Here is a 57,671-nt window from a genome sequence, read left to right as displayed (position 1 = left end):
GATTTATAAGGTTCTGGAGTTGGCATTGCACCTGCATAATATTGTTTGGGTTAGGCTGAGGTTGGCGCCTCCTTAATGAAGTTCGGCGCGAATAATATGTGACGTTTCCCATTGAGTCGGTCGTGTTTAGACGGGCCCTGCGGTAGCTATGCGATTAGCTTATTGACTCTGAATGAGCGGATATCCCGAATGCTTTCCTTTAGGGTCCGGATTTTCGTATCTGGTTGTATGTCGAGCTGGCTCGATTCTGACAAGTTATGTCGGGGCGTTGTTTTCGCATATCGATAGCCGGCGAAGATAATTACTTTTATTTCGCAATAAGCGTTTCGTTTGTTTTTAACTGTCTGCGCCGTTATTAGGTCGCGGGCTGGCGGTAGCCTTGCCTCCAAAAGGGCGAATGAACGTTAGTGGCTGGGTTGAAAAAGGAAAATTCTATGCATACGGAAAAGTCTTCAAACAGGAGTGAAGAAGATGGGCAGGAAATCAACCCGGTTCAGATACTCGCCATAGTTATAGATAACTGGCGGTTCATAGCGCTCATTACCGGCCTTTTTGGAGCCCTGGCGCTAGCCTATGCGCTGTCTGCAAGGCCCTTGTTTGAAGCGGTATCGATGCTTGAGGTCGAGCCGAAGAGCCCCGGCGCTGCGAGCTTCTCCGAGCGCCACGAAAGTGTGGCGCTTAATGTCCCGCCCGCCATTGCTCAGACGCATGTGATGAAATCTGCAGCCGTACTCGGAGCGGCAGTGGACGCCTTGGAGCTGGATATCTCGGTTCGGCCGAAGGCAATCCCAATCATCGGTGAGTTTGTTTCACGCCATTTCATATTCGATGCAAACCGAGATGAGCTGCCGCGTATCGAGTCACTGGATGTACCCAAGGTATTGCGCGATAAGCCGCTCAGGCTGCTGGTCGGTCAGGATGACGCATTTCAGTTGTTCGATCCGAGGGGGCGCGAGCTGCTGTCCGGCATCGCCCCGCATGGGGCGAAAAGTCCCGACGATGACGTGCAGTTAAAAATCAGTCGGCTCGGCGCCGAGCCGGGCAGCGAATTCGTATTGACGAAGGAGCCGCGCCTGGCAGCGTTGCTGCGACTGCAAAACCAGCTGCAGATTGACGAAGTGGAGGAAGGCTCAGGCATCTTTGTCCTCTCGATCACGGATGCCGATCCAGAGCGAGCGGTCAACATTCTTGCCGAAGTAATGAAGGCCTACGTGGCGCAGAACATTGAGCGCGCTGCGGCTGATGCCAGCAGCGGATTGGAATTCCTCACCACAGAGTTGCCTGCCATGCGGGCAAAGCTCGAACAATCGGAACTGGCGCTGAACCGCTTCCAAACACAGGCGGGTTCTGTCGACATCAGTCTGGAGATCGAGGGCTATCTGAATCAGCTGGTCGCACTCGATTCGAAAATCTCGGCCCTGCGGCTGCAGCAGACGGAGCTAGCGAGTCGCTTTACCAGCGAACATCCGGCTTATCAGACGCTGGTCAACCAGATCGAGAGCCTGACGCTCGAGCAGCAGTCATTGGCCAGGAAAATTGGCACCCTTCCCGAAACCCAGCAGGAGCTGGTGCGTTTGAGCCGTGACGTTAAGGTTAACAATGAGATCTATCTGTTGATGTTGAACCGCGCCCAGGAGCTGGAAGTGATGCGCAACGGGATCGCCGGTAACGTCCATGTGCTTGACCAACCTGTAGCGGATACCATCAGCCCGGCCTGGCCAAATCGCAAGCTTGTCGTGTTGGGCGGTCTGGTTGGCGGTTTCGGTCTGGCGTTAGCGATTGTCTTTATTCGCCGCAAGCTCTTCCCGAGCATCGAGAGCATAGATGAGATCGAGCGGCTGGGGTTGCCGGTCCTTGCGGCAGTGCCGATGTTTTCGGCAAAGCAGCTTGATGGTGTTGTGGGCGACGGAGCGCCGGCGAAACAACCGGCGGTGTTGATGCGCGCAAACGATCCGTACACGGAGGCCCTCCGCAGCCTGCGAACCTGCCTGCGTTTGTCCCTGCCGAACCGACGCAACAACCTGATCATGCTCAGCGGTCCAAGTCCGGCCGTGGGAAAAAGTTTTATCTCGTTAAACTTTGCCGTCCTGGCCGCCCGTGCCGGGCAGCGCGTGTTACTCATCGATGCAGACATGCGGCGTGGGCACCTGCACGAAGCGTTGGCGCTAAGCGAGGAGAATGGTTTCGCTGAAGTGCTACAAAACCAGAGCAGCGTGACGGCGGCGATCCGCCCAACCGCAGTCGAGAATCTTTCTTTCCTGCCGCGTGGCAAGCCCCCGCTGTGGCCTGCTGAACTGTTGCTCGACCCGATCCTAGAGAATGTTTTACAACGCGTCGGCGAGCTTTTCGATCTGGTCGTAATCGACACGCCACCCCTGCTAGCTGTATCCGATGCGTTGATCATCGGTCAGCACACTGGAATCAATTTGATGGTGTTGCGCTTCGATTTTACTGCTGCACGCGAAGTTGAACTCGTCTTGCGCCGCTTCGAGCAGAACAATACGGAGTTGCATGGAGCGATCTTCAACTCAGTGGAAGAGCGGACGTCCACGCGGTATGGGTACAGCAAGAGCTGCTACCGGCTGGACTACCGCACAGTGCACTCCTGATCGCGCCGGTTGCCCGTCGCTACGCTCGCGAGTCATGGAGGTCTAATGAAGACATTGTTTGCACGAGGCGCGCAATGGAATTGGGCGCTGCTCGACCAAGCGCTGGTCAGCGGCACCAATTTCCTTATGGGTGTGCTGCTGGTGCGCTACCTCGGTTTCGAGCAATACGGGTTGTTCGTTCTCGCTTGGATGGCGGTTCAGTTCGTCATGGGCGTGCAGAACGCATTGATTGTTTCGCCGATGATGTCCATCGCGCCAAAGTTGAGTGGCACCAGGCGCAGCGGCTACTACGCCGCGACTCTCAGACTGCAAACGCTTCTGATAGCACTTGCCGCCTTACTGGTCGGGGCGCTGTCATTGATTCCGACCGTTTATCGGCCGCAGTGGCTTGCTGAAGGTGCCACTCTGCCTTTGGTCAGCTGCATGGTCTTCCTGCAACTACAGGATTTTTTGCGGCGCAATCTTTTCTCGCGGCTTGCACCGCAGCGGGCGTTCTATGTCGATCTGATTGCCTACGGCGCACAACTGCCATTAATGCTCATGGTGGTGGCAGTGTATCCGTCATTCCAGGCGGCCCTATTGAGTATCGTCGCGGCCATGCTGGTGTCGATCCTGGTGGGCGGACGCTGGCTGCCTCGGGCTGAAGGGCAGGCGCTCAATACCCGCGACGTGGCCGTTAGACATTGGCGTTCATCGCGTTGGTTGCTGGGCTCGACACTGTTGCAGTGGCTGTCTGACAACTATTTTCTAATCATCGCTGGCGTCGTGCTGGGCCCGGCTGCGGTCGGAGCGATCCGGGGCGCGCAGAACTTGTTGGCGCTGACTCATATCTTCTTCCTCGGGCTGGAAAACGTGGTGCCGGGCGAGGCCAGTCAACGCTTTCATCACGACGGCATCCCTGCACTACGCGGCTATCTGGTGAGGATCAGTCTGGTGCTGCTGGCCAGTACGGGGCTTGTCGCGGCGCTGGCGGCCCAATTTTCCAGGCCGTTGTTGAACCTCGCCTATGGTGCCGCCGATCCGATCAGCGTTGAGGCGCTGGGATGGTACGTGCCGATCTACCTGCTGGTGGCGCTTGCTTTGCCGCTGCGCGCAGGGCTGCGCACTCTGGAGCAAACGCGGGCAATCTTCTTCGCCTATGTGTTGGGTACCGCCTTTGCGCTGCTGGCAGCTCGAGCGCTGGTAACAGACTTCGGGGTAGCCGGCGTGATGTTTGGCATTTTGGTCAATCAGGTGGTGATGATGATCGTGCTGATGACTTCTCTGGGGCTGGCGTGTCGCAGCGCACGTCCGGCCCTGGAGCACTGATAGCGAGTACCACCCACGCTCGCCTAACTCCCTTCTTCCATTGCGCGGAAAACCTGCTCGACAACTGACTGCAGCGACGACTGACTGAGTTCATCGTCAGTTAGCCAGGCGTGCGTGTCTCTGCACGCCCCCGCTTTGCCGCTACCGCCAGCAGCTCGGCCCAATAGGGCTAATCGATTTCCAACGCAGACGCTTCCTGGCGTGACTCAAGTTGTGTCCGACCGGCTGGTACCTGCCTGGACGCTTGCCATGTGCATCTACAACGCAGAGGGATACCTTCATGGGAAAACAACAGTCGCCCGACGGATCCGTATGTTCGGTGATCGGCCTTCCGATAAACGCACTGAGCTGGCATACGGCATTGTCTCTTCTGGCGCAATGGTCAAGTCGACGTGAAAGCCGATACGTGTGCATTTGCAATGTGCATTCATTAGTGACCGCACGCGGCGACGCGGCGTTCGCCAAGGTCATTCACGAGGCGGATATGGCGACGCCCGACGGTGCGCCGCTGGCCTGGATGTTGCGCCGGCTGGGCATGGTTCGGCAGGAGCGAATTAACGGCCCGGACCTGATGTGGCGGTACTGTGCGGAAGCGGCCCATCGCGATGAGTCGCTCTTTCTGTTCGGCGGCCGGCAGGAGACGCTTGACGCGCTGCAGCGCGTGTTGCTGCAGAACTTCCCGTCGCTGCGTATTGCTGGCGCCTACTCGCCACCCTATCGACCGCTTAGCCAGGAAGAAGACGATGCAATCGTTACCCTCATCAATGCATCGGGTGCCGGCACTGTCTGGGTCGGTTTGGGCTGCCCCAAGCAGGAGTTGTGGATGGCGGCGCACCAGGGTCGGATTCACGCCGCGATGATCGGTGTGGGGGCTGCTTTCGATTACCACGCCGGAACCATCAGGCGAGCACCCATGTGGATGCAACGCGGCGGCCTGGAATGGTTTCACCGTCTGTGCAGTGAGCCGAGGCGTTTATGGAAGCGCTATTTCGTCACCAACTCGCTGTTCATCGTCTATGCCGGTCGCCAACTGCTTGGGCTTCTTCCTGCCGCGTCGATTGCGCCGACGCCGGCACCGGCATCAGCGGCGGTTGACCTAGAACACAAGGTCCGGGAGTGGAAGTTTGCCCTGGGCAACATGCTGTGGGTTGTGCATTTCTCGCGTATTCGTCGGCATTGACCTCAGCGACCCGTATAGCCATCGACCGTGGCGAACGTGGTTGTCAGCCGAGGCGGTCATAGCTTTTGCGTTCCAATCAGCTCGCCGAGCTGGCGACCCAGCTGGGCAAAGGACTAACGATGAGAGAGACCATACTTGTAACAGGAGGAGCCGGCTATATCGGCTCTCACACTACCCTGGTGCTCATGCTTGCCGGCTATGAAGTAGTAGTGTTGGACAGCCTGTGCAACAGCTCGGCCGAGTCGCTGCACCGGATCGCCACGCTTTGCGGCCGGACGCCCATATTCGTGCACGGCGATATCCGTAACGCTGCCCTGCTGGATAGCCTTTTCGCCTGTTACCCGATTACTGCCGTGCTGCACTTTGCCGGCCTCAAGGCTGTTGGCGAGAGCGTACGCAAGCCGCTTGAATATTACGCGACCAATGTCGGTGGCAGTGGCGAGCTTTATCAAGCCATGGCTCGGGCGGGGGTTTATCGCCTGGTGTTCAGTTCTTCCGCTACGGTTTACGGCGACGCCAGCCAGATGCCGCTGCGCGAAACTACCCCCACCAATTGGCCTACCAACCCTTATGGGCGGTCCAAGCTGATCGTTGAGGAAATGCTGCGTGACCTGGCTGCATGCGACCCGCGCTGGAGCATCGCCCTGTTGCGCTATTTCAACCCGATTGGTGCCCATGAAAGCGGCTTGATCGGTGATGACCCCAATGGCGTACCCAGCAATCTACTGCCCTACCTCAGCCAAGTGGCAGTCGGTCGGCTGGCGGAGCTTTCAGTCTTTGGCGACAACTACCCGACCCGAGACGGCACCGGCGTAAGGGACTACATCCATGTCATGGATCTGGCCGAAGGACACGTCAAAACGTTGGATGCCCTGCGCGATCGCCGCGGGGTGTCAGTCTGGAATTTAGGCACTGGCGTCGGCCAGAGCGTTCTGGAAGTCATCGCAGCCTTTGAGCGTGCTAGCCAGCGCGCCATACCATACCGAGTGGTCGCTCGACGGCCCGGTGATGTAGCCGAGTGCTGGGCCGACCCGTCGCTCTCGGCTCTGGAGCTTGGCTGGAAAGCCAAGCGTGGTCTTGATCAGATGATGCGTGACGCTTGGCGCTGGCAGTCCGCCAACCCCAACGGCTATGCGTGTTCCGTCGAGGCTGCGGTTGCTGTAGAGGCTGGCTAATAACTCATGGCAGGGGTGGAGCGTCGCCCCTGCACCGCGGCTGTTATCGTCCCATGACTGGGGGGCCTGACGGCAGTGGCTGACTGCCGAATAGCGCCTCTACCAATTCAGGGATGAGACGGTCACCGTGTTCGCCTACAGCGCTCTGCTGGAACAGATTGAAGTCACCGAAGGCCTGATGCACGACCCAGCCAGCATACCGGTTCGCCTGGGTTTGCTCGCGGATCTTGCGCATGAAGTGCGCACGTGAGGCGACGTCTTTCAGTGCAGGGGTTCCGTTGTAGTTGAACTCGGAGACGACGCCAAATTCACCGGCGATGATCCGTTTGGGGTTGATACCGCTCGAAACCACCCAACGTTGTAGCTCGGACCAGTCCTCCCAGCGCGAACCGTTGTCATACCACAGGTCATTGATCAGTCGGCTGTAACGGGCGATCTCCGATTTTTTCTGTTCTGAACTCAAGTGCGGATCCGCATTAACGCGGGCGCTGACGTCTGCGACCATCTGCGTCTGGCCGCCGACATAACGGGTGATTGGCATCGGGACGTTATACAGATGAGGTTGGCTGCCAATGCCCTGGTGAGTGAACTCGCCCGGTGCGTAGGGGTGAAAGGAGAACATGGTGTTGGCGTCGAAGTCGCTCAGGTTGAAGCGATTCAGTGCCCCATGCCAGCCGGCCTCCGGCTGCAGAATGATGGTCATGTCCGGAGCTTTGGAGCGGCATGCGGAGTGCCAGCCCGGTGCAGCTGAGCGGTAGTAGCCCGGTGTGAGTTGCTCTCCCGGTGGCTCGTTGATCATTTCCAGCGCCACCTGCTGCTTCGAGAAGTAGCTGCCCATGGCTGAGCAGAGCCTGTTGAGAGCGTAATGAAAGCGCGCTTGCTGAGCAGGTTCGTTGACCAGGGCGATGCGTTCTTCCCAAGTCGAGGCCCAGGCAACATGGACGCGGAAGCCGGTTTGTGCGGCCCGATCGATATAGCCGATCCAACGCGACAGAGTGGCCTCCATGCTCACCGGCGGGGCCAGGAATTCGTCAAGCGAAATCCAGATCCGCAGGGTGTTGAAGCCAGCCGCCGACAGTGCAGTCAGACGCGTCTGGGTCATGCCGTAGGCGGGCGCTTCCCAGTCATTCACTGGCGGAGTGATGTCGATGCCCTTGATGTCGCCTCGGGCCATGAATGCGGGGTTGGCTTGGGTGATCGTCGTCGAAGTATCTGCTGTAGCAGAGGGGGCGGACCCGCTGCGCAGCGCTGGCGCTGTGCTTACCGTGTTTGGGGAGCCGACCTTGTTGCCGTCCAGAAGCCCGCCCTTGACGTAAATGCTGAGGTTGCTACCGACCCGGAACACTTTGCTGATCTCGCGCAACTGCCCATCGGCGAAGCGCAGATGCACGCCGGGTTTGAATGCGTCGATGCTCGCCTGAGTGGCAGGAACCGAAAGCCCCGCATATTGGCGCCAGATACCCCGCAAGAAATCTTTGCTGGTGAAAGAGTTGATCTTGGAAACATACGCGGTTTCCGTCGAAACCGAAGTGGCTGCGTGAGCCTGAGTAAGTGCCAGGGGGGTGCAGCACAGGACAGCTGACGCAACGGACAGCAGCAGCGCCCGACGCGTCTGGTTGGAAAGAGTGTTAAGCATGATGGCTCTCAGCGACCTAATACTTCCAGGCGTATGCCGTGGAAAAGTAGCGGGAGTGGATAACAGGGTGTGCGAATCGGAACGGCGATTAGTTCAGTTGATATAACTAGAAATAAGGTTCTCCTGAAGAAACCCGGTGAGGGTTTGGCTTTGGTCGTTTGCGGGCTTGAGAATAGTTGCATTTAAGTCTGTTAGGAATATCCGCAAATTCCCTTGACCACCAGCCTGGTAACAGCTTTAGACCATGCGCCACTGTTTTGATATTTCGTAGGAATTAAGCCTAACGGCGTTTTTAGAGATTTCAGGTAAAAATGATGTGCTCGGATGCCATCGAAAGATGGCACTTAAATATCACTTAATTTCCGACGATTGGTCACGCGCCAGCACTTTCAGAGTTTCTTTTCATCAGCACGGTTTCCAACTTCTTATTAATGCGCCTCAGGAACCGAACCATGTTGGCTTTCCGAGAATATGCATACGCCCTGGTCTCGCTGCTCATCAACGTACCGGTCGCCGTTGCGGACACCAGTGAACCTACATTCACCCGTAGCGGGCCTATCAAGGGAATCGGAGTCAGTCCGCCGATTAGCAACTGGGAAGCGCCGGCCTATGGCCTGACTCAGGCACGGCTGGACGCCCTGGAGCAGGCTGGGTTCAACACCCTGAGGATCTGGATCTCGCTGGAAGAATTTCTGACCCCGCCGGTCAGTATGGAGGCCACCCTGTCGCGCTGGACCGGCTATATCAGCCGCGCGGCAGAAACCGGCTTCCGGGTACAGGTTTCCTGGGCATCTACCTGGGAGCAGCGCATCGCAGTGGTCAGCGAGCCGACGACAAATGCGCGCTTTGAAAGGGCTCTTGGTGCACTGTGTGGCGCCCTCAACAGGTCATACTCGGAAGAGCAGGTTGCGCTGGAGATGCTTAACGAGCCTCCTGGCGAACAGCTCGCACCGAGCTATTACACCTCCGTTGCGCCGGGTTGGTATTCGGCCTGCCGCTCCAAGGCACCGAACCTGACCATCATTCTACAACCGGAAGCCGGCTGGCATGGCGCGCTCGGGCACTTCAACCTGAGCCAGTACGATGCCAACACCATGTTCTCCTTTCACCCCTACGCACCGGGCGAGTTCACTCATCAGGGCACTGGCAGCCAGCCGCACCTGTACAACGTTCCGATGCCGATTACCCGCTACGCTGGCGGCAAGATGCAGATGCTGGCGGACGTCAGCGCGCGCATAGAAGCGGATACAACGCTGACGCCCGAGCGCAAGGTCGAAGAAATCACCCGTTACGGGCGCATCATCGATCACCTGTGGTGGAGCGATGGAGCGCGCTGGGAGGACTGGACAGAGTTGCAACGTTGGGTTGGTTCGAGCGGGATCAATCCCAGGCGGATCATCGCCGGGGAATTTGGCGTTGTTTCCGAGTTCAACTACAACGGAACCCCCGCACTGCCGGATGTCGCTTCACGCGCCTACTTCATGCACAAGATCCGCGCGCAGACTGAGGCAAACAATTTCGCCGGTTGGGTAGTGCATCAGGCATTTGGTGACTTCAACCTGTTCCAGCAAACCTCAGTGGGTGAGCATGGCGAGCACCTTATCCCCGAACTCGTCGAGGCGCTGTTTTAGGGGCGCCGGTGGCTGTTGGTGTGCTTTCTGAAGCAACGGTAAAACGCGTTGAAAATATCGCTATGGCGACGGAACGAAGCGCAGCGCGGCAGGACCAAGCTGCGTATGGCCCGGACAAGCGTTGCCCGTAGCAGCTGCTCTGAAGCTTTGAGCACCCCGGCACTGGCTTGTCTGCATGCCACCTGGCTACGGACCAGCCGGTAAACCCTGGATGGCACTTCCGGAAACGGATGTTGGTGCATTGATGCACGACTGAGAGCGTTCAAGATGAAGAAGCTCGGCTACCTGGTAGCGCTGTACCCGATCGGGTTCATTGATTCCGTGATCGCGTTGCGGATCTCTCTATTACTTTTGTTGCTTTCCGTGGTTATCAACAGGCGTTTGTCGCTGGTTGACTGGCTGTTGCTCGGTCTGCTCAGCATCACGGCCTATTCCTGGCTGACGGTGGACGGCTATGAGCGCAGCTTCATCGCGCCGCAGATCTCGTCCTACTATGTGTTCCTGTTCAGCCTGCGTTTCTTCTACGTCTGTCGCGATGATCTGCTGAATTTCATCACCAATCTGCCGCTGTTCCACTATCTGCTGCTGTGCGTCGTTTACCTTGTTGTTCAGGTCAAGGTCGGCTACACCTACGAAGTTGGCGTATTGGAAGCCTTCATGCTGATTCGCCTGGCGCTCCAGGCGCGCCAGCGCGGCTTGATGTTGGCGATACTGCTGGCTTATCTGGTGCTGATGTTTCTCATCTCGACCCGCACAACGCCTTTGGGCATCGCTCTGCTGGTTGCCGGCTGTTGCCTCCTGAAACCGCCGAAGCCGGTGCTCAAGGCGGTTGTCGTGGGTGTGATCCTGCTGACGCCAGTGGCGGGTTTCTTTCTGATGGGCCTGGATCTGTCTTCCAGCATGGCGGATGTCGATGACAACGCGGAGATCCGCCTGGAGATGCTCAAGGGCGCCAGTTCGATGATTGGCATATCCGACTTCCTTCACGGGGTCGGATTTGGCGGCCCCTATCGTGACGTGAGCTTCGAATATGCCTTCTGGCATCCGCTGCTCGATACACGATTTCTTGCGCATCAGGTGTCTAACCACAACTCCTTGTTCGACGTCTTCTTTCGCTTTGGGATCTTCGTCTACGCCTTGTTTGCCGTTGTGTTCCTGCGCGTCATCTGGCTAGACAAGACGACCAACCATTACGTCTACGCTCTGTTGTTTGTCACCCTGTTCTCGCTATCGGTGAATGCGTATCTGGATTCAACGCGCCTATCGCATGCCTTCGCCGCTTTCATTATCGGACTGATGCTTCTGATACCGCGCAGGACCTTGCGGCACCAGCGCGCGCCCAATGCCGCAGTGGTGCGGGTCGGTTCGCGCACTGTTGATGCTGCGAAGTCGCCAGGCTGACATCTCTCCTAACGCTCACCCGCTGAATTCTCGTCCGCATGTCAGTACAGGAAGTGCCCATGAAAGATTGCGTTTTGATTTCCGCGTTTGCCTGCGACCCGTCCATGGGTTCAGAGCCCTACGTAGGTTGGAACTGGCTCAAACAGATCCTGACTGTCTCCGATGGAAATGTCGTGCTACTCACTCGCCGGATGCATGAGCGGCCAGTGCGCGAGGCGCTCGAACCGACCAGCCGCGCGCGTCTGGATATCGTTGCTTTCGATTTGCCCGGCTGTGCCGGTATGGCTCACCACCACAGCCTGATGAAGCCGTACTACGTGTTCTGGCAAGTAGCCGCATTGTTTGTCGTGCTGGCCTACCAGCTGCGTCATCGTTCGCTCGCGGTGATACAACAGTGCACTTACAACGTGGTGGATATGCCTGGGTTGCTATGGCTGGTACCTGGAACGCGGTTCATTTGGGGGCCAGTGGGAGGTGGTCAGATACCACCTGCCTGGGCGAAACCGCTTTATGGGCGGGGTTGGATCAAGCAGCGCTGGCGCACGCTGATGAAACGCACGTTGCGGTTCAACCCGTATATCTGCCTAGCATCGTACTGCTCATCGTCAATCCTGGTGGCCAACCAGGACACCCTCGAGATGCTGCCTCGCTTCGCGCACCGCAAATGCATCAAGACGCTTGAAACAGCGGTGAGCGGCGTAACCGCTAGCCCTGCGGCGCAGGAGCCGAAGGAAAGTTTCACATTGCTCTGGGTCGGTCGGCTGGAGCCCCGCAAGGCTCTCAAGCTGTTGCTCGACGCCATCGCACAGATCAAGGCAGATCAGCCTCAGGCTTACGAGCGATTGCGGATCAAGGTACTCGGTACTGGGCCGGATGCGCAGAAGACTCAGGTGGAAGTAGCTGCACTAGGGTTGGCCGGCAAAGTCGAGTTGCTCGGCGCGTTGCCTTTCGCCGAAGTCCAGCCGCTCTACGAGGGCGCCGACCTTTTCGTCTTCACCAGCGTTCAGGATACCTCCGGTAACGTGCTGCTCGAATCGCTGGCCAGCGGCCTGCCAGCTATAGCGCTCAATCACCAGGGCCCCCGAGAAATCCTGCAAAACGGGGGCGGACGGTTGATCGATGCGCACTCCTATAACGAGGCGGTTAAAGAGTTTGCACGCGCCATACTTGAGCTGATGGATGCGCCGCAATTGCTTAGAGCTTACGCACAGGCGGGACTGGAGAATATTCAGAAGCATTGCCTGTGGGAGCAGAAGGGAGAATTGTTCCGTACGCTGCTGGATGCGCAGGGCAAGTCTGCGAAAAGCCATCTCGCCTCAGATCAAGCTTGAGCGAACGTCTCATGTTTCCTCGTACTTCTACTCGCGCTAAGGGCGCGGGCGATCTTTCTAATGCATGAAGGAGGCGAATATGATTCCAAAGATCATTCATTACGTTTGGATCGGCGATGCGCCGAAGAATGAGCTGCTTCTGCGCTGCATCGAGAGCTGGAAAAAATATCTGCCGGACTACGAAATCAAGGAATGGGGCAACTCGCAAATCGACGGAATCGACATTCCCTATGTCCGTCAGGCGCTGGAACACCGCAAGTGGGCGTTCGCATCGGACTACATGAGGTTGTACGCACTGCACCGCTATGGCGGCTTTTACTTCGACTCCGATCTAGAAGTCACAGCCGATATAGAGCCGTTCCGCGAACATGACTTTGTTGCTGGCTTCGAGGAGTATCAGGGCAACCGATATCCGATGTCGGCGTTCATCGGCGCGGTTCCTAATAACGCAATTATTGGTGATCTGCTAGCCGAGTATGCGTCGCTGAGTCTAGTGGACCGCAACGGAAATCTCGACCTTACGGCCAATACCAAACGCATGACGCTGTATTACGCGCGCAGGTTCGGCCTGAAAAAGCCCTATAAGACCGATGAGCCAACCGCGTTAGATAGTTACTCGTTTATCTATCCGGTTCATTACTTTTGCACGCCTGCGCCGCACAAAAAAAACTTCACCATTCACCATTTCAACGGTTCGTGGCTGGACGGCTATGCGCGACGCAATGTTCTAAACATGTCCGGCTATACGCTGTGCGTTTTCAAGGACCGCAAAAAGGCCAATCGCAGCTTGCCCCTCACCTACAACGAAAGCTTGGCAATGATGCTGCCGCTTGGCTTCGACCTGAGACTGGCGCTCCTGCGCAAAGGCACGTCCCGGCAACCTTTTAAAATGTGCTGATCACATCTAAGGAAGCTGAACCGCCCCTGCTTTCCCAGAGGCTCTGACTCTTGACAGGGTAGGGCCATGAACACAACGACGAAGCATTCCCAAGAAGTCCATGAGCGAGCGGTTCGACCAGTACTGGAGCATCAAGACCACCATGAGTCGAAGCGTGAAGCGATGCTCTATCTCCGCCAAGATCGGTTCTTACTGCCGAAACGGTGCGCAGCTGAGTGCGTCTAGCGTGATAGCGGTAAGCGTGAACGCTAGACCAGCAGCGAACGCGAGCGGAGACCCTGGAGCGAGAAATACGTGAGCGGCGCCAGGCCAACGAGATCCGGCAGCTGATCCATCAATGACCGCGGCGTTCAGTGCGCGTTGTTTAGACTATGCCCAACGCCTGCTGAGGCTGGCGTTGGGCTCTCAGTACGTAGCGTCGATTCCTGTGACAGTGCTGGTCGAAACCATCTATGGCTTCAAAAGGTCGAGGTGAGCCATCGCCATGCGTGGCAGAGCGGGAGGCCGTGGAGCTAGCAACGCCGAAATGGTTGGACCTCTCTAATCCCGGAGGACGATTAGAGCCCAGCGGGAACGTTCCGCCGGCATCAGCCGAAGTGAACTCCTATCAGCAACTGACCGAGTCCGCCCAAGCTGCATCACTCACGCCAAAGAGCTTTCGGAATTTCCGGGGTGGTTCAATGTGTCGTGACGCGGCCCTCTCGGGACGTGCTTGATCCACGTCCCGATATTTCGGCGAGGCGTTGTTACAGCTCGATTGATACCCCGGCCTGCAGGGTGCGCGGAGCGCCCGGGTAGGCCCAGATGTTCCAGGCGCGCTCTTCGTATTCCTCGTCGAAGACGTTGTCGAGGTTGAGGTTGAGGCGAATGCGGTCGGTGAGCGGGTAGTAGGCCAGCAGATCGACCACGGTGTAGGCGCCCATGTCGTAGGCAGTGTTCGAGGTGCTGCCCTTGCGTGAACTGACGTACTTCACGCCAACCCCAAGGCCCAGCCCGTCCAGCGCACCGTTGTCGAACTCGTAGGTGTCGAGCAGGTTGAAGCTATGCTCTGGCACGTTGGCCAGGCGGCTGCCCACCGGCACGGCGGCGCTGTTGCTTTCGGTGACTTCAGCGTCAACGTAGGCATAGCCGCCGATCACGCGCCATTGCGGGGTGATATTGCCGGCAACGCTGAGGTCGAAGCCGCGGCTGCGGACCTCGCCTGCAGCCACCTGGAAGGCCTGGGAGCCAACGTTTGCCGGATCAGCCGTCAGCACGTTTTCCTTGGTGATGTGGAACAGTGCGGCCGTCACGCTCAAGTTGTGTTCGGGCAGGTCGTACTTGATGCCAGTCTCGTAGGCGACACCTTCTTCCGGGTCGAACGCCTGGCTGCTGCGGTCGGCGCCCCGGTTGGGCTTGAATGAGCGGGAGGCGTTGCCGTATACGGCCAGCGCTTCGGTCACGTCGTAGATTGCACCGATGCGCGGCGAGACGGCGTTATGCGCCTGATCCCAGCTACCAGCAGCCGACAGCTTGTTGGTGTAGTTCTGCTCGAAACGTTCCAGGCGGGCACCCAGCTGCAGGGTGAAACGGTCGGTCAGCTCGACCTGATCCTGCATATAGAAGGCATAGGACTTCAGGTCTTCGTCGTCCCAGTAGTTGGGGCCGAGAATGGGGGGCAGCGGCTGGCCATAGACCGGCTCGTACATGTCGATCGGGAAAGAGCCTACGCCACCTGCGGAACGGTCGATGCGGGAGTTGTAGTTAAAGTCGTCGTACTCGATGCCGGTCAGCAGGGTATGCATGAAGCCCAGAGCGCTGAAGCGGCCTTCGAGGTTGGCCTGAATGGCCGTATCGTTCCATTCCAGCCGTCGCTCGCTGTAATTGCGGCCCACGGTGCGGCCGTCAGCGGCCAGGCCATTGTTCTCCACGGCGCCACCGTCCAGGCTGCCGTCGAGGTATTGCACGCCGCCGCGCAGGGTCCATTGGTCATCCAGCAGGTGCTCGATTCGCAGCTGAGTCATGGCGTTTTCGTTCGTGAACTTGCCGGCGCTTTCTTCCCCGAGGAAGCGATCACGTGGCAGCTGGCCTTGCTGGCCGGCGTAGCGCGTCACGCCGCGGTCGAGCGGGTGACGGTTGTGGAGGTAGTCACCTTCCAGAATGATCGCGGTGGCGTCGCTGAGGTCCCAGCGCAGCACTGGGGCAACGTTGTAGCGTTCGCTTTCGACATGATCGCGAAAGCTGTCAGCGCCTTCGGCCACCAGGTTGAGGCGATAGGTGAATTCGGCCTGCTCGTCCAGTGCGCCGGTGGTGTCCAGCGTGCCGCGGCGCAGCCCCTCGGTGTTGAATTGAGTGCCCAGCACGGTCCGCTGCTTGGCCTGCGGTTGCTTGCTGACGATGTTGAAGGTGCCGCCCGGGTCGCCACGGCCATACAGCATTGAGGCCGGGCCACGCAGGACCTCGATTCGCTCGATAGTGGCGGCGTCCGGCATGTTGGGGTAGCCGCGGTTGATGGCGAAGCCGTTGCGGTAGAACTCCTGGGAGCTGAAGCCGCGTACCAAGAATTCGGTCAGGCCCTGGCCGCCGAAGTTGTTGCCGCGCTCGACGCCGCCGGCATAGTCCAATGCATCTTCGAGACGGGTGGCACCGATGTCTTCTACCACCTGCCCGGGGACGACGCTGATTGACTGCGGGATTTCATGGATGGGCGTGTCGGTACGCGTTGCGCTGGCCGAGCGCGTAGCGCGATAGCCGTCCACTGGGCCGTCGGCGCGCTCGGCTTGCGGGGCGGTAATCTCCATTTGTTCGAGGGCGATGGGGGCCCCGGCAGATCCCGTTTGTTCGGCAGCGTAGGCGGTGGCGGCGAGCGCCTGTAGCGACAGCACAGGCACGAGAAGTCGACGCATTGGGGCAGTTCCTTTTGAAGGCTTCGAGCGGAGGGGCGCAGATGCTATAGATGTTGATAACTATTATCAATTGAGCTGCAGCTGGTTCGCTGAATTGTGTCGCTTTAGGGGTTTGATGAGTCGTTGCTGGCGCCGCTCAGGGCTTGCGGCATTGCCGAGCAGTTCCTGTCGAGCCGGCATGAGGTCTGCTTTAGCACGGAGCGAGCCCGGCCGACCGGGACGGAAGAGTTCGAGCAGAAAGGTCGGAGAGCTTCGCACTCCAGATCCCGGTGCGCATCGTTGCGCTGCGGTTGCGTTGGTTTGCGAGGCGCTTCAGGAGAAGGGCTGGATGGTTGTGAGGTTTGGCTTTTGCTTGGGCAGGCCTGCGGCCTGCATTCGCCGCGGGGCGCGCCTCCCACAGGGCAGGTGCGAGGCTGGCGTTTCCTGCGTATGACCTGTTCATTAACCTCGCGTTGCCACAACGTCCGCCACGGGCGCCATTGATTTGCCGAGACGATGCGCCAGCGTCATCTCACGCGCGTCGTCCAGCGCCGCTTAGGGATCAGCGACCCCGGCTCTCGCCCTCGCGGGACCGAGTCGAGTCGGCTGGCGTTTCGGTACCGGTCATCGTCGAGGATTCGGTATGGGGTTGGGTGTCGTCAGTGGGCTCGGCTTCAGGCTCGCTGGACGGTACGACTGTTGGCGTTCCGATGCTTTGCGAGGCGCCACGGCAGGTCAGCTCGGCGAAAGGCTGGTCCGGCGAGTACTCGCCTGGCACCCGCTCTACCCGCTGAGTGTTGGGGCTCACGGTGAAAACGGGCGGGGCGGAGGTGTCGGCACGTGCATCGTCGGGCACGTGGAATTCGCAGGTCACGGTGTCACCGGTATTGTTCCTCACCTTCACGGCGCGTATTCCGACCAGCTCGCCACCCGCCTCGGTGGTTGAGGTCGGCACGCCCATGGCGCTGACTTCGATATCCAGGCCGTTCAGGTGGGTGATCACTTCGGGCTTGGGTGTCTGGGCAAGCGCAACAGGTGCGCAAAGGGCTAAGCCTAGGGTCGTGAGCAGTGCCTTGGTCATGGAAACCTCCTCGAGTCGATGACTGCTTAGAAGGGTTCGAGGGGTGAGGGTTCGGTCTGCTCTCCGATTTGCTTGTCCGTTGCTTCGCATCCTGCGGTTGAGCGCTACTTCTGTGGCTTCAGATTGCGAGCATAAAGCGCTTTCCCGCCCGTGGAGGTGGTGCCTCTGGCCTCCAGCTCGAATCGCTTGGAATGCGATTTGATCAGGTCGCTGAGCTTCTTGAAGCCATACAGACGCGGATCGAAAGCGGGACGGAGTTTGCTGATGTTGGAGCCAAGCTCGCCGAGCTGCACCCAGTCATCCTCGTCATCGGCAATGTCGCTAAGAACCTTGGCGATGAACTCCACCGGAGCCTTTTGCGCTTTGACCTGGCCGCCTTTCTCGGCGGTTTTGGCATCGTCTTCGGACTTTTCTGCAGGCTCCGGCGCGGGCGTCTTGTCCCCATTGCTTGGGGGTTCCTGCGAGGTCTTGGGTGCGTCGGCGCGAAGAATTTCGGTGTAGATGAACTTGTCGCAGGCTGAAACGAAGGGCGACGGGGTTTTTTGTTCGCCAAAGCCGTAGACGGTCAGGCCTTCTTCGCGGATGCGTGCGGCCAGACGCGTGAAGTCGCTGTCGCTCGAGACCAGGCAGAAGCCGTCGAAGCGGCGCGTGTAGAGCAGGTCCATCGCGTCGATGATCAACGAGCTGTCGGTGGCGTTCTTGCCGGAGGTGTAGGCGAACTGCTGGATCGGCTGGATCGAATAGTCGAGCAGTACCTTCTTCCAGCTGCCGAGGTTGGGCTTGGTCCAGTCGCCGTAGATGCGCTTGACGCTGGCGACGCCGTATTTGGCGATTTCCTCGAACAGGCCTTCGACAATCGCGGCGGGGGCGTTATCGGCGTCGATAAGAACCGCAAGATGGATCTGCTGACGGGTGTTGCTGGGCTTGGCGGCCATGATTCGTCCCTGGATGGATGTGTGTCGACCTTAACGCCAGTTGCAACTGGGGGCCAGGGAAGTGCGGTCGCAATCTGGATGACAGGCTTTGCCGTTCCGATTGAACCCTCGCGGGCGAGTCGGTTCCGACCTTGCGTCCAGGCTGCTCGACGCGCTCTGGCTGGTGCTGCCCAGCGTAGCGACTAGAGTAAGCCGTACCCCTTACGTTTCTCACGAAAAGGCGCCTTCATGACTCCCATCGTCGACTTTCTCAACACCATCTTCTGGGGCTACGTCCTTATTTACGGTCTGCTCGCGGTTGGGGTGTTCTTCACCATCCGCCTGGGCTTTCTGCAGTTTCTCCATTTCGGCGAAATGGTACGGGCCATCCGCGGTGCGCGGCAAAGCGACGCTTCGGGGATATCGCCATTTCAGGCGCTGTGCACCAGCCTCGCATCGCGGGTGGGCACCGGTAACCTGGCGGGCGTGGCGGTTGCGCTCTATCTGGGTGGCGCTGGCGCGATCTTCTGGATGTGGATGGTGGCGTTGGTGGGCATGGCGACGGCCTATGCGGAAAGCTCACTCGCGCAGTTGTACAAGGTGCGCGATGGGGAGGGTCAGTACCGGGGCGGCCCGGCGTTCTACATTGCCAAGGGTTTGAAGGCGCCATGGGCCGGCGGCGTGTTTTCCGTGGCGCTGATCATCTCGTTCGGGCTGGTGTTCAACGCGGTGCAGGCCAACTCCATTGCCGATGCCATGGAGGGCGCGTTTGGTGTCCCGAAACTCTGGGTTGGCGTTGCAATCGCCATCCTCGCTGGGCTGGTGATCTTTGGCGGGCTGCGCTCCATCGCGCGCTTCGCCGAGCTGGTGGTGCCGCTGATGGCGGGCCTGTATGTGCTGATGGCACTGATCGTGTTGCTGATGAACATCACCGAGGTGCCAGGCGTGCTGATGACCATCGTCCGTAGCGCCTTTGGCCTCGAAGAAGCCGCCGGTGGTGTCGCCGGCTCGGTGACCGCGGCGATGCTCAATGGCATCAAGCGCGGCTTGTTCTCCAACGAGGCAGGCATGGGGTCGGCGCCCAACGTGGCGGCGACCGCGACCCCAGCGCCGCATCATCCGTCTTCCCAGGGGCTGGTGCAGGCGATGGGGGTGTTCATCGACACCATCGTCATCTGCACCGCTACCGCGGTGATGATTCTTCTGTCGGGCGTTCTTGAGCCCGGTTCGGGTGTAACCGGCACGCAGCTCACCCAGCAGGCAATGGAAAGCCACATCGGCGTGGCAGGGACCTACTTCATCGCCATCGCCATTCTGTTTTTCGCTTTTACCTCGATTGTTGCCAACTACGCCTATGCGGAGAACGCGCTGATATTCCTCGGCGGCGGCAACAAGCTCGGGCTGACCCTGCTGCGTCTGGCGGCTTTGGGCATGGTGATCTGGGGCGCTTACGAGGCAGTCACGACCGTGTTCAACGCCGCGGATGCGTCCATGGGGCTGATGGCGACGATCAACCTGATCGCAATCACGCTGCTCTCCGGCACGGTGGTGAAGCTGACCAAGGACTATATGGCGCAGATCAAGGCGGGCGAGGTGCCGACGTTCAAGGCCGCGGACTACCCGGAACTGAAAGCCAAGATCAACAACAATATCTGGCGCTGATGTGAAAACGCCCCGGCAGTCATGCCGGGGCGTCGCGCGTTACAGCTCGGTGGGTCAGCTCGGTAGCCGGTCCAGTGTTTTTGGCTCATGCATCGGGCAGCCGTTGTGACGAGCGCGGAACTCGGATGACATCTCATAGGCCGGCTTGCGTGAGCGCATGATGCCGCCGAGCGGACGATGGGCCGCCAGTCCATGCCAGGGGCTGAAGGACATCTGGTCATCCACCACCGCTGCGCGGGCTTCGCTCCAGGCCGATTGCGGCTGGACGTTGATCCGCGCAACCGTGACGTAAGGGCTGGCATCTTCCGGCCAGACCACGCTGGCGTCCTCGATGGGCATCTTCTCGATGTCGGTGGCCAGCTGCACACGTAGCTCCCAGGTCCCGCCGTGCTGAGCGAAATGGTCGTTGATCGCCTCGCGCAACCCGTTCGGCTTGTCCTTGAGGTCGACGTTCTGATCGGTCAGCGCCTTTAATTCCGGCGAGACGGGCACCACCGAAAGCTTGGCGAAGTAGCGGCCATAGAGCAGCGGAACCACGCTGTAATAGGTCTCCCCGAGCAGATTGGTGGTGGGATGGCCGCCCATGCCTTTGAGCGTCGCGCTTTCGCCGCCGGCCTTTTCCACCAGGCTCTCGGCACCGCGCAGCGCGGCAGACAGCGCCTGCTTGGCGCGGGGCGCTCGGTCGGTAGTCTTGGCGATCAACTTCACCGACTTCAGGAAGTCCTTGGGTGTCGGCGCCATGAACGCCGGCGCGTTGACCATGACGAAATCCTGGGTGACCTGGCCGCCCGCATTCGGCAGGCGTTCGCCTTCAACGCCGATGAGCTTGATCGCCAGCCCGCGCGGAGTGGAAACCTTGTCATCAAGGATGTCGCCCGGATTGGTCGAGTAACGCATCACCACCGGCATCTTCCCAGGCTTCGCAAAAGCCCCCTGGGCCAGTTCTGGCGGCAGGTCAGGCAGGACTTCGATTTCACCCTGCAGCAGGCCGTGGCTCTTGGCGTGCACGCTGCGAACGGCATGGCCACTGTCAGCAAAGGTCGTCTCGGTGATCTCGCGCATGGCCTGGATCAGGCCGGAGATGGTCTCGGCTTCGTCGTCTGGCACCTGTTCGTATGCAGGGTCGAAGGGTAGGGGCGTTACGGTCAGGCGATCGGTCATCGGCTCGGCTCCGTCTGGTGATGCGGACTTATGGACTGCTGCGCCGCGGTCTGTAGTCGACAATCGAGGTCCGGAATCGTTTTCGAAGAGCGTGCAAGCCCTTGTGGATGGACTTTGCGCAGGATCAGTCCACAAGCCTGGATTGCCCAGGCCCAGGAGCGCGCCGTTTTACTGCGGAATTACGCCAAACCCTCGCGCCATCAGTGCCGCCAACAGAGGAAGCAGCAGCAGGGCGAGCAGTTCGATACGGATCACCAGCTTGACCATTCGTGCGCTGGTCGGGCTGATGCTCGGGACCTGGCCAACCTTTAAGGCAGGTCGCCATTTCAGAAAGGTCACGGTCGGATAGATCGACAGCAGGGCTACGACCACGAACAGCCCGACCTTGGCATGGAAGAAGCTGTTGTTGAGGTAATAGTCCAGTCCCTTGCCATAGCGCATCGCGCGCGCTGCGCCGGTGACCAGGACGAACCCGGCGGCGATGCCGAAGGCCAGATCAACGCGAAACAGGCTGCGGGCGCGTTTGAAATTCAGCGGCAGGCGGAACAGCTGGTGCTCGAGCACCAGCAGGGAGAAGAGCAGGAAGATCGCCACGAAGTGCAGGTAGGCGGCGACGGCATAGGCCATTTTCTGAAGGTCCTTTGGTTAGGGTTGCTGCGGTGTGGCGGTGACAGCTGCCGCCGCATGGGTCGAGGCGAACCATTGCCCCTGGCGTTGCAGCCGCCTGGCGATGCTGCCTAGGCAGACGCCGCGCAGGAGCATGAAGGCGAGAAAGGCCAGCCACAAGCCGTGATTGCCCATCCCACGCAACAGCCAGCCCAATGGTAGCGAAATCAGAACGGCAAGCAGCATGGCGTTTCGCATTTCCCGCGCACGGGTGGCTCCGATGAACAAGCCGTCCAGCAAATAGCTCCAGACGGCGACCAGGGGCAGCGCGGCGAGATAGGGCAAATAGACAGCGGCGGTTTCACGCACCGAAGGGATGTCGGTCTGCAGGCTGACGAACAGCTCGCCGCCCAGCAGGAAGAACAGCCCGAAGGCCAGACTCGCCAGCAATGACCAGCCGCCAGCAACAGTCAGAATCCGTCGCAGCTCGGTGCGGCTCTGGGCGCCGATCGCATGCCCGCTCAATGCTTCGACCGCGTGGGCGAGACCGTCGAGTGCATGCGCCGTGAGCATCAAACCGTTCAGCAGCAGGGCATTGGCCGCTACCGTGGCGTCACCCAGCCGCGTCCCTTGGACCGTGACCAGGAAGAACACCAGCTGCAGCGCCAGCGAACGAAGGAAAATGTCGCGGTTGACGGACATCAGTGGACGCCAACTGGCCCACAGGCGCAGCGCCTGACGGTCCAGGCGTCCGGCGTAACGCAACAGTGCGCCTCGGGTCAGCGCCAGGCCGACCAGCACACCGCTCCATTCGGCAACGACCGAGGCGCGGGCTGCGCCGGCCACGCCCCACTCCAGGCCGATGACGAACCACAGATCCAGCGCAACGTTTATCAGATTTGTCGTCAGCAGAATCGCCAATGGCGCGCGCGCATTCTGGGTGCCGAGAAACCAGCCAATCAGCGCCATGCTCGCCAGTGCGGCGGGCAGGCCGAACAGGCGGGTGTGAAAATAGGCTTGGGTGAGCGCGTCGAGTTCGGCAGAGGGCTGCATGAGCTGCAGCGCGTAACCTTTTAGCGGCATCGCAAACAGGCTCAACAGCAGCGCAAAGCCCAGCGCCAATAGCAAGCCCTGCAGCAGCACCTGACGCAGCGCGCCACCGTCCTGACGTCCGGCGGCCTGAGCAGCAAAGCCGGTGGTGCCCATGCGCAGAAAACCCATCACCCAGACCAGCAGGCTGTAGAGGCTGCCGCCTACTGCAACCGACGCGAGCTGATGCGCGTGCGGCAGGTGGCCGATCACGGCGCTGTCGACCAGCGCCACCAGTGGCACGGAGAGGTTGGACAGAATCATCGGCGCAGCCAGCGCCCAGACCCGTTTATGAGTGGGGGCGTGCTGCCAGGCGGTCAATAACCGTGACATGAAAGGCTCCAGAACAGCCGGGCATGATACGTCGCGATGGTCCGGAGCGCAGCCGAGCGATGGCGCTGGTGCCGTGCTCGGTCGGGTTGTCGGAGGAGTAGGGCGCTACGAATGGCTCAGTGGATTAGCCAGCTCAGCAACCAGAGCCCGAGGAACAGATAGATCACCCCGGCGATGATCGAGCGGCGGAAGAACGCGCGAAACGCGCCGACCAGCAACATCAGGCCGATGGCCAGTGCAATGAGGCTGATCAGTGAACGATCCATGCCGAGAGTCCGCGACAGACCCTCGAGAAAGTTGGCGCCGGCATCGGCGAACAGCCCGAAAAAGCCGCTGAGCGCATCGACGATGTAACGAATCACGGTGCCGAGCGCCTGGCCCAACCATTCGAAAAAGCTTTCCACCTGCATGCTGCACTCCTGCCAAACGATCCGCGGCCGCAAGCGCAGCCGTTCCCTGGTCCATTGGGCTGCCAATCCGTCTGGCAGTTCCCGGCGTTGCGATTGAACCGCAGCCACGGCGATGGGTCAGTAGCAGGCTGATCGGCGCCATCGCGTGCACCGTCACGCAAATGCAACCCTTCGCGATCAGGCTATCTCGCCAGTAGCGGCCTAACGAGAAAAGATGATGCCGATAGTTACCAGTACCCGCCCGCGTTGGTTGCCTGAGGTTCGCCCGCAGGTCTGGGCGTTGGGAATGCTGGCTGCAGGTCTGCTGCACACTGCTGCCACCTTTCACCTCGATGAGCGGGTGTTCTATTCGCTGCAATCGGCTTGGCAGGAGAGCAGTCTCCAGACCCGCAGCCTCTGGTTGCCCGAGTACCAGGTGCGTGTCGAGGCTAAGCCGGTGGCGACCGTCGGTAACAACCTTTCCGGCTTGACCTTCGATGAGCAGCGCAATCAGCTCTGGGCCGTGGTGAACAACCCGGAGGAGCTCGTCGCGATGGATCTCAACGGTGAATTCATCGCTCGCTATCCCTTGAAGGGGTTCATCGACGTCGAGGCCGTTACCTACCTGGGCGACAACCTGCTGGCAGTTGCCGAGGAGCGCAGCCAAACGATCGTGATCCTCCCGGTTCCCTCGCAGCCCGGTGAGCTGGTGCGTGAGGATTACGCGGCAGTCTCGCTGTCCATGGGCGCATCGGACAACTCGGGTTTCGAGGGGTTGGGCTACGACCGCGCGGGTGATCGACTGTTTGCGGTGAAAGAACACTCACCACGCAAGCTCTATGAGATCCAGGGCATCAAGGCCAGCCTCAGCGGGCAACTGAACCTCAAGGTCATCGATCGTGAGGCGTGGATCGAGGACAAGGACATGGCCAGCGACCTTGCCTCGGTGCACTACGACGAGCGCACCGGTCATCTGGTACTGCTCAGCGATGAAGCGAAAATGATGCTTGAGCTCGACGGTGAGGGTGAGCTGGTCAGCTTCCGCTCGTTGTGGAGCGGCTTTGCCGGTCTCGACAAGAGCGTGCCTCAGGCCGAAGGCATGACCTTTGACGAGCGTGGCGATCTGTATCTGGTCAGCGAACCCAATCTGTTCTACGCCTTCGAGCGCAAGTAGCCGAACCTGGGTCAGCCGCGGCGGATCATCCAGACGCCTGCGAAAATCAGCAGCAACCCCCCTAGCTTGCCCAGGCTGATCGACGACTGGCGAAAGCCCGCCCAGCCGAAGTGATCGAGCAGCAGCGCCATCCCCAGCTGGCCGGCTAATACCAAGGCCATGAACAGCAGCGCACCGATACGCGGGCCGGCGAAGGCGGCGGTGGCAATGAAGAACATTCCCAGCAATCCAGCACACCAGTGATACCAGTTCAGCGCCCGCAGTGCCTGGATGCCCGGCATGTCCCGCTGGAACAGCACCACGCAGATCAGCGCCACGGTGCCCACTGCGAAGGACAGCATCGCGGCGCTCATGACGCTGCCAAAGTGCTTGGCCACCTGCCCGTTGATGCCGGCCTGTAGCGGCAGGAAAGCCCCGGCGATAAAAGGCAGAACGAGTAGCCACCAGGCTGCGACGGGCATGCTGATTTCCTCCAGAGAAAAAGAAAGCCCGCCGAGGCGGCGGGCGTAATTCAGAGCGAGCCGACAATGCTAGCGCGGCGGGTATAGCGAAAGAACCTTATTGACGGTTTCACGAAACATCCCGGCCCGCTCCTGAGGACTCCCCGGGTCGTCGCGCAGAACCTGTTCGGCACTGCCGCGCCAGACCAGTTTGCCGTCGTCAGCGTCGTACATATCCAGCTGTAAGGTGCCGACCTGATAGTGAATGGTGCGGGTGTCAGTCATTACCGGCCCGCCCCAGAAACCGTGCCATGGGCCGCCCCAGCCACTGATCGATGAGGTGGTGTATTGCTGGCTGCGCTCATCGACGAGAAACCAGGCCTGCACCATGAGATCCGGTTGTGCGCCCGACTGGGCCTGGCGTAGGCCGCGTTGGTCCAGCTGCTCGCTGACGGCGCTGCGGATGCGTTGCTCGGTCAGGTCGCTTTTGATGCGGGGATCGTCTGGTCGGTACTGCAGGGCGGGCTCCTTCCAACTCCAGGTCCGATAGGCGGAAAAATCACGCTGCGGGTCGAAATCGCGTTGCACCTGGGTGCTCTGACAGGCGGCCAGCATCAGCAGCAGAGGCAGGATCAGCAATGAACGGAACATCGGTGTTCTCCTTGCATTAAGTGCGTGCGCTCAGCGCGGTGGATAATCAGCAAGCGCACGGTTCACGGCGGCTCGCGCGGCGTCCTTGCGCTCGGCCTGATCGCCGCCACTGCGGGCCTCGGCGCGATTGCTCCACACAGTCTGGCCGGAGGCGCTGTCGATCATCTCGATGCGCACCGTCATCACTTCCTCTTCATAGTTGCGCACCACCGGAGCGCTACCGCCGATCCCGTAGCCGGAGTTGAACCCCGGCCCGTAGCCGCCATAGCGACCGGCACCGACGCCCACTCGTGGCCCGTAATCATCATAGACCTGACGCACGCGCGTCTCCATCTGCGCGCTGGCGCTGATTTGCACGTCGCCCTTTGCGCCTGTTGGCGCAGGCCGCAAGCCGCGCTGGTCGAGCGCGCCGGAGATCATTTCCTGCAGCTCTTCGGTGCCCAGCGAAGCCGTGCCAGCCGGTGGGTTGCGCCAGCTCCAGTTCTGGTAGCTGGAAAAATCCTGCGGTGCCGCCGGGTACGTCGGCGACTGGATACGTTCGATAGGCGGGGCTGGAGGGATCGGCGCGGACTCGTTGGTGTACGGGTTGCTGCTCTGGCAAGCCGCGAGGCTCAAGCCGAGCAGCGAACAGAGCAGCGGCAGTGCAGGGCGGATCGACATTGGTACCTCCCGGTCGGCTCAAAGCGGCCGACACAACCAGTGCAGGTAACGCCCGAGCCCGGCGAATGCGGGATGGCGGCGGTAGGCCAGTTCCATCTCGATGAGGTCGGCAGGCTCGGTGCGGGCCTGGAAATCGGCGGGCATGTAGTCATGGAAGACGCGCACGCCGCTGGTTGATTCGACCCGCCAGCGCGGCGCGAGTTGCGCAGCCAGCTCGCGCGGGTCGAGCGGTTGCTGCGGTGTCAGGCTCTGGCGCTCGCCGGCATAGGTTTGGCTGCGCAATTTCTTGAAATGACCTTTGAGCAGGTTGCGGTAGATCAGCGCGTCGCGGTTATAGAAGGCCAGCGAGAGCCAGCCATCCTCGGCAACCAGGCGATGCAGCACCGGCAGGATCGCCTGGGGCTCGGCCAGCCATTCCAGTACCGCATGGCAGATCACCAGATCGAACCGGCCCTCGACGTGGTTTTCGACGTCCTGCCAGGGTGCCCGGATGAACGTTGCGTTTTGGCCAGCTTCGGCAAACTGCTTGCGCGCGCCTTCCAGCATGGGTTCGGCGGGTTCGGCTAGCGTGACCTGATGGCCCCGCTGCGCCAGCCACAGGCTCATGTGGCCGAGGCCTGCACCGATGTCCAGGACCCGTAGCGGGCGTTCTGGGAGTATTTCAGTCAGGTCTGCCTGCAGCACGGCGAGTCGGATCGCGCCCTTGGCGCCGCCGTAGATTTTTTCAGCGAAGCGCGTCGCCAGCTCATCGAAATGCCGATCGCTCATCGGGCGAACCGCCGTTCGTTATCGGCAAGCTTCGCCAGCAGCGCCTGTTCCATGTCGATGCCCAGTTCGCTGCACATCAGCAACAGGTACATGAGGATGTCACCGACTTCCTGGCCCGCGTGTGCGAGCTTGTCGGCCGAGAGCTGGCGCGATTCGTCCTCGGTCTGCCATTGGAAGATTTCCACCAGCTCGGCCATTTCCACGCTGGCGGCCATGGCGAGATTTTTCGGACTGTGAAAGCGCTGCCAGTCGTTCTGGTCGCGGATCGCGTGCAGGCGTTGGGTGATCTGTTCGATGTTCATGTGGAAAAGCGGGCTCGTTGTTTTGGGCATGTGCCGGAAGCAGGTGGCAGCAGGGCTCGTTCGCGCCTGGCGCGGCAGGGTCTCGTAGGGGCGAGCTTGCTCGCGATCAGCTTCTTCAGGCTATGGCTGCACTTGGCTGGCGTGCGGCTTCGATCGCCAGCAAGCTGGCTCCTGCAAAATCGCTGCAACTCGTGCAGGTCGCGCCAGGCGAGCTTCCTCGCGGGGCCGGTCGCCAGATAGGCCGCAAGCTTCCTTCAGCCAAACAATGCCCGCAAGGGGCAGATTGATCAGAGCCGGCGAATCTTCAGCTCACGCTCGATCGCGATGACGCCGGGGCGATAGTCGCCTTGCTCGGTGGCGCGAATAGCCTGCTCCAACGCCTGCTCGGCGATCTGCTCGTGCTGCTGGGAAATCGCATTGACCCGGATCGGCAGGAAATCCAGCAACTGCGCGTCACCAAAGGTTGCCAGCCGCAGTTGCTCCGGCCAGAGCAGATCGCGCTCGCGCAGCGCATCGAAGACGCCTTCGAGCAACACGTAGGCGGTGGTGATGAGGGCATCGGGCAGCGGGCCGCGGTCGAGCAGGGTGAGCATCTGCTCGCGTCCGCAGGCACGGCTGAACTGGTCGGCGCGCAGGATGCTGACCTGCCCTGTGTGCTGCGACAGCGCCCGGCGAAAACCTTCCTCGCGCTGCTGACTGATGGGCAATGCGGGGCGCGCGCTGATCAGGGCGATATGCGCCGCGGCCGGAACTGCCAGCGAGCGGGTGAGCAGAGCGGCCGCTTCGCAGTCATCGCTCACCACCGAACAGAAGTGCCCAGCATCCAGCGCACGGTCGAGGGCGATCACCGGCGTGCCAGCTGCTTGCACCTTTCGATAGCTCTGGTCCTCGGCGGATAGGCAGCTGGCGACGATCAGCGCATCGCAACGGCGCGAGCGCAACAGCTGGATGACCTGACGCTCGGTGTCCGGCTCGTCGTCGGTCCCGGCGATCAGTAACTGGTAGCCGCGCTGCCGCGCACGCTGTTCGAGCAGCTTGGCAAGGCGCGCATAGCTGGGGTTTTCCAGATCCGGAACGATGAAACCCAGCGTTCGCGACTGCCCGCGACGCAGGCCAGCGGCCTGCTGATCCAATTGAAAACCCTGCTGCTCGACAACCGCCATGACGCGCTCGACCGTGGCCGGGCTGATCCGCCGTTGAGCAGCCTTGCCGTTGAGCACGTAGCTGGCAGTGGTTACCGAAACGTTGGCGAGGCGGGCAATGTCGGTCAGTTTCAACAGAGGGTCCTGAGACGGGTGGTATGAACTCGGGCTTCTAGAATTACCCAATATTGCGTAATGTGCCAGTCTTAGGTGAAACGTTTCAGCAGTGTGTCGGTCTGAAGCGCCAGCCCAGGATTCGGGCAATGCCGGCGCAACCGTCGGCCACAACAATCGCGAGCCCCGCAGGAGTTCTCCATGCTTGAGTTGAATGCACAGCACATCCACATGCATCAGGCCGCGGCGGACAAGCCAGCGGCGCTGGCTCTGCTGGGCGAGGTTCTGGTCGCCGACGGACTGGTCGCGCCGGGCTACCTCGACGGGCTGCGCGCGCGCGAAGCGCAGGGCTCGACGTTTCTCGGTCAGGGCCTTGCGATTCCCCATGGCACGCCGGAAACCCGCGATCAGGTGTTCACCACTGGCGTGCGGCTGCTGCATTTTCCGGCCGGCGTCGACTGGGGCAATGGTCAGCAGGTGTACCTTGCCATCGGCATCGCGGCGCGCTCGGATGAACATCTGCGGCTGCTGCAACTGCTGACCCGAGCGTTGGGCGAGGGCGATCTGAGCGAGGCGCTGCAGAAGGCCGAAAGCCCCGAAGCCATCATCGACCTGCTGCAGGGCGCGCCGCAGGCGTTGGCGCTGGACGGCGAACTGGTGGGCCTGGGCGTCGCCGCCGATGATTTCGACGAGTTGGCCTGGCAAGGCGTCAAATTGCTCAAGCGCGCCCAATGCGTGGAGCCAGGCTTCAATGCCAGCCTGCCGATGAGCCAAGCGTTGCCGCTGGGCGATGGCCTCTGGTGGCTCAGTAGCGAGCAGTCGGTGCAAAGCCCGGGGCTCGCGTTCGTCACGCCAACGTCGAACCTTGAGCATTTGGGTCAGCCGTTGAATGGTCTGTTCGTGCTGGCCAGCCTGGGCGAAGCGCATCAGGCCATGCTTGAGCGCCTGTGCAATCTGTTGATCGAAGGGCGCGGCCAGGAGCTGAGCCAGGCGACTTCCAGCCGCGTGGTGCTCGAAGCGCTGGGCGGCGAGGTACCGGCAGATTGGCCAAGCGCTCAGGTGCCGCTGGCCAACGCCCACGGCCTGCATGCACGCCCGGCCAAGGCGCTGACCGAAGTGGCTCAAGCTTTCGATGGCGAGATTCGCGTGCGCCTGGCCGGCAGCGAGAGCGCCGGGGTGTCGGTCAAGAGCCTAAGCAAGCTGCTGGCGATGGGCGCGCATCGTGGTCAGGTGCTGGAGTTCATCGCCGAGCCATCCATTGCCAGCGATGCACTGCCGGCGCTGGTGCGCGCGGTGGAAGAAGGGCTGGGCGAAGAGGTCGAACCCTTGCCGGCAGCCGGGGAGACGGAGCAACCCGTCATCGCCACACAACCCAATGAGTCGGCCATCGAGCAGGCCGCTCTGCGCGCCGGCGATCAGGTAAACGGCATCGCTGCTTCGCCGGGCATCGCCATCGGTCCGGTGCTGGTGCGCAAGCCGCAGGTGATCGACTATCCCAAGCGCGGCGAATCGCCTGCGGCGGAATTGCAACGTCTGGACGCTGCGCTGGACAAGGTCCATGCCGAAATCGGCACGCTGATCGACGCAAGCCAGGTCGTCAGCATTCGCGACATCTTCACCACTCACCAGGCCATGCTGCGTGACCCGGCGCTGCGCGAAGACGTGCAGGTGCGGCTGCAGAAGGGCTTGAGCGCCGAAGCGGCCTGGATGGAAGAAATCGAGAGCGCGGCGCAGCAGCAGGAATCCCTCCACGACAAACTGCTGGCCGAGCGCGCCGCCGACCTGCGTGACGTGGGCCGCCGCGTGCTGGCCTGCCTGACCGGCGTCGAAGCCGAGCAGGCCCCGGACGAACCCTACATTCTGGTGATGGACGAAGTGGCGCCTTCGGACGTTGCCACGCTCAACGCCCAGCGCGTCGCCGGCATCCTGACGGCCGGCGGTGGCGCTACATCCCACAGCGCCATCATCGCCCGCGCGTTGGGGATTCCGGCCATCGTCGGTGCAGGTCCTGGCGTGCTCGGGTTGGCATCCAATACGTTGTTGTTGCTCGACGGCGAGCGCGGCGAGCTGCTGGTCGCGCCGACCGACGCGCAGCTGGAGCAGGCCAGGGGCGAACGCGCGGCCCGCGAGGAGCGCAAGCGCCTGGCGGACGAGCGCCGCATGGAGCCGGCAGTCACCCGCGATGGCCATCCGGTAGAAATCGCCGCCAACATCGGTGCAGCCGGCGAAACCCCTGAGGCTGTGGCGATGGGTGCTGAAGGCATCGGTTTGCTGCGTACCGAGCTGGTGTTCATGAACCATTCCCAGGCGCCGGATCAGGCGACTCAGGAAGCCGAATACCGCCGTGTACTGGAGGCGCTCGGCGGGCGCCCGCTGGTGGTGCGCACGCTGGATGTTGGCGGCGACAAGCCGCTGCCGTACTGGCCGATGCCAGCCGAGGAAAACCCCTTCCTCGGCGTGCGCGGGATTCGCCTAAGCCTGCAACGCCCGGACATCCTCGAAACCCAGCTGCGTGCCTTGCTCGCCTCGGCTGATGGCCGCCCGCTGCGGATCATGTTCCCCATGGTGGGCAACATCGACGAGTGGCGCACCGCCAAGGCCATGGTCGAGCGCTTGCGCGTGGAGCTACCGGTGGCCGATCTGCAGGTCGGCATCATGATCGAAATTCCGTCCGCCGCGCTGATCGCGCCGGTGCTGGCGAAGGAAGTCGACTTCTTCAGCATCGGCACCAACGACCTGACGCAATACACCCTGGCCATCGACCGCGGCCATCCGACGCTCTCCGGTCAGGCGGACGGGCTGCATCCGGCTGTGTTGCGCCTGATCGGCATGACCGTCGAGGCCGCCCACGCACATGGCAAGTGGGTTGGCGTCTGCGGCGAACTGGCTGCTGATGCGCTGGCGGTGCCGATGCTGGTGGGCCTGGGCGTGGACGAACTGAGCGTTTCGGCGCGCAGCATCGCCCTGGTGAAAGCGAGGGTGCGCGAGCTGGACTTCGCCGCCTGCCAGCAGCTGGCCAAGCAGGCGCTGATGTTGCCAGGTGCTCATGAAGTGCGCGCCTTCGTCGGGGAGCATTGCTGATGGCTCGTGTCCTGACCGTCACGCTGAACCCGGCGCTGGATCTGACCGTGCGGCTGCCGTCGCTGCGCGTGGGCGAGGTCAACCGCAGCGACAGCCTAGAGATCCACGCTGCCGGCAAGGGCCTCAATGTGGCCCAAGTGCTGGCCGATCTCGGCCATCAGCTGACCGTCACCGGCTTTCTCGGCGAAGGCAATCCGCAAGCCTTCGAGCAGCTGTTCGCCGCGCGGGGCTTTGCCGACGAATTTGTCCGCGTCGCCGGTGAAACCCGCAGCAACATCAAGCTGGCCGAAGCCGGGGGCCAGGTCACCGACATCAACGGGCCGGGACTGGCAGTCAGCGATGCACACCGTAGCGAACTGCTGGAGCGCATCAAGCGGCTGGCGCCAACCCATGAGCTGGTCGTGGTGGCAGGCAGCCTGCCGCGTGGTGTGGATAACCAGTGGTTCGTCGAGCTGCTAAACCTACTCAAACAAACCGGAGCGCGAGTGGCGCTGGATACCAGCGGTGCAGCGCTGCGTGCCGGCCTGGCGACCGCGCCCTGGCTGATCAAACCCAACGAGGAAGAGCTCGCCGAAGCGCGTGGCATCGAGCTGGCCGAACCCGAGGCGCTGGCTCGTGAGGCCTGGAGGCTGCAGATCGAGGGCATCGAGCACGTAGTGATTTCGCAGGGCGCCAATGGTGTCAGCTGGTTCTCGCCGAGCGCGGCGCTGCATGCCAATCCGCCCAAGGTTCAGGTCGTCAGCACCGTCGGCGCAGGCGACTCACTGCTGGCCGGGATGCTCCACGGTTTGCTCGAAGGCTGGCCGGCAGAACGCACGCTCGCACATGCCACTGCCATCGCCGCGCAGGCGGTCGGGCAGGTCGGCTTCGGCATCACCGACACGGCGCAACTGGCCGAACTCCAGGCCGCAGTGCGTCTCCAGCCGCTGAGCCAATAAATCGAACAAGAGGTGAAGGAATGAATCTTCTCATCGTCACGACCTGCCCCAACGGAATGGTCACCAGCGTGCTGACGTCACGCCTGCTCGAAGCGGCTGCCCATCGAATAGGTTGGTCGACGGCCGTCGAAGTCCACGATCCCAAGGCCATTGGCTCACCGCTGACGCCCGCGCAGATCGCCAATGCCGATCTCGTGGTCGTGGTGAAAACGGGGCCGCTGTCGCTTCAACGCTTCGTCGGCAAGCGTGTAGCGCAATCGACGCCGTCCGAAGCGCTGCTCGATCCAGAAGGCTTCCTGCGTAGCGCGGCTGACGCGGCGAGCGAGCTGCAACAGAACGACGAAGCGGATGCCGCGCATACCAGCGGCAAGCCCAAACTTGTCGCCATCACCGCCTGCCCGACCGGTGTCGCGCATACCTTCATGGCCGCCGAAGCCTTGCAACAAGCCGCCATCCGCAAGGGTTACGACCTGCAGGTGGAAACCCGCGGTTCGGTAGGTGCGCGCAACGTGCTCGAAGCACAGGCCATCGAAGAGGCCGATGTGGTGTTGCTGGCTGCGGACATCGAGGTGGATGTGGCTCGCTTCGCTGGCAAGCGGGTGTTCCGCTGCGGCACTGGCGTGGCCCTTAAACAACCCGACGCCACCCTGGATCGCGCGCTGGAGGAAGGCGCGGTGCTCAGCGGTGGTGTGGCGGCCGCGAGCGCAAGTGGTGAGCAGAAAGGTGAGAAGACCGGTGTCTACAAGCACCTGCTCACTGGCGTGTCCTACATGCTGCCGATGGTTGTGGCCGGCGGCTTGCTGATCGCGCTGTCGTTCGTCTTTGGCATCGAGGCGTTCAAGGAAGAGGGCACACTAGCAGCCGCCTTGATGAAGATCGGCGGCGAAACGGCCTTCCAGTTGATGGTGCCGCTGCTGGCCGGCTACATCGCCTATTCCATCGCGGATCGACCCGGCCTTGCGCCCGGCATGATCGGTGGTCTGCTGGCGGGCACCCTGGGTGCGGGCTTTATCGGCGGCATCATTGCCGGCTTCGTGGCCGGTTATGCAGCCAAGGCGGTGAGCCGCTGGATTCCATTGCCGGCCAGTATCGAATCGCTCAAGCCGATCTTGATCATTCCGCTGCTGGCGAGTCTGGTGACCGGACTGGTGATGATCTACGTCGTCGGCACGCCAGTAGCGAAGATGCTCGCCGGGCTCACCGAATTCCTCGACACCATGGGCACCTCAAACGCCATCCTGCTCGGGCTGTTGCTGGGCACCATGATGTGCGTCGACCTCGGCGGGCCGGTGAACAAGGCGGCGTATGCCTTTTCGGTGGGTTTGCTGGCATCGCAGAGCTACGCGCCGATGGCGGCGACCATGGCAGCGGGCATGGTGCCGCCCATCGGCATGGGCATCGCCACGCTGATCGCACGTCGCAAGTTCGCCCAGACCGAGCGTGAAGCCGGCAAGGCCGCGCTGGTGCTGGGCTGCTGTTTCATCTCTGAAGGGGCGATTCCCTTCGCTGCCAAGGATCCACTGCGGGTGATCCCGGCCAGCATTGCCGGCGGTGCGCTGACCGGTGCGCTGTCCATGGCCTTCGGCGCGAAGCTTCTGGCGCCGCATGGCGGGCTGTTCGTACTGCTGATTCCCAACGCCATCAATCACGCATTGCTTTATCTGCTGGCGATTCTGGCCGGCAGTCTGGTGACCGGGGTGGTCTACGCGGTGATCAAGCGGCCCGAGGCGCAGCCGCTTGCCGTCGGCGCTGCGGCCTGAGGTTCAGCGCTGCAAGCGCTGAACTAAAGCCCTTCGCGTCGTATCCACTGAAAGCCGGACGAAACTTTGTCACAGGAAGTTTCGCCGGCTTTTTGCTTTCCCTGTTTATAAATACGTCCCGCTTGGAGTGTGTTGCATGAGTATCGATTATGGGCCTCGGCCCTTGCGTATCACCCTGACCGCCGTGGTGGTGCTGGTGCTGGGTGTGCTGATGGCGGGCGGCGGTGCGTACCTGGCTGTGCTCGGCGGCTCCTGGTACTACCTGCTGGCCGGCATCGGTCTTCTGGTCGTGGCCGGCCTGCTGTTTGCCCGACGCCGCGCGGCGATCTGGCTGTATGCCGCGCTGTTGCTGGCGACCCTGGCGTGGACCCTCTATGAGGTGCGCTTCGACTGGTGGCAGCTGGCGCCGCGGATCGACCTCTGGTGCATCCTCGGCCTCTGGCTGATCCTGCCCTTCGTAAACCGCTACGTGAGCGACCGGCTGGTCTGGCGCGACGGCGCCAGTGGCTTGCTCGGGCTCGGCCTGCTGGCCGGGGCGTTGATGGCGGGATACTCGTTGACCCAGGACTACCACTCGATCGACGGCCAGTTCAGCGACGCGCAGATGCAGGGGCTCGATCCGCAGGGGCAGGCCGGTCGTTCCAACAGCGAATGGCCTTCTTACGGCGGATCAGAGCAGGGCGACCGGTATTCGACGGCAGATCTGATCACCCCCGAGAACGTCGGCACGCTGACGAAAGCCTGGGAATACCACACGGGTGATCTGCCGGGGCCGAACGATCCCGGCGAGTTCACCTACGAGGTCACTCCGCTCAAGGTCGGCAACAGCCTGTTCATCTGCACGCCTCACAGCATCGCCATTGCCCTGGACGCCGATACGGGCGAGGAGCGCTGGCGCTTCGACCCGAGCATCAACCGTGATGCCGAGTACTACCAGCACATGACGTGCCGCGGCCTGGCGTTTCACGACGGTACTCGCTATCCCTCGCCGGGTTCGACCAGCGGCCAGCCGGATCAATCGGCGGCGCGTTGCGAGCGGCGCCTGTTCCTGCCCACCAACGATGCCACGTTGATCGCGCTCGATGTGGAAGACGGCAAGCCCTGCGAAGACTTCGGCAACGCCGGTGTCGTCGACCTGAAGCTGCGCCTGGGTGAAGGGGCGCTAGGGGTCTACTTGCCCACCTCGCCGCCGGTGGTGACCGAAAAGCTGGTGATCATCGGCGGTTCGGTTACCGATAACGGCGCCGTGGATTCACCCGGCGGCGTGATTCGTGCCTACGACGTGAAAACTGGCCGCCTGGTCTGGAATTTCGACCCGGGCAACCCGGATGCCACGGAACCGTTGCCACCGGGTGAAACCTACGTGCGCAGCACGCCGAACTCCTGGACGGTGGCCACCGCTGACGAGGCGCTGGGCCTGGTCTACATCCCCTCCGGCAACCAGACCCCTGATCAGTGGGCAATCGATCGCTCGGCCCAGGCCGAGCGTTTCACCGACACCCTGATTGCGCTGGACCTGGAGACCGGCAAAGTCCGCTGGGAATTCCAGACCGTCCACCATGACCTCTGGGATCGCGACCTGCCCTCCCAGCCGACGCTGGTCGACATCGACCGGCCCGAAGGCAAGGTGCCGGCTATCATTCAGGCGACCAAGCGCGGCGATCTCTATGTGCTCGATCGGCGCACCGGTGAGCCCATCGTGCCGGTGACCGAGGTGCCTGTTCCGCAGGGCACCGATTACGGTGACTTCACCGCGCCCACTCAGCCGGTCTCGGCGCTGACCTATGCGCCGCAGGAGCCGCTGTACGAGAAGGACATGTGGGGCGGCACGCCGCTGGATCAGATGATGTGCCGCATCCAGTTCCGCAAGCTGCGCTATGAAGGCGACTTCACGCCGCCATCGGAAAAGGGCTCGCTGATTTATCCGGGCAACGTCGGTACCTTCAACTGGCCGTCCGTGGCGGTCGATCCGAGTCGGCAGTTGCTGTTTGGCGCGCCGAACTACCTGGCGTTCGTCTCGAAGATGTACAAGCGCAGCGAGGTCGATCCCAATGAGCGCACCGGGGGCGGCGAAACCGGCCTGCAACCCAACCTTGGTGCGCCCTACATGGTCAGTCTGAAGCCTCTGCTATCAGTGCTCGGCCTGCCTTGCCAGAGCCCGCCGTGGGGCTATGTCACCGCCGTCGACCTGCGCACCATGAAGAAGGTCTGGATGCACAAGAACGGCACCAGCCGCGACAGTGCGCCGCTGGGCATTCCTTTCCCGGTGGGCACACCAGCATTGGGCGGTCCGATCGTGACGGCAGGCGGCGTCGCTTTCATGAGCGGCACGCTGGACTACTACTTGCGCGCCTATGACCTGCAGACCGGAGAGGAACTGTGGAAAGGGCGGTTACCGGCGGGCGGCCAGGCCACGCCGATGACCTACGTCTCGGAGCAGACCGGTAAGCAGTATGTGGTGCAGGTGGCCGGGGGGCACGGCTCGTTCGGCACGAAGATCGGCGACTCGGTGATCGCCTGGACGCTCGAGGAAGATGATGCGAACTAGATCGGTCGGGCATCGGGCCTAATGGTCAGCCCGTAGCCTCTCGCAGTGCGGAGGTGATGGGCTGGACAGGCTGCGATCCAATAGCAAAGCCATCGTGCTTACCAACAGCCAGTACTAGCGGCCATTCAGCAGGGCCGCCCGTTGTAGTTGCGATTCTGGCTGGGCTCTACGCAGTGCTGTTCCGTATGTTGCTCAATACGTGGGGACTTGTCTCGCAGGCTGGACGTCAGGCTGTTTAAAAACTTAACGGCCTGTGCCTGGTCGTCGAAGCGCCGCGCACCATTCAACGAACCGGTATAGCTACCGTTACTGGCGGCATAGCACTCCTGATTGTTGGAGCAGCTCAGGCCAACGACCCAGTACGGGCTGTTGATCAGCACGCCTGCCTGAGCAGAGGACGTGATAAAGGCAAAGACGAACAAAAAACGCTTCATGGTGTAACCCCTGGCCTTGATATCGCGAACATAACCGATCGCCGAAGCGTTGAGTGTGGGCGGTATCTCGATCGTTGAACACGCCAGTTATTTACGATTACTACAAGGTCGCGCACGGCGGCGGCCTGCAGTAAAGCCGATTTATTGACGACCGTTCGTCCGGGCGTCACGGTTCTGTCAAGCGGCTCGCTTAAACCCTTCTTCCAGCATCCGTTGAAGGGGACGACCATGACCGAATCAACCAAACCCGAACTCGACCAGACACGCCGCCGACTTGTTCAAGGCATCGGTGCTGGCCTGGCGCTGCCAGCCCTCGGCGTATCACCTGCAATCATCGCAGCACCCACTGCGCGGCCCTGGATCACCGATGGCGTGCAGTCCGGTGACGTGCTGGCTGATCGTGCCGTGATCTGGAGCCGCTGCGATCGCCCGGCGCGGCTGGTGGTGGAGTGGGATACCAGCAGTGGCTTTAACAACGCTCGGCGGATGGTTTCGCCGGTCACCGATGAACGACTCGACTTCACCGCGCGTATCGATCTGCGTGGGTTGCCGTCGGATCAGTCGATCTTCTACCGCGCCAGTTTTGAGGACGCCCGCGACCATGTTCGCAGCGAACCCTGGATGGGCCATCTGCGCACTGCACCCAGGCGCGCGCGGGATATCCGTTTCGTCTGGGGCGGCGATACCTGCGGCCAGGGTTGGGGCATCAATGCTGATTTCGGCGGCATGCGCATCTACGAAGCGATGCGTCAACGGCATCCTGACTTCTTCATTCAGAGTGGCGACGCCATCTACGCCGACGGCGTGATCCAGGCCGAAGTGGAGGCCGAGAACGGGCGACTCTGGCGCAACATCGTCACCGAGGCCAAGACCAAGGTGGCCGAGACGCTGGATGAGTTTCGCGGCAACTACCGCTACAACCTGCTCGACCACAACCTGCGTCAGTTCAACGCCGAAGTGCCGCAGATCTGGCAGTGGGACGACCATGAAGTTACCAACAACTGGTCGCCCGGCAAGGAGCTGGACGAGCGCTATCAGGTCAAGGACATCGAGCTGCTGGCACGTCGCGGTCGTCAGGCATTCCTCGAGTACGCGCCGATGCGCCTCGTCGGCCGCGACGCGACGGGCCGTGTCTTCCGCAAGATCGCCTATGGCCCGCAGCTGGACGTGTTCGTGCTGGACATGCGCAGCTATCGCGGCCCCAATACCCACAATCTGCAACCCGAGCAAGGGCCGGATACGACCTTCCTTGGCCGGGAACAGCTGGCTTGGCTCAAGCGCGAACTGCGCCGCTCACGCGCCACCTGGAAGGTGATTGCAGCCGACATGCCCATCGGCCTGCACGTACCAGACGGTAAGGACGCTGCTGGCAGGGCGCGCTGGGAGGCGATCGCCAACGGACAGGACGGGCCGGCAGCCGGGCGCGAGCTGGAAATCGCCGAACTGCTGGGTTACCTGCGCAAATACCGCGTGCGCAACACTGTCTGGCTGACTGCTGACGTTCACTATTGCGCAGCGCATCACTACCATCCAAACCGCGCGCTATTTCAGGATTTCGATCCGTTCTGGGAGTTCGTTGCCGGACCCCTCAATGCAGGCAGCTTCGGCCCCAATCCACTGGATGCCACCTTCGGACCGGAGCTGGTCTTCCAGAAGGCCCCGGCCTATGCCAACGCATCGCCCTATGCCGGTTTCCAGTTCTTCGGTGAAGTCGAGATCGATTCCCGCAGCGGCACCCTGAGCGTCACCCTTCGCGATATTGACGGTGCCTCTGTCTTTTCCAAAACCCTCGAACCCCAACACGCCTGATACCAGGGAGCGACATCCATGCGCTGCAACGACCGCTTCAAGCCGCACCCGCTCACCGCCGCCCTGCTGGCAATCGCCGCAATGGGCGTGCACTCCATGGCGTCCGCCGAGCTGCTGATTTCCGAGTATGTGGAGGGCAGCGGCAACAACAAGGCGCTGGAGTTCTACAACACCGGCGAGACGGCGGTCTCGCTGGACGGCTACCGGGTCGACTTCTATTTCAATGGTTCGACCAGCAGCGGGCGGAGCATCGCTCTGGTTGGTGAAGTGGCGCCGGGAGCGGTGCATGTGCTGGCTCATGAAAGCGGCGACCCGGCGTTGCAGGCCAAGGCGAATCAGCGCGGCAGCGGTAGTTGGTACAACGGCGACGATGCCATCGTGCTTCGCGACCCTTCAGGTGAAATCCTGGACAGCATCGGCCAGCTCGGTTTCGATCCAGGCAGCGCATGGGGATCGGGACAGACGCAGACGGCCGATCGTACGCTGACCCGCAAAACGTCAGTCCGGGTCGGCGATCAGGACCCCAGTGATGCCTTCGATCCGGCCACCGAATGGCAGGGCTATGCGGCCAACACCTTCGCCCAGCTTGGCCAGTACGGCGAAGGTGAACCCGGTGGCGACGACGCAGGCCGGCGTTCCATTGCCGAAGTACAAGGCGCTGGCGACCTCAGCCCGCTGGTCAACCAGCGCGTCACGGTGGAAGGCATCGTGGTCGCCGACTTCCAGGGCGAGAGCGAGCTGGGCGGCTTCTTTATCCAGGCGCCAGATAACGAGACGGACGACGATCTGCGGACTTCCGAGGGGCTGTATGTCTTCGGTTCGGGCAACGGGTTGGATGTGCAGGTTGGCGATCGGGTCCAGGTGCGTGGGCTGGTCGCTGAATACAACGGCCTCACCGAGCTGACCGCGCCTCAGGTCAGTGTTCTGGCCCACGCGCAGCCGCTGCCAAGCATGGTGCAGATCAGCCTGCCGCTGTCGGCGCCCGATGCACTGGAGCGTTACGAGGGCATGCAGGTCCGCTTCGCCCAGCCGCTTACGGTCAGCGAGGCCTACAACCTGGGACGTTACGGCGAGCTGGTGCTGTCGTCCGGCGGTCGGCTGTGGATACCCACCAACAAGGTCTCGCCCGGCGAGCCGGCCCGACAGCTACAGGCACAGAATGACCTCAACCAGATCGTGCTGGATGACGGCCGCAGTGGTCAGAATCCCGATCCGATTCGCTACCCCTCACCGGAACTCGACGCCTACCGCACGCTGCGTGTGGGCTATGAAGTCACCGACGTGCAGGGTGTGCTGCATTACCTGGCCGGAAGCTATCGCATCCAGCCGACCCAAGCTCCGAACTTCGTTGCGGCAAACCCCAGGCCGGAGGCGCCAAAGCCCATCGAGGGTCGCTTGCGCGTGGCGAGTTTCAATGTACTCAACTACTTCAACGGCGACGGTCGTGGCGCAGGTTTCCCCACCTCGCGGGGCGCAGATACCCGTGAAGAGTTCAACCGCCAGCGCGACAAGATCATCGCCGCGATTCTGGGTGCAGATGCCCACATCATCGGCCTGATGGAGATCGAGAATGACGGATATGGCGAGCACAGCGCCATTGCCGATCTGGTGGCCGGCCTCAATGCGGCGTCACGGAGCGGGGACCGCTACGCGTTCATCGATCCGAAACGCGAACGGCTCGGTACCGACGCAATTGCCGTCGGCCTGGTCTACCGCCAGGACATGGTCAGCCCGCACAAGGATGCGGCGGTGCTGGATGGCTCGGTCGACCCGCGCTTCAACGACACGCGCAACCGCCCGGTGCTGGCGCAGACCTTCCGCGAACGCCGTAGCGGGGAACGTCTGACGGTGGCGGTCAACCACCTCAAGTCCAAGGGCTCCAGCTGCGACGACTTGGGTGACAATGACATGGGTGACGGCCAGGGCAACTGCAACCTGACCCGTGTTCGCGCCGCCCAGGCGCTGGTCGCCTGGCTGGGCCGTGATCCCACGCGTTCCTACGATCCGGATCGGCTGATCATCGGCGACCTGAACGCCTATGCGAAGGAGGATCCGATCAATGTGATCCGGGCGTCCGGCTACACCGATCTGCTGGCGACCTTCGGCGAGGGCGAAGCGTATTCCTACGTGTTCTCCGGCCAGTCCGGCTACCTCGACCACGGCCTGGCCAGCACCAGCCTGACGCCACGGGTGCGCGGCGCAACCGAATGGCACATCAATGCCGACGAGCCGCGGGTGCTGGATTACAACCTCGAATTCAAGACGCCACGCCAGCAATCGATGCTGTACAGCGCCGGGCCTTATCGGGCGTCCGATCATGATCCGTTGGTGATCGGGGTTGATTTGGGGCGGTAGGTAGTAGGCTGCCTTCCAATAGCGCGAGCCCTTGACGTGTCGGTTGTGCGGGGCGTTTGGGATCGCCAGCAAGCTGGCTCCTACAAGGTGAATGCAATCGCCTTAGCTTTCCGTAGGAGCCTGCTTGCTGGCGATCATGGCTCACTTCCTACGGGATGCGTCTTTATCGCGCCTGCAGACTAGAAGGGCCGCGCAAATAGGTAAAACATCTGCTCTTGTAGGAGCCAGCTTGCTGGCGATCAGCCGCCCCCGCGCTGAGCCTTACAACCAAACCGCATCCCACCATAAATAATCGCCAATCCGGCTCACCAGTTCCGCCCGCAACGGGTTGGCAACGATGTACCGCGCAGCGTCGATCAGATCTTCATCTTGGCGCAGCGCACGATCGTGAAACCCCCGCTGCCAGATCCGGGCGCCCGTTTCGCCTGTAATGCGGTTGATGGCTATTGCGCTGCGGGACTTGAAACGCTGGACCACTTTTGGCAACGGCGCTGAGCCCAGTTCGATCAGCCAGTGAACATGATCCGGCATGACGACCCAGGCTAATGATTCGACGTGGTATTCGTCATGGATATGGCGCATTTCCCTCACCAGCACTCGGGCTAGCAGCGGGTCGGTGAAGACTGATTTGCGTCGCTCTGTTACCGCGGTCAACAGGTAAACCTGACCCGGTTCGGAATGTCTGCCCCGACGCAATGCGTGGCCACGGTGGTTGAATCGGCTTGGCATATCCACCTCCATGTGGATCCAGCTATTCAGTCGTGCGTTGAGGTGGCCCGGATCGCCAGCAAGCTGGCTCCTACGAAAAGCCAGAGTGGTCACATCCTGTAGGAGCCAGCTTGCTGGCGATCATGGGGATACCGAAGCGCTCATGTTCCTGGCCGAATCCGCCCCGGCAAAACCGGTCCCCTTAATGACGCTCCCGAGTCGCTCTGATTTCACATGAGGATCGCCCGCAAGCTGGCTCCTACAGGGTAAATACATTTGCCTTAGCTTTTCGTAGGAGCCAGCTTGCTGGCGATCATGGGGATACCGAAGCGCTCATGATCCTGGCCGAATCCGCCCCGGCAAGACCGGTCCCCTTAATGATGCTCCCGCGTCGCCCTGAACTTCACATCCGGCCAACGCTCTTCCATCAGGCTCAGGTTGACCCGTGTCGGGGCCAGATAGGTCAGGTGGCCGCCACCGTCGACCGCCAGGTTCTCGTAGGCCTTGTCGCTGAATTCCTTCAGCTTCTTCTCGTTATCGCACTCAATCCAGCGGGCAGACCAGACGTTGATTGCCTCATACGCGCACTCGACCTTGTATTCCTCCTTCAACCGGCTCGCGACAACGTCGAACTGCAGCACGCCGACCGCGCCGAGGATGATGTCGTTGTTGCGCTCGGGGAAGAACACCTGGGTGGCGCCTTCCTCGGCGAGCTCCTGCAGGCCCTGGCGCAGCTGCTTGGACTTCAGCGGATCCTTCAGGCGCACGCGGCGGAACAGCTCCGGAGCGAAGTGCGGGATACCGGTAAAGCCCAGGTTTTCGCCTTCGGTAAAGGTGTCGCCGATCTGGATGGTGCCGTGGTTGTGCAAGCCGATGATGTCGCCTGCCCAGGCTTCTTCCAGCTGTTCACGCTCGCTGGAGAAGAAGGTCAGGGCGTCGGCGATGCGGATGTCCTTGCCGATGCGTGCGTGGCGCAGCTTCATGCCTTTGTCGTACTTGCCCGAGCAGATACGCATGAAGGCGATGCGGTCACGGTGCTTGGGGTCCATGTTTGCCTGGATCTTGAACACAAAGCCGGTGAATTTTTCCTCGGTCGGCTCGACTACGCGCTCGTTCGCGGCGCGTGGCAGCGGGCGCGGCGCCCAGTCCACGATAGAGTCGAGAACGTGATCCACACCAAAGTTGCCGAGTGCGGTGCCGAAGAACACCGGGGTCAGCTGGCCCTTGATGAATTCGTCCTGGTCGAACTCGTGGCAGGCACCCTGGACCAGCTCCAGCTGTTCGACGAAGCGGTCGTATTCGTCGCCAATGTGCTTGCGCGCCTCGTCGGAGTCGAGCTTCTCGATGATCTTGACGTCGGTGCGTTCGTGGCCGTGGCCTGGCGTGTAGACGATGATGTAGTCGTCCTTGAGGTGATACACGCCCTTGAAGTCACGGTAGCAGCCGATCGGCCAGGTGATCGGCGCGGCCTTGATCTTAAGCACCGCCTCGATCTCGTCGAGCAGTTCGATGGGGTCGCGGATGTCGCGGTCGAGCTTGTTGATAAAGCTGACGATGGGTGTGTCGCGCAGCCGGCAGACATCCATCAGGGCGATGGTGCGCGGCTCGACGCCCTTACCTCCGTCGAGGACCATCAGTGCCGAGTCCACTGCGGTCAAGGTGCGGTAGGTGTCTTCCGAGAAGTCTTCGTGACCGGGGGTGTCGAGCAGGTTGATCATGTGCTCGCGGTAGGGGAATTGCATGACCGAGGTGGTGATGGAGATGCCGCGCTGCTTTTCCATTTCCATCCAGTCGGAGGTCGCGTGGCGGTCGGATTTACGCGACTTCACGGTACCGGCCACGGCAATGGCCTTGCCCATCAGCAGCAACTTTTCGGTGATGGTGGTCTTGCCCGCGTCGGGGTGGGAAATGATGGCGAAGGTGCGGCGCTTCGCGACTTCGGCGGCCTGAGAGGTCATGGCGGTCCCGGTATGAAAACGTGTCGGAAAAAGCCGGCGATTATAAAGCAAAGCCGCCGAGCTGGCTTGGCGTATCCGCTGGCTCCCCGGCGTACAGGGCTGGCGCTTGAATGAGGCGCCGACGATTGGCTTCTGCTCCGCCAGTCGGGTCATCGCGCCTGGACGCCATGGTCACTGGCTCGAAAAAACCGGTGAGGTGAGGGGAGTCATTGCGGTCGCGAAGAATTCGGGACTTTGGCGCGGTTTGCGCATCGTGTTGGCGGTTGTAAATCCGTGTTGAGCATGCCGAGGACGGAGACCTTGCGTCTCGTCGGAGGAACATCCCTGCGTCATATCGGTCGGTTTGAATAGGGTAGGTTCGCCGATGGGGCAGAAAACGGAGCGAGCGCGGATTTTTCATTGATCTGGAACAGCAGTGGTTCTACAGTTCGCGCCCGAACGTCCATGCTGGCAACGATCCATCCGGCTCAAGTACTGACGACGAGAGATTCACCAGGCCAACGCACCGGCTGCGACGGCCTGGCCGTGATACTCGGCGACATGCCTTGGGAAGTAGGCGAACCAAAGTGGGGAAACTGATCAGGCGTTCTTGCTCACCCCTAATCCGATTTTACGTTTCCCGATTTGGAGCCATGCATGTCGATCAAGATCGAAGATTACTATTCCCAATCCACCTTTCAGAAGATGAAGACCTTCGCTGACCAGCACGAAACACCGTTCGTGGTCATCGATACCGCAACCATCGACAAGGCGTACGACGATCTGCGCGCCGGTTTCGACTTCGCCAAGGTCTACTACGCCGTGAAGGCCAACCCTGCGGTCGAAATCATCGATCTGCTGCGCGATAAGGGCTCGAGCTTCGACATCGCGTCCATCTATGAGCTGGACAAGGTGATGTCCCGCGGTGTCGGCCCGGAGCGCATCAGCTACGGCAACACCATCAAGAAAGCCAAGGACATCCGCTACTTCTACGACAAGGGCGTGCGCATGTTCGCCACCGACTCGGAAGCCGACCTGCGCAACATCGCCAAGGCCGCACCGGGCTCGAAAGTCTACGTGCGCATCTTGACTGAAGGTTCGACTACCGCCGATTGGCCCCTGTCGCGCAAGTTCGGCTGCCAGACCGACATGGCCATGGATCTGTTGATCCTGGCCCGTCAGTTGAAGCTGGAACCCTACGGTATCTCCTTCCATGTTGGGTCGCAGCAGCGCGACATCTCCGTATGGGACGCCGCGATTGCCAAGGTCAAGGTGATCTTCGAGCGCCTGAAGGAAGAAGACGGCATCGAGCTGAAGATGATCAACATGGGTGGCGGCTTCCCGGCCAACTACATCACCCGCACCAACAGCCTTGAAACCTATGCCGAAGAAATCATCCGCTTCCTCAAGGAAGACTTCGGTGATGAGCTGCCGGAAATCATTCTCGAGCCGGGCCGCTCGCTGATCGCCAACGCCGGCATCCTGGTCAGTGAAGTGGTGCTGGTGGCGCGTAAATCGCGTACCGCCGTCGAGCGTTGGGTCTACACGGACGTCGGCATGTTCTCCGGCCTGATCGAAACCATGGGCGAAGCCATCAAGTTCCCGATCTGGACCGAGAAGAAGGGCGAGATGGAAGAAGTGGTCATCGCCGGCCCGACTTGTGACAGCGCCGACATCATGTACGAGAACTACAAGTACGGCCTGCCGCTGAACCTGGCCATCGGGGATCGCATGTACTGGCTGTCCACCGGTGCTTACACCACTAGCTACAGCGCCGTGGAGTTCAATGGCTTCCCGCCGCTGAAGGCCTACTACATCTAAGCGTCATCGCCATGCAAAACGCCGCGAAGTTCGCGGCGTTTTTGTGTCTGGCATCAGGCTGGTTCTAGCGTTTTATCAACGTGGTCTGGTGATCATCGTCGACGCTTGTTGCTAGCCGTAATACCTAGACGCGGCCCACTGTGGGCCGCGTGAGATGGCTTCAGGGCATCTGCACTTCGATCACACCATCGGCATTGATACTGATCTGCCGGGTGCCGGCTTCTACATCCGGCGTAGGCATGGCGTCCATGCTCTTCATCGACACGCTGCGCATCATCTCGGGCTGAAAATTGCCGGCGCTAGTGAGGTTGAGGCTGACGATCTTGTAGTCGTTGCCGCCCAGCGCCTCGGTCGCCAGCTGCGCGCGGGCGCGGAAGGCAGTTACCGCATCTTTGAGTAAGGCGTCTTCGTTCTGTTGGCGGATCGAGTCAGACACGCTGAAATGCATGCTGCCCATCTTCAGGTCTTGCATCAGCTCTCCGGTGAGCTTGGAGAGCGCGGCGAAGTCTCCACTTTCCAGGCGCAGTTCGGCGCGTTCACGCCAAGCGGTGATCTGCTGACCCTTTTCCTCATAGACGGGGTAACTGCTACGGCTGCCCTGACTCACTTCGACCTCTTTCGCCTGCCGGGCGCGCTGCAGTGCCTTGTTCATCGTCCTAGTCGTCTGCGCTGCCAGCTGCGCCGGGTCCTCGTGCTGCGACTCGGTGAACAGCGTTACATGCATGCGGTCCTGGGCGACCTCGCTGCTGGCCTCGGCGCGCAGGGAAATCTGATTGTAATGTTGCTCGTCGGCTACAGCGGGAAGGCAGGCTATGCAGGCCAACAGCGCAATGCTGCGCGGAACGGAAACGAACATGGAAACTCCTGAATTCGAGGGCACCAACGGTGCGGCGCAAAGACTTTAGCCCTTTGCTCGCCAGTGCGCAGTTTTTCCGTGCGGCGCGTTGCCGCAGACAGGCTGTGTTTCGGGCGGCTTGGTTATACTCGTGGCTCCTTTGGAGACCCCATGTACGCATCCGTTCACCTGCTGTCTGCCAGCCGCCAGAATCTCCGTCTGCTCACCCTGATCCGCGTTCTCGTGCTGGCTGCCCAAGCCGGTGCGGTAGGGCTCGCCTACGCCACCCAGCTGTTCGGTCTGCCCTGGTTTCATCTGGGGGTCACGCTTGGTGTTTCAGCGCTGATCTGTCTGGGTACGGCGTTGCGGCTGCGCGGACCTTGGCCGGTGACGGAGCTTGAATATGCCGGGCACCTGGCGACCGATCTGTTGATCCACAGCGCCCTGCTGTATTACTCAGGTGGCTCGACCAATCCGTTCGTTTCTTACTACCTGGTGCCGCTTACCATTGCGGCGGCAACGCTGCCGTGGCTGTATTCGGTGGCGTTGTCCGGACTCGCGCTTGCTGGATACACCTTGATGCTGGTGTGGTACGACCCGGTCATCGTGCCGCCGGTCGATCGCACCACGCTGCTGGTCTATGGCATGTGGCTGAGTTTTGCGCTGGCGGCGGCGCTGATCACTTTTTTCGTGGCGCGCATGGCCGAACAACTGCGCCGTCAGGAGCAGCTTCAAGCTCAGCGTCGTGAAGAAAGCATGCGCGACCAGCAGCTGTTGGCCGTGGCGACACAGGCTGCGGGAGCCGCTCATGAGCTGGGCACGCCATTGGCGACCATGAGTGTGCTGCTCAAGGAGTTGCGTCAGGATTACAAGGAGCCTGCGGAGCTCAGCGAGGACTTGGCATTGCTGCAATCGCAGGTTCAGTTGTGCAAAGACAGCCTGCGCCAGCTGGTCCGTGCGGCTGAAGCCGATCGTCGCCAGGCCATCGTCGAACAGACCGTACGTGAGTGGGTCGAGTCGGTGTTGCAGCGCTGGCATCTGATGCATCCGGAAGCCACCTATCGTTTCCAGTGCCTGGGCAAAGGCACTCCGCCGCGCCTGATGCCCCCAGCGGATCTGGGGCAATCGCTGCTCAACCTGCTGAACAACGCCACCGATGCCAGCCCGGACAACCTGGACATTCGTCTGGATTGGGACGCACAGTGGATCAGATTGACCATCCGCGACCACGGCGCGGGTGTACCGCTGGCGATCGCCGAACAGATCGGCAGGCCGTTCATCACAACCAAAGGCAAGGGGTTTGGTCTTGGCCTGTTCCTGAGTCAGGCGAGCGTTACGCGCGCCGGTGGCACTGTGAAGCTTTACAATCACGAAGAGGGTGGCACCCTGACCGAGCTGCGTCTGCCGCATGGCTCGGTTCGGGCCTGATCAGACGTGATCATTACGCGAGGAATGCAAACATGACCGAAGAGTTGCAGCACGAAGGCGAAGAACAGCCTCATCTGCTGCTGGTAGACGACGACCCGACCTTTACTCGCGTCATGGCACGCGCCATGAGCCGCCGCGGTCTGCACGTCAGCATTGCCGGGTCGGCGGAAGAAGGCCTGGAGATGGCCAAGCAGGAGCTACCTGATTACGCGGTGCTGGACCTGAAAATGGAGGGGGACTCCGGGCTGGTGCTGCTCCCTAAACTTCTCGAGCTGGACCCGGAAATGAAGGTGCTGATCCTGACCGGGTATTCGAGCATCGCCACCGCCGTGGAAGCGATCAAGCGCGGAGCATGCAACTACCTGTGCAAGCCCGCCGACGCAGACGACGTGCTGGCAGCATTGCTCTCGAAACATGCCGATCTGGATACGCTGGTGCCGGAAAACCCCATGTCGGTGGATCGCCTGCAGTGGGAGCACATCCAGCGAGTGCTTGCCGAGCACGACGGCAATATTTCCGCTACCGCTCGCGCGCTAGGGATGCACCGTCGCACCCTGCAGCGCAAACTGCAGAAGCGTCCCGTGCGGCGCTGATCGTCATACAAGCCAGCGCCATTGGTTTCTGCCCTTGGCGCAGCGCTCGTTCAATGCCGGATCGATAGCTGGCCATGGCTCGATCCGGCATGTTCATTACCGTATCGTTCCGTCCTGACTCTTCTTTTCGAGCCTCGCCATGCTGCCCATGGTTCTGCAGACCCTGAGCGTCACCGCTCCGGTATTCGTGATGCTCTTCATCGGCGTCGCGTTGATGCGCCTGCGCTTGATCGATGGTGCGTTCATTCACACCGCATCAACGCTGGTGTTCAAAGCCACGATGCCAACCCTGCTGTTCCTTTCGGTCATCAAGGCGGACCTGAGCGCCGCGCTTCAGCCAACACTGCTCGTCTATTACGTTGCCGCTACGGTGGGAGGATTTCTGCTGGCGTGGGCCTGGGCGCTTTGGCGCTGTCCGGTCGCCGACCGCGGCGTCTATGTTCAAGGCGCCTTCCGCGGCAATAACGGAGTGGTGGGACTGGCGTTGGCGACCAGCCTCTACGGAGACTACGGGCTGTCACTAGGCGGTGTGCTGGCTGGTCTGGTGATCCTTTTGTACAACAGCCTGTCCGCGGTGGTGCTGGCGATCTATAGCCCGGATGGCCAGGCCGACGCCGGGGCGATCATTCGCAGCATCTTGCGCAACCCGCTGATTATCGGGGTGACTGCGGCGATCCCTTTCGCCTACTGGCAAATCGCATTGCCCGACTGGCTGATGACATCTGGTCAGTATTTCGCCCAGCTGACGTTGCCGCTCGCTCTGATCTGCATTGGCGGCACGCTGTCGATTTCGGTGTTGCGCGAAAGCAGCAGCGTTGCGATGAGCTCGAGCCTGATGAAGATGGTCTGGTTTCCGGCGTTGGCGACGCTAGGCGCCTGGCTATGTGGCTTTCGCGGCGCTGAACTGGGAATCCTGTTTCTCTACTTCGGCTGCCCGACGGCATCGTCCAGCTTCGTTATGGCGCGGGCGGTTAATTCCAACCATCAGTTGGCCGCTACCATCATCGTCATCACCACGCTCGGCGCGGCGTTGACGATCAATGTCGGGTTGTTCCTCCTGGGCTGGGCCGGCTGGATCTGACCAGCCGGCGTGAGCATCAGGCGCGCTGGGTCTTCCAGGCCCGACCGGCAATCACCACCAGGGTCACCGCAGTCAGCGGCAGCACATAGCCGATCATGGCGTCACCGAACACTTCGGCCAACGGGCGGCCGGTGCTGACCAGCACCAGATAGAGGGTATAGGCGACGTAGTACGCGACGAAAAGCAGACCTTCCCAGCGATTGATGGCGTAACCGCTAAAGAAGATCGGCAGGCAAGCCAGGGCGACGGCGATCATGACCGGGAAGTCGAAAGCCAATGCATTGGCAGCTACGCTGATCGCATCGGGTGATACCAGCGAGGCCAGCCCCAGCACGCAAAGCAGATTGAAGATGTTGCTACCGACGATATTGCCGACGGCGATATCGCGTTCACCGCGTATGGCCGCGAGGATTGACGTAGCCAGTTCCGGCAGCGAGGTGCCGATAGCGATCACCGTCAGGCCGATGACCAGTTCCGATAGACCCAAGGCGCGAGCCAGGGACACGGCTCCTTCCACCAGAAAATTCGAGCCGGTCACCAGCAGAACCAGACCGGCAACCACCAGGCCGGCGTTAATCAGAGAGGCATAACGTTTGGGTGTTTCGTCGAGACCGAACTCCTTGGAGAACTCGTCGTCGGCTGTGGCCGCAGCAGTGGCACGACGGCTGCTGATGATCAGAAACAGCGTGTAACCGATCACCGCTGAAAACAGCAGTGCACCGTCAAGGCGGCTGAGCGAGCCATCCCACGCCAGGGCATAGGTGACCAGACTGGCACCGATCATGATGGGCACGTCGAGTCGAATCAGCTGGCGGGAGACGATCAGCGGTGCGACCAGCGACGTCACGCCGAGAATCAGCAGAACGTTGGCGATGTTGCTGCCGAGTACGTTGCCAATGGCGATGTCGCCGCTGCCGTTGAGAGCAGCCTGCACGCTAACTGCGGTTTCCGGTGCGCTGGTGCCAAAGGCGACCACGGTGAGGCCGATGATCAGCGGGGGGATACCGAACTGAGCGGCCAGTTTGGCTGCGCCCCGCACCAACACCTCGGCCCCGGCAACGAGAAGTACCAGACCGGCTATCAGATAAACAAAGGTCATAGCGGACACGAAAATAAGGCTCCAGAAGGGGGAGAAATATTGCTCAGCGCTGGTTTTTCCAGGCGCGCAGGAAGATCACCAAAAGCGTGATGGCGGTCAAGGGCAATACGTACCAAGTCATTGCATGGCGCAGCAGATTGATCGCCGGTAGCCCAGTGGAAAACATGATCAGGTAGAGCGTATAGGCGACGTAATAGCCAAAGAACATGGTGCCTTCCCACCGATTGATGCGGTACCCAGAAAAGAAGATCGGCAGGCAGGCTGCGAACACGGCAAGCATCACGGGCAGGTCGAATGCTAGGGCATTTGGGGAAATGGAAAGGCCTTCGGGCGAAATCGCAGCTCCGGCGCCCAGCACCAGCAACAGGTTGAAGATGCAACTGCCGACGATGTTGCCCACGGCGATGTCCCGCTCACCGCGGTAGACAGCCAGCAGCGAGGTGGCGAGTTCGGGCATGGATGTTCCGACGGCGATTACGGTCAGGCCAATGACCAGCTCCGACAATCCCAGCGTCCGGGCCAGGGCCACCGCGCCCTCGATGAGCAGGTTGGAGCCTAGAATCAGCAAGCCGAGGCCGAGCAGCACCAAAGTCAATTGGAGAATCCACCCGAGCGGCTTGATGTTACGGTCTGCGCCATATTCATCGCGGAACTCATCGGACTGCAGGCGCGCTTCTCGCTTGCTTGCGACCACGAGAAAGCCCGTATAGACCAGCAGCAGCGCGAGCAGGATCAAGCCGTCTATCTGGCTGATGCGGCCATTCCATGCCAGCGCGAAGGTCAGCAGGCCGGCGCCGATCATTACCGGTACGTCGAGGCGTACCAATTGGCGAGACACCACCAACGGCGCTATCAGGGCCGACAGGCCGAGAATGAGCAGGATGTTGGCGATGTTGCTACCGATCACATTGCCGACGGCGATATCCCCGTTGCCATTCAGCGAGGCTTGGATGCTCACCGCCGTTTCCGGCGCGCTGGTGCCGAACGCAACCACGGTCAAGCCGATGATCAGTGGCGAAACGCCGAAGCGTGCAGCCAGTTTGGAGGCGCCACGTACCAGCGCTTCGGCGCCAACGACCAGCAGCACAAGGCCGCCGATTAGGTAGGCCAGGGTCATCAAACTCATCAGTGTTCCTTTGAAGGCAATCCGGGCAATCAGTCCAGCGTTTCGATCTTCACTGGGGCGATGCCCTCGTCGAGCAGATCGATTCGATTCGCCGCCACTCGTGACAGATCTATGATTCGGCCCGGCTTGAAAGGTCCGCGGTCATTGATGCGCACGGTGACTTGCTTGCCATTTTCCAGGTTAGTGACTTGCACACGCGTGTCGAAGGGCAGCGTTTTGTGGGCGGCCACCAATTCGTTCTGGTTGAACGTTTCTCCGCTGGCCGTTTCCTTCCCTTGGAAGCTGCGGGCGTAATACGAAGCCTTGCCCTTCTGGATGACGGTGCTTTCGGTGGCGTCTGCCTCTGGCGACTCGGTGCAGCCGGCGGCAAAGGCAAGCAGGATCGGGACGGTCAGTATTCGGGTTTGCATAAGCAATCCTTCCTGAACGGATCAGGCTGCGGTTACTGGTTCGGTCTTGTCAGCTTTGGATCGCCGACCTGCGCCACCGTTCACTCGACGATGAGGTTGCAGTGGCCAAGGTGGGCTTCAACGAGGAACGGGCCCTGTCGGGCCCGTGTCGGTTAGCCTTCCAGTTTGCTCTTGAGCAACTGGTTGACCTGAGCGGGGTTGGCCTTGCCCTTTGAGGCTTTCATGGCCTGGCCGACAAAGAAGCCGAACATCTTGCCGCGCTTGGCTTCGTCGCTGGCGCGGTACTGCTCAACCTGCTCGGCGTTAGCGGCTAGCACCTCGTCCAGCATCTTTTCGATGGCACCGGAATCGGTGACCTGCTTGAGGCCTTTCTTCTCGATGATCTCGTCAGCCGAGCCTTCGCCGGCGGCCATCGCTTCGAAGACCATCTTTGCGATTTTGCCGCTGATGGTGTTGTCCTTGATGCGCAGGATCATGCCGCCCAGTTGCTCGGCCGATACCGGAGACTGTTCGATGTCCAGGCCTTCCTTGTTCAGCAGGCTGGACAGCTCGCCCATGACCCAGTTGGCTGACAGCTTGGCGTCACCACAGGTCTTCTGCACCGCTTCGAAGTAGTCGGCCATCTCGCGGCTGGCCGCCAGCACGTCGGCGTCGTAAGTGGACAGGCCGAACTCGCGCTCGAAACGCTCGCGCTTCTGCACCGGCAGTTCGGGCAGGCTGGCGCGAATTTCATCGAGAAAGCTCTGCTCGATCACGACCGGCAGCAGGTCCGGGCAGGGGAAGTAGCGGTAGTCGTTGGCTTCTTCCTTGCTGCGCATGGAGCGCGTCTCGTCCTTGTTCGGATCGTACAGGCGGGTTTCCTGAATGATCTTGCCGCCGTCTTCGATCAACTCGATCTGACGCTGCACTTCGTGGTTGATCGCCTTTTCGATGAAGCGGAAGGAGTTGACGTTCTTGATCTCGGCGCGCGTGCCGAATTCGGCCTGCCCCTTGGGCCGAACCGAGACGTTGCAATCGCAACGCAGCGAGCCTTCAGCCATGTTGCCGTCGCAGATGCCGAGATAACGCACCAGGGCATGGATGGCTTTGACATAGGCCACTGCTTCCTTCGCCGAGCGAATGTCCGGCTCGGAGACGATCTCCAGCAGAGGCGTGCCAGCACGGTTCAGGTCGATGCCGCTCATGCCCTGGAAGTCTTCGTGCAGGCTCTTGCCGGCGTCCTCTTCCAGATGCGCGCGGGTGATGCCGATGCGGCGGGTGGTGCCGTCTTCCAGGGTGATGTCCAGATAACCCTTGCCGACGATGGGATGGTCCATCTGGCTGGTCTGGTAGCCCTTGGGAAGATCTGGGTAGAAGTAGTTCTTGCGCGCAAAGACGTTTTTGTCGGCGATCTCGGCGTCAATCGCCAGGCCGAACTTGCAGGCCATGCGCACCGCTTCTGCGTTGAGCACCGGCAAGGTGCCGGGCATGCCCAGGTCGATCAGGCTGGCCTGGGTGTTGGGCTTGGCACCAAAGGTGGTGGCGCTGCCGGAAAAGATCTTCGATTGAGTCGCGAGCTGTGCGTGGATTTCCAGCCCGATCACGGTTTCCCATTGCATGTGTTCGTCCTCAGAATCCGCTCGGTGCTTGTTTATGCCACTCGGTAGCCTGCTGGTACTGGTGAGCAACGTTGAGCAGGCGGCTTTCCTGGAAATATGGGGCCAGCAACTGCACGCCCACCGGCAGGCCGTCGATGAAGCCAGCCGGCATCGAGAGGCCCGGGATGCCCGCAAGGTTGGCCGTGATGGTGTAGATGTCTTCGAGGTAAGCCGAGACCGGGTCGTTGTTCTTCTCGCCAAGCTTCCATGCCAGATTCGGTGTGGTCGGGCCGAGGATCACATCCACCTCACCAAAGGCACTGACGAAGTCGTTCTTGATCAGGCGACGGATCTTCTGTGCCTTGAGGTAGTAGGCGTCGTAGTAGCCGGCGGACAGAGCGTAGGTGCCGACCATGATGCGGCGGCGGACTTCATCACCGAAGCCTTCGGCGCGGGAGCGCTTGTAGAGATCGGTCAGATCCACCGGGTTCTCGCAGCGATAGCCGAAGCGCACGCCGTCGAAGCGGGACAGGTTGGAGCTGGCCTCGGCTGGCGCGATCACGTAGTAAGAAGGGATCGCGTGCTGCATGTTCGGCAGGCTGATCTCCTTCACCGTGGCACCGAGCTTCTTCAGCTCTTCGACCGCCGCCATTACCGCGTCGGCGATCTTGCTATCGAGGCCATCACCGAAATACTCCTTCGGCAGGCCGACACGCAGGCCGGTCAACGGCTTGGTCAGTGCGCCGAGATAGTCGTCCAGCGGCTGGTCGACACTGGTTGAATCCTTCGGGTCGAAACCCGCCATGGCGCCGAGCATCAAAGCGCAGTCTTCAGCCGTGCGGGCAATTGGGCCGCCCTGGTCGAGGCTGGAGGCGTAGGCGATCATGCCCCAGCGTGAAACACGTCCGTAGGTTGGCTTGAGGCCGGTAAGGTTGGTCAGCGCAGCCGGTTGACGAATCGAGCCGCCGGTATCGCTGCCGGTCGCCGCAGGCAACAGGCGCGCCGCGACGGCTGCAGCGGAACCACCGGACGAGCCGCCGGGTACGCGGCTGGTGTCCCAAGGGTTCTTCACGGCGCCGTAGTAGCTCGACTCGTTGGCCGAGCCCATGGCGAATTCATCCATGTTCAGCTTGCCCAGCGAGACTGCGCCAGCAGCAGCGAGGCGTTCGACGACCGTGGCGTCATAGGGCGCTTGAAAATTGTCGAGAATCTTCGAGCCGCAGCTGGTGCGAATGCCCTGGGTGCAGAACAGATCTTTATGACCGATCGGTGCGCCAAGCAGCGCGCCGTTCTCGCCGTTGGCACGGCGCGCATCGGCTGCCTTGGCCTGGTCAAGCGCCCGCTCTTCGGTCACGGTGATGAAACTGTTCAGTTGCGGATCGAGCTGCTGGATGCGTGCCAGCAGCGAACGGGTCAGCTCTTCTGCCGAGAACTGCTTGTCTGTCAGCGCGCGGGCGATCTCGGCGAGGGTCAGTTGATGCATGTCGGCGTCCTTCATTACTCGATCACCCGCGGAACCAGATACAGACCGTCTTCTACAGCCGGGGCGATGGCCTGGTAGGCGTCGCGCTGATTGGTCTCAGTGACCGCGTCGGCACGCAGACGCTGGCTGGTTTCCAGTGGGTGGGCCAGGGGCTCGATGCCCGTGGTGTCCACGGCTTGCATGCGATCGATCAGGCCGAGGATGTTGTTCAGGGTCTCGGTGGTGCGGGGCAGGTCGTCTTCATTCAGACCCAGGCGGGCCAGATGAGCGATCTTTTCCACCTCGGAGCGTTCAAGCGCCATCGGGATTCTCCAGCGGGAAGCGAGTCGGGTGCGCCTTTCGTCGGCAAAGCACGACGAGGGGCGGCGGGTTCGAGCCGCAGCAGTGGGCATTCGAGCCCGGAAAAGCCGTCAATCTTACATGCCTGGGGGGCTTCTCGGTAGCACGGCTGCGCCTTGCGGGGTTTTTCCGAGGCGCATGCATTTCGCGCAATGGCTCACGTATGGCCCGATAAGCACGGACTCTCGCCTTGCCCTAACTTCGCACCATTGTTAGAGTTTGCGGCACTTTTTTCCCCACGCGTTTGCCCCAGGGCCCTTTACCCATGTTCAAGAAACTGCGTGGCATGTTTTCCAGCGATTTGTCGATCGACCTGGGCACTGCCAATACCCTTATTTATGTGCGCGATCGCGGCATCGTCCTGAACGAGCCCTCGGTCGTTGCCATCCGTACCCATGGCAACCAGAAGAGTGTTGTCGCCGTGGGTACCGACGCCAAGCGCATGCTTGGGCGCACCCCAGGTAACATCAACGCCATCCGGCCAATGAAAGATGGCGTCATCGCTGACTTCAGCGTCTGCGAAAAGATGCTTCAGTACTTCATCAACAAGGTTCACGAAAACAGCTTCCTGCAGCCCAGCCCGCGGGTGTTGATCTGCGTGCCCTGCAAGTCCACGCAAGTTGAGCGTCGTGCGATCCGTGAGTCCGCCTTGGGCGCGGGCGCGCGTGAAGTGTTCCTGATCGAAGAGCCCATGGCCGCCGCCATTGGTGCCGGCCTGCCAGTAGACGAAGCGCGCGGCTCCATGGTCGTGGATATCGGTGGTGGCACCACTGAAATCGCCCTGATTTCGCTGAATGGCGTGGTCTACGCTGAATCCGTTCGCGTCGGTGGTGACCGTTTCGACGAATCCATCGTGACCTACGTACGCCGTAACTACGGCAGCCTGATCGGCGAGTCCACTGCCGAGCGCATCAAGCAGGAAATCGGTACCGCATTTCCAAGCAGCGATATCCGTGAAGTCGACGTACGTGGCCGCAACCTGGCCGAAGGCGTACCGCGAAGCTTTACCCTCAATTCCAATGAAGTGCTCGAGGCGCTGCAAGAGTCCCTGGCCACCATCGTTCAGGCGGTCAAGAGTGCGCTGGAGCAGTCTCCACCAGAACTCGCTTCCGATATCGCCGAGCGCGGCCTGGTCCTGACGGGGGGCGGCGCCCTGCTGCGTGACCTGGACAAGCTGCTGGCGCAGGAAACCGGCTTGCCAGTCATCGTCGCTGAAGAGCCACTGACCTGCGTAGCGCGCGGCGGCGGCCGGGCACTGGAAATGATGGACCGTCACGCCATGGATTTGCTGTCCACGGAGTGAGCTGACAGGCTCTAATTACAAGCCGATGACAGGGCCTGCCCTGCTCTCGGCTTTTCGCGTTTAGTGTGAAGCCTGCAGCTGCGAGGACTCGCCCATCAAACCGCTTTTCGCCAAAGGACCCTTGCTCGGAGTGCGCTTGCTGGTGCTCTCCGTGCTCTGTGTCGTGCTGATGGTGGTGGATGCGCGTTTCGAGACGCTGAAGCCTTTGCGTAGCCAGATGGGGCTGGTGCTCACCCCCTTTTATTGGCTGGCCGATTTACCGGTTCGCACCTGGCAGCGTGCGACCGAACAGATCAGCAGCAGCACCAGCCTGGTGGCCGAAAACGAAAAATTGAAGGCCGAAGCATTGCTCATGCAGCGGCGCCTGCAAAAGCTGGCGATGCTGACGGAGCAGAACGTGCGCCTGCGCGAGTTGCTCAACTCTGCCGCGCTGGTTGACGACAAGGTGATCGTCAGCGAGCTGATCGGGCTGGACCCGAATCCTTTC

Annotated in this window: 45 protein-coding genes and 2 pseudogenes (1 of these 47 cut by a window edge); 23 read left to right on the top strand and 24 right to left on the bottom strand. The window is 61.3% G+C overall.

Annotated elements, in window-relative coordinates:
- Positions 1-434: 434 nt before the first annotated feature.
- The 4 genes from ACQKEK_RS05850 (at position 435) to galE (ending at position 6,272) form a co-directional block, all read left to right on the top strand.
- Positions 435-2,609: a polysaccharide biosynthesis tyrosine autokinase gene (locus ACQKEK_RS05850; RefSeq protein WP_499141535.1), complete on the top strand. Its 2,175-nt coding sequence runs from the start codon at positions 435-437 to the stop codon at positions 2,607-2,609.
- Positions 2,610-2,654: 45 nt separating this feature from the next.
- On the top strand, positions 2,655-3,917 hold the full coding sequence (locus ACQKEK_RS05845) for an MATE family efflux transporter (protein WP_499141533.1): 1,263 nt from the start codon (positions 2,655-2,657) through the stop codon (positions 3,915-3,917).
- 280 nt (positions 3,918-4,197) lie between these two features.
- Positions 4,198-5,097, top strand: a complete 900-nt coding sequence (locus ACQKEK_RS05840; RefSeq protein WP_128120098.1) for a WecB/TagA/CpsF family glycosyltransferase — start codon at positions 4,198-4,200, stop codon at positions 5,095-5,097.
- A 119-nt stretch (positions 5,098-5,216) separates the two neighbouring features.
- Positions 5,217-6,272 carry a UDP-glucose 4-epimerase GalE gene (gene galE / locus ACQKEK_RS05835; protein WP_064480560.1) on the top strand — a complete coding sequence of 352 codons (1,056 nt, stop codon included), beginning with the start codon at positions 5,217-5,219 and terminating at the stop codon, positions 6,270-6,272.
- A gap of 43 nt (positions 6,273-6,315) precedes the next feature.
- Here galE and ACQKEK_RS05830 read toward each other — a convergent pair whose 3' ends face one another.
- Positions 6,316-7,908, bottom strand: coding sequence for a cellulase family glycosylhydrolase (locus ACQKEK_RS05830; RefSeq protein WP_499141531.1), 1,593 nt, complete (start codon positions 7,906-7,908; stop codon positions 6,316-6,318).
- A gap of 452 nt (positions 7,909-8,360) precedes the next feature.
- On the opposite strand from ACQKEK_RS05830, the gene ACQKEK_RS05825 reads away from it, so the two are divergent.
- The 5 genes and pseudogenes from ACQKEK_RS05825 to ACQKEK_RS05805 all read left to right on the top strand — a co-directional run.
- A complete protein-coding gene (locus tag ACQKEK_RS05825) occupies positions 8,361-9,539 on the top strand; it encodes a cellulase family glycosylhydrolase (protein WP_499141529.1) in 1,179 nt (392 codons plus the stop codon).
- A 267-nt stretch (positions 9,540-9,806) separates the two neighbouring features.
- Entirely contained in the window at positions 9,807-10,940 is a 1,134-nt protein-coding gene (locus ACQKEK_RS05820; RefSeq protein ID WP_499141527.1) for an O-antigen ligase family protein, read from the top strand.
- Positions 10,941-10,999: 59 nt separating this feature from the next.
- Positions 11,000-12,271, top strand: coding sequence for a glycosyltransferase family 4 protein (locus tag ACQKEK_RS05815; RefSeq protein ID WP_499141525.1), 1,272 nt, complete (start codon positions 11,000-11,002; stop codon positions 12,269-12,271).
- Positions 12,272-12,350: 79 nt separating this feature from the next.
- Positions 12,351-13,169, top strand: coding sequence for a glycosyltransferase family 32 protein (locus ACQKEK_RS05810; protein WP_216707187.1), 819 nt, complete (start codon positions 12,351-12,353; stop codon positions 13,167-13,169).
- Positions 13,170-13,235: 66 nt separating this feature from the next.
- Positions 13,236-13,356: pseudogene (locus ACQKEK_RS05805) on the top strand (IS3 family transposase); the annotation flags it as partial.
- 559 nt (positions 13,357-13,915) lie between these two features.
- Here the strand turns inward: ACQKEK_RS05805 and ACQKEK_RS05800 are convergent.
- From ACQKEK_RS05800 to ACQKEK_RS05790, 3 genes and pseudogenes are all read right to left on the bottom strand, one after another.
- The gene (locus ACQKEK_RS05800; RefSeq protein WP_499141523.1) at positions 13,916-16,054 is read right to left on the bottom strand and encodes a TonB-dependent siderophore receptor; all 2,139 of its coding nucleotides are present in this window, start codon (positions 16,052-16,054) and stop codon (positions 13,916-13,918) included.
- A gap of 691 nt (positions 16,055-16,745) precedes the next feature.
- Positions 16,746-17,114: pseudogene (locus ACQKEK_RS05795) on the bottom strand (hypothetical protein); the annotation flags it as partial.
- 104 nt (positions 17,115-17,218) lie between these two features.
- Entirely contained in the window at positions 17,219-18,049 is an 831-nt protein-coding gene (locus ACQKEK_RS05790; RefSeq protein WP_499141522.1) for an NYN domain-containing protein, read from the bottom strand.
- A 228-nt stretch (positions 18,050-18,277) separates the two neighbouring features.
- Between ACQKEK_RS05790 and ACQKEK_RS05785 the strand changes: the two genes are divergently transcribed.
- Positions 18,278-19,690 carry an alanine/glycine:cation symporter family protein gene (locus tag ACQKEK_RS05785; protein WP_499141520.1) on the top strand — a complete coding sequence of 471 codons (1,413 nt, stop codon included), beginning with the start codon at positions 18,278-18,280 and terminating at the stop codon, positions 19,688-19,690.
- Between the two features lie 54 nt (positions 19,691-19,744).
- On the opposite strand, the gene ACQKEK_RS05780 is transcribed toward ACQKEK_RS05785, so the two are convergent.
- The 4 genes from ACQKEK_RS05780 to ACQKEK_RS05765 all read right to left on the bottom strand — a co-directional run bounded on the left by ACQKEK_RS05780 (position 19,745) and on the right by ACQKEK_RS05765 (position 23,289).
- Complete coding sequence (locus tag ACQKEK_RS05780; RefSeq protein ID WP_499141518.1) at positions 19,745-20,851, bottom strand: catalase family protein; 1,107 nt, start codon at positions 20,849-20,851, stop codon at positions 19,745-19,747.
- A 168-nt stretch (positions 20,852-21,019) separates the two neighbouring features.
- Entirely contained in the window at positions 21,020-21,478 is a 459-nt protein-coding gene (locus ACQKEK_RS05775) for a DUF2214 family protein (RefSeq protein ID WP_499141516.1), read from the bottom strand.
- Positions 21,479-21,496: 18 nt separating this feature from the next.
- The gene (locus ACQKEK_RS05770) at positions 21,497-22,879 is read right to left on the bottom strand and encodes an MATE family efflux transporter (protein WP_499141514.1); all 1,383 of its coding nucleotides are present in this window, start codon (positions 22,877-22,879) and stop codon (positions 21,497-21,499) included.
- Between the two features lie 116 nt (positions 22,880-22,995).
- Positions 22,996-23,289 (bottom strand): hypothetical protein, encoded by a 294-nt coding sequence (locus ACQKEK_RS05765; protein ID WP_045424622.1) that lies wholly within the window; start codon positions 23,287-23,289, stop codon positions 22,996-22,998.
- Between the two features lie 217 nt (positions 23,290-23,506).
- Here ACQKEK_RS05765 and ACQKEK_RS05760 point away from each other — a divergent pair, with 217 nt between their 5' ends.
- A complete protein-coding gene (locus ACQKEK_RS05760) occupies positions 23,507-24,442 on the top strand; it encodes an SdiA-regulated domain-containing protein (RefSeq protein ID WP_499142208.1) in 936 nt (311 codons plus the stop codon).
- Between the two features lie 11 nt (positions 24,443-24,453).
- Here the strand turns inward: ACQKEK_RS05760 and ACQKEK_RS05755 are convergent, their stop codons facing one another.
- The 6 genes from ACQKEK_RS05755 to cra all read right to left on the bottom strand — a co-directional run bounded on the left by ACQKEK_RS05755 (position 24,454) and on the right by cra (position 28,540).
- Positions 24,454-24,903: a DMT family transporter gene (locus ACQKEK_RS05755; protein WP_499141512.1), complete on the bottom strand. Its 450-nt coding sequence runs from the start codon at positions 24,901-24,903 to the stop codon at positions 24,454-24,456.
- Positions 24,904-24,972: 69 nt separating this feature from the next.
- The gene (locus ACQKEK_RS05750; RefSeq protein ID WP_499141511.1) at positions 24,973-25,533 is read right to left on the bottom strand and encodes a DUF4136 domain-containing protein; all 561 of its coding nucleotides are present in this window, start codon (positions 25,531-25,533) and stop codon (positions 24,973-24,975) included.
- A 30-nt stretch (positions 25,534-25,563) separates the two neighbouring features.
- Complete coding sequence (locus ACQKEK_RS05745; RefSeq protein WP_499141509.1) at positions 25,564-26,193, bottom strand: DUF4136 domain-containing protein; 630 nt, start codon at positions 26,191-26,193, stop codon at positions 25,564-25,566.
- Between the two features lie 18 nt (positions 26,194-26,211).
- Positions 26,212-26,961, bottom strand: a complete 750-nt coding sequence (locus tag ACQKEK_RS05740; RefSeq protein WP_499141508.1) for a methyltransferase domain-containing protein — start codon at positions 26,959-26,961, stop codon at positions 26,212-26,214.
- Positions 26,958-27,263 carry a nucleotide pyrophosphohydrolase gene (locus tag ACQKEK_RS05735; protein WP_046163110.1) on the bottom strand — a complete coding sequence of 102 codons (306 nt, stop codon included), beginning with the start codon at positions 27,261-27,263 and terminating at the stop codon, positions 26,958-26,960. Before ACQKEK_RS05735 ends, ACQKEK_RS05740 begins: the two co-directional genes overlap by 4 nt.
- Before the next feature lie 287 nt (positions 27,264-27,550).
- Positions 27,551-28,540 (bottom strand): catabolite repressor/activator, encoded by a 990-nt coding sequence (gene cra / locus ACQKEK_RS05730; RefSeq protein ID WP_216707193.1) that lies wholly within the window; start codon positions 28,538-28,540, stop codon positions 27,551-27,553.
- A 180-nt stretch (positions 28,541-28,720) separates the two neighbouring features.
- Between cra and ptsP the strand changes: the two genes are divergently transcribed.
- From ptsP to ACQKEK_RS05710, 4 genes are all read left to right on the top strand, one after another.
- Positions 28,721-31,600, top strand: a complete 2,880-nt coding sequence (gene ptsP / locus ACQKEK_RS05725) for a phosphoenolpyruvate--protein phosphotransferase (RefSeq protein WP_499141507.1) — start codon at positions 28,721-28,723, stop codon at positions 31,598-31,600.
- Complete coding sequence (gene pfkB / locus ACQKEK_RS05720; protein ID WP_499141506.1) at positions 31,600-32,538, top strand: 1-phosphofructokinase; 939 nt, start codon at positions 31,600-31,602, stop codon at positions 32,536-32,538. Before ptsP ends, pfkB begins: the two co-directional genes overlap by 1 nt.
- A gap of 20 nt (positions 32,539-32,558) precedes the next feature.
- A complete protein-coding gene (locus ACQKEK_RS05715; RefSeq protein ID WP_499141505.1) occupies positions 32,559-34,298 on the top strand; it encodes a PTS fructose-like transporter subunit IIB in 1,740 nt (579 codons plus the stop codon).
- A gap of 136 nt (positions 34,299-34,434) precedes the next feature.
- Complete coding sequence (locus ACQKEK_RS05710; protein WP_499141503.1) at positions 34,435-36,846, top strand: membrane-bound PQQ-dependent dehydrogenase, glucose/quinate/shikimate family; 2,412 nt, start codon at positions 34,435-34,437, stop codon at positions 36,844-36,846.
- A 125-nt stretch (positions 36,847-36,971) separates the two neighbouring features.
- Here ACQKEK_RS05710 and ACQKEK_RS05705 read toward each other — a convergent pair whose 3' ends face one another.
- Complete coding sequence (locus ACQKEK_RS05705; RefSeq protein WP_499141501.1) at positions 36,972-37,280, bottom strand: hypothetical protein; 309 nt, start codon at positions 37,278-37,280, stop codon at positions 36,972-36,974.
- Positions 37,281-37,508: 228 nt separating this feature from the next.
- Between ACQKEK_RS05705 and ACQKEK_RS05700 the strand changes: the two genes are divergently transcribed.
- Both ACQKEK_RS05700 and ACQKEK_RS05695 read left to right on the top strand, forming a co-directional pair.
- The gene (locus ACQKEK_RS05700; protein WP_499141499.1) at positions 37,509-39,089 is read left to right on the top strand and encodes an alkaline phosphatase D family protein; all 1,581 of its coding nucleotides are present in this window, start codon (positions 37,509-37,511) and stop codon (positions 39,087-39,089) included.
- Positions 39,090-39,107: 18 nt separating this feature from the next.
- Positions 39,108-41,444, top strand: coding sequence for an ExeM/NucH family extracellular endonuclease (locus ACQKEK_RS05695; protein ID WP_499141498.1), 2,337 nt, complete (start codon positions 39,108-39,110; stop codon positions 41,442-41,444).
- Between the two features lie 261 nt (positions 41,445-41,705).
- Here the strand turns inward: ACQKEK_RS05695 and ACQKEK_RS05690 are convergent, their stop codons facing one another.
- Together ACQKEK_RS05690 and ACQKEK_RS05685 are read right to left on the bottom strand one after the other, a co-directional pair.
- Positions 41,706-42,173 (bottom strand): REP-associated tyrosine transposase, encoded by a 468-nt coding sequence (locus ACQKEK_RS05690; RefSeq protein WP_499141496.1) that lies wholly within the window; start codon positions 42,171-42,173, stop codon positions 41,706-41,708.
- Positions 42,174-42,526: 353 nt separating this feature from the next.
- On the bottom strand, positions 42,527-44,110 hold the full coding sequence (locus ACQKEK_RS05685) for a peptide chain release factor 3 (RefSeq protein WP_128120065.1): 1,584 nt from the start codon (positions 44,108-44,110) through the stop codon (positions 42,527-42,529).
- Between the two features lie 636 nt (positions 44,111-44,746).
- On the opposite strand from ACQKEK_RS05685, the gene ACQKEK_RS05680 reads away from it, so the two are divergent.
- On the top strand, positions 44,747-45,910 hold the full coding sequence (locus tag ACQKEK_RS05680) for a type III PLP-dependent enzyme (RefSeq protein ID WP_128120064.1): 1,164 nt from the start codon (positions 44,747-44,749) through the stop codon (positions 45,908-45,910).
- Positions 45,911-46,070: 160 nt separating this feature from the next.
- Here the strand turns inward: ACQKEK_RS05680 and ACQKEK_RS05675 are convergent, their stop codons facing one another.
- The gene (locus ACQKEK_RS05675; RefSeq protein WP_499141494.1) at positions 46,071-46,766 is read right to left on the bottom strand and encodes an SIMPL domain-containing protein; all 696 of its coding nucleotides are present in this window, start codon (positions 46,764-46,766) and stop codon (positions 46,071-46,073) included.
- A 150-nt stretch (positions 46,767-46,916) separates the two neighbouring features.
- On the opposite strand from ACQKEK_RS05675, the gene ACQKEK_RS05670 reads away from it, so the two are divergent.
- The 3 genes from ACQKEK_RS05670 to ACQKEK_RS05660 all read left to right on the top strand — a co-directional run bounded on the left by ACQKEK_RS05670 (position 46,917) and on the right by ACQKEK_RS05660 (position 49,847).
- Positions 46,917-48,173 carry an ATP-binding protein gene (locus tag ACQKEK_RS05670; protein ID WP_045424657.1) on the top strand — a complete coding sequence of 419 codons (1,257 nt, stop codon included), beginning with the start codon at positions 46,917-46,919 and terminating at the stop codon, positions 48,171-48,173.
- A gap of 32 nt (positions 48,174-48,205) precedes the next feature.
- Positions 48,206-48,766, top strand: coding sequence for a response regulator transcription factor (locus ACQKEK_RS05665; RefSeq protein WP_045424659.1), 561 nt, complete (start codon positions 48,206-48,208; stop codon positions 48,764-48,766).
- Between the two features lie 139 nt (positions 48,767-48,905).
- On the top strand, positions 48,906-49,847 hold the full coding sequence (locus ACQKEK_RS05660; RefSeq protein ID WP_045424661.1) for an AEC family transporter: 942 nt from the start codon (positions 48,906-48,908) through the stop codon (positions 49,845-49,847).
- A 16-nt stretch (positions 49,848-49,863) separates the two neighbouring features.
- Here ACQKEK_RS05660 and ACQKEK_RS05655 read toward each other — a convergent pair whose 3' ends face one another.
- The 6 genes from ACQKEK_RS05655 to gatC form a co-directional block, all read right to left on the bottom strand.
- Positions 49,864-50,955 carry a calcium/sodium antiporter gene (locus ACQKEK_RS05655; RefSeq protein WP_499141492.1) on the bottom strand — a complete coding sequence of 364 codons (1,092 nt, stop codon included), beginning with the start codon at positions 50,953-50,955 and terminating at the stop codon, positions 49,864-49,866.
- Between the two features lie 34 nt (positions 50,956-50,989).
- Positions 50,990-52,072, bottom strand: coding sequence for a calcium/sodium antiporter (locus tag ACQKEK_RS05650; RefSeq protein ID WP_499141490.1), 1,083 nt, complete (start codon positions 52,070-52,072; stop codon positions 50,990-50,992).
- A gap of 29 nt (positions 52,073-52,101) precedes the next feature.
- Positions 52,102-52,482, bottom strand: coding sequence for a septal ring lytic transglycosylase RlpA family protein (locus ACQKEK_RS05645; protein ID WP_045424665.1), 381 nt, complete (start codon positions 52,480-52,482; stop codon positions 52,102-52,104).
- 152 nt (positions 52,483-52,634) lie between these two features.
- Positions 52,635-54,080: an Asp-tRNA(Asn)/Glu-tRNA(Gln) amidotransferase subunit GatB gene (gene gatB, locus ACQKEK_RS05640; protein ID WP_499141488.1), complete on the bottom strand. Its 1,446-nt coding sequence runs from the start codon at positions 54,078-54,080 to the stop codon at positions 52,635-52,637.
- 10 nt (positions 54,081-54,090) lie between these two features.
- Positions 54,091-55,542 carry an Asp-tRNA(Asn)/Glu-tRNA(Gln) amidotransferase subunit GatA gene (gene gatA, locus ACQKEK_RS05635; protein WP_128120059.1) on the bottom strand — a complete coding sequence of 484 codons (1,452 nt, stop codon included), beginning with the start codon at positions 55,540-55,542 and terminating at the stop codon, positions 54,091-54,093.
- A gap of 14 nt (positions 55,543-55,556) precedes the next feature.
- Complete coding sequence (gene gatC / locus ACQKEK_RS05630) at positions 55,557-55,844, bottom strand: Asp-tRNA(Asn)/Glu-tRNA(Gln) amidotransferase subunit GatC (RefSeq protein WP_064480528.1); 288 nt, start codon at positions 55,842-55,844, stop codon at positions 55,557-55,559.
- A gap of 302 nt (positions 55,845-56,146) precedes the next feature.
- Between gatC and mreB the strand changes: the two genes are divergently transcribed.
- Both mreB and mreC read left to right on the top strand, forming a co-directional pair.
- Positions 56,147-57,184: a rod shape-determining protein MreB gene (gene mreB, locus ACQKEK_RS05625; RefSeq protein ID WP_045424672.1), complete on the top strand. Its 1,038-nt coding sequence runs from the start codon at positions 56,147-56,149 to the stop codon at positions 57,182-57,184.
- Positions 57,185-57,326: 142 nt separating this feature from the next.
- A protein-coding gene (gene mreC, locus ACQKEK_RS05620; protein ID WP_499142207.1) for a rod shape-determining protein MreC crosses the window boundary here: on the top strand, positions 57,327-57,671 show its 5' end (the start). The gene runs 624 nt beyond the window's last position; 345 of the gene's 969 nt are visible here — the first part of the coding sequence; it begins with the start codon at positions 57,327-57,329; its stop codon lies beyond the right edge, outside the window.

Origin of the sequence: Pseudomonas sp. NPDC077408, assembly GCF_050269105.1 — a bacterium.
Classification (GTDB): Bacteria; Pseudomonadota; Gammaproteobacteria; order Pseudomonadales; family Pseudomonadaceae; genus Stutzerimonas.
This window is presented reverse-complemented; position numbering and strand designations above follow the sequence as displayed.

Bases quoted from the DNA above. Each gene is read 5' to 3' on its own strand.
- ACQKEK_RS05800 (WP_499141523.1), bottom strand. From the start codon at position 16,054: ATGCGTCGACTTCTCGTGCCTGTGCTGTCGCTACAGGCGCTCGCCGCC.
- ACQKEK_RS05760 (WP_499142208.1), top strand. From the start codon at position 23,507: ATGCCGATAGTTACCAGTACCCGCCCGCGTTGGTTGCCTGAGGTTCGC.
- ACQKEK_RS05830 (WP_499141531.1), bottom strand. From the start codon at position 7,908: ATGCTTAACACTCTTTCCAACCAGACGCGTCGGGCGCTGCTGCTGTCC.
- ACQKEK_RS05790 (WP_499141522.1), bottom strand. From the start codon at position 18,049: ATGGCCGCCAAGCCCAGCAACACCCGTCAGCAGATCCATCTTGCGGTT.
- ACQKEK_RS05710 (WP_499141503.1), top strand. From the start codon at position 34,435: ATGAGTATCGATTATGGGCCTCGGCCCTTGCGTATCACCCTGACCGCC.
- ACQKEK_RS05825 (WP_499141529.1), top strand. From the start codon at position 8,361: ATGTTGGCTTTCCGAGAATATGCATACGCCCTGGTCTCGCTGCTCATC.
- ACQKEK_RS05775 (WP_499141516.1), bottom strand. From the start codon at position 21,478: ATGGCCTATGCCGTCGCCGCCTACCTGCACTTCGTGGCGATCTTCCTG.
- ACQKEK_RS05645 (WP_045424665.1), bottom strand. From the start codon at position 52,482: ATGCAAACCCGAATACTGACCGTCCCGATCCTGCTTGCCTTTGCCGCC.
- ACQKEK_RS05815 (WP_499141525.1), top strand. From the start codon at position 11,000: ATGAAAGATTGCGTTTTGATTTCCGCGTTTGCCTGCGACCCGTCCATG.
- ptsP (WP_499141507.1), top strand. From the start codon at position 28,721: ATGCTTGAGTTGAATGCACAGCACATCCACATGCATCAGGCCGCGGCG.
- ACQKEK_RS05770 (WP_499141514.1), bottom strand. From the start codon at position 22,879: ATGTCACGGTTATTGACCGCCTGGCAGCACGCCCCCACTCATAAACGG.
- ACQKEK_RS05745 (WP_499141509.1), bottom strand. From the start codon at position 26,193: ATGTCGATCCGCCCTGCACTGCCGCTGCTCTGTTCGCTGCTCGGCTTG.
- ACQKEK_RS05660 (WP_045424661.1), top strand. From the start codon at position 48,906: ATGCTGCCCATGGTTCTGCAGACCCTGAGCGTCACCGCTCCGGTATTC.
- ACQKEK_RS05735 (WP_046163110.1), bottom strand. From the start codon at position 27,263: ATGAACATCGAACAGATCACCCAACGCCTGCACGCGATCCGCGACCAG.
- gatC (WP_064480528.1), bottom strand. From the start codon at position 55,844: ATGGCGCTTGAACGCTCCGAGGTGGAAAAGATCGCTCATCTGGCCCGC.
- ACQKEK_RS05690 (WP_499141496.1), bottom strand. From the start codon at position 42,173: ATGCCAAGCCGATTCAACCACCGTGGCCACGCATTGCGTCGGGGCAGA.
- ACQKEK_RS05810 (WP_216707187.1), top strand. From the start codon at position 12,351: ATGATTCCAAAGATCATTCATTACGTTTGGATCGGCGATGCGCCGAAG.
- ACQKEK_RS05685 (WP_128120065.1), bottom strand. From the start codon at position 44,110: ATGACCTCTCAGGCCGCCGAAGTCGCGAAGCGCCGCACCTTCGCCATC.
- ACQKEK_RS05820 (WP_499141527.1), top strand. From the start codon at position 9,807: ATGAAGAAGCTCGGCTACCTGGTAGCGCTGTACCCGATCGGGTTCATT.
- ACQKEK_RS05850 (WP_499141535.1), top strand. From the start codon at position 435: ATGCATACGGAAAAGTCTTCAAACAGGAGTGAAGAAGATGGGCAGGAA.
- ACQKEK_RS05705 (WP_499141501.1), bottom strand. From the start codon at position 37,280: ATGAAGCGTTTTTTGTTCGTCTTTGCCTTTATCACGTCCTCTGCTCAG.
- ACQKEK_RS05780 (WP_499141518.1), bottom strand. From the start codon at position 20,851: ATGACCGATCGCCTGACCGTAACGCCCCTACCCTTCGACCCTGCATAC.
- pfkB (WP_499141506.1), top strand. From the start codon at position 31,600: ATGGCTCGTGTCCTGACCGTCACGCTGAACCCGGCGCTGGATCTGACC.
- ACQKEK_RS05675 (WP_499141494.1), bottom strand. From the start codon at position 46,766: ATGTTCGTTTCCGTTCCGCGCAGCATTGCGCTGTTGGCCTGCATAGCC.
- mreB (WP_045424672.1), top strand. From the start codon at position 56,147: ATGTTCAAGAAACTGCGTGGCATGTTTTCCAGCGATTTGTCGATCGAC.
- ACQKEK_RS05845 (WP_499141533.1), top strand. From the start codon at position 2,655: ATGAAGACATTGTTTGCACGAGGCGCGCAATGGAATTGGGCGCTGCTC.
- gatA (WP_128120059.1), bottom strand. From the start codon at position 55,542: ATGCATCAACTGACCCTCGCCGAGATCGCCCGCGCGCTGACAGACAAG.
- ACQKEK_RS05785 (WP_499141520.1), top strand. From the start codon at position 18,278: ATGACTCCCATCGTCGACTTTCTCAACACCATCTTCTGGGGCTACGTC.
- gatB (WP_499141488.1), bottom strand. From the start codon at position 54,080: ATGCAATGGGAAACCGTGATCGGGCTGGAAATCCACGCACAGCTCGCG.
- ACQKEK_RS05650 (WP_499141490.1), bottom strand. From the start codon at position 52,072: ATGAGTTTGATGACCCTGGCCTACCTAATCGGCGGCCTTGTGCTGCTG.
- ACQKEK_RS05665 (WP_045424659.1), top strand. From the start codon at position 48,206: ATGACCGAAGAGTTGCAGCACGAAGGCGAAGAACAGCCTCATCTGCTG.
- ACQKEK_RS05740 (WP_499141508.1), bottom strand. From the start codon at position 26,961: ATGAGCGATCGGCATTTCGATGAGCTGGCGACGCGCTTCGCTGAAAAA.
- ACQKEK_RS05695 (WP_499141498.1), top strand. From the start codon at position 39,108: ATGCGCTGCAACGACCGCTTCAAGCCGCACCCGCTCACCGCCGCCCTG.
- galE (WP_064480560.1), top strand. From the start codon at position 5,217: ATGAGAGAGACCATACTTGTAACAGGAGGAGCCGGCTATATCGGCTCT.
- ACQKEK_RS05670 (WP_045424657.1), top strand. From the start codon at position 46,917: ATGTACGCATCCGTTCACCTGCTGTCTGCCAGCCGCCAGAATCTCCGT.
- ACQKEK_RS05700 (WP_499141499.1), top strand. From the start codon at position 37,509: ATGACCGAATCAACCAAACCCGAACTCGACCAGACACGCCGCCGACTT.
- ACQKEK_RS05755 (WP_499141512.1), bottom strand. From the start codon at position 24,903: ATGCCCGTCGCAGCCTGGTGGCTACTCGTTCTGCCTTTTATCGCCGGG.
- ACQKEK_RS05750 (WP_499141511.1), bottom strand. From the start codon at position 25,533: ATGTTCCGTTCATTGCTGATCCTGCCTCTGCTGCTGATGCTGGCCGCC.
- ACQKEK_RS05715 (WP_499141505.1), top strand. From the start codon at position 32,559: ATGAATCTTCTCATCGTCACGACCTGCCCCAACGGAATGGTCACCAGC.
- ACQKEK_RS05765 (WP_045424622.1), bottom strand. From the start codon at position 23,289: ATGCAGGTGGAAAGCTTTTTCGAATGGTTGGGCCAGGCGCTCGGCACC.
- ACQKEK_RS05840 (WP_128120098.1), top strand. From the start codon at position 4,198: ATGGGAAAACAACAGTCGCCCGACGGATCCGTATGTTCGGTGATCGGC.
- ACQKEK_RS05680 (WP_128120064.1), top strand. From the start codon at position 44,747: ATGTCGATCAAGATCGAAGATTACTATTCCCAATCCACCTTTCAGAAG.